This window comes from Pantoea sp. AN62 (assembly GCF_050432985.1).
In the GTDB taxonomy this organism is placed as follows: Bacteria; Pseudomonadota; Gammaproteobacteria; order Enterobacterales; family Enterobacteriaceae; genus Pantoea; species Pantoea brenneri.
Genome location: NZ_JBNPYB010000005.1, coordinates 229,818 through 281,815, shown reverse-complemented (window position 1 = coordinate 281,815; position 51,998 = coordinate 229,818). Strand labels below are relative to the sequence as shown.

At 55.8% G+C, this 51,998-nt stretch carries 48 protein-coding genes and 1 rRNA gene (1 of these 49 only partly in view); 16 read left to right on the top strand and 33 right to left on the bottom strand.

Annotated features, from left to right (window positions below):
- Both FHW04_RS08380 and gmhB read right to left on the bottom strand, forming a co-directional pair.
- Positions 1-187, bottom strand: a 16S ribosomal RNA gene (locus FHW04_RS08380); the annotation flags it as partial.
- Positions 188-593: 406 nt separating this feature from the next.
- On the bottom strand, positions 594-1,154 hold the full coding sequence (gene gmhB, locus FHW04_RS08375; RefSeq protein ID WP_031375301.1) for a D-glycero-beta-D-manno-heptose 1,7-bisphosphate 7-phosphatase: 561 nt from the start codon (positions 1,152-1,154) through the stop codon (positions 594-596).
- A 188-nt stretch (positions 1,155-1,342) separates the two neighbouring features.
- On the opposite strand from gmhB, the gene metN reads away from it, so the two are divergent.
- The 6 genes from metN to proS all read left to right on the top strand — a co-directional run bounded on the left by metN (position 1,343) and on the right by proS (position 6,904).
- Positions 1,343-2,374: a methionine ABC transporter ATP-binding protein MetN gene (metN, locus tag FHW04_RS08370; RefSeq protein ID WP_031375300.1), complete on the top strand. Its 1,032-nt coding sequence runs from the start codon at positions 1,343-1,345 to the stop codon at positions 2,372-2,374.
- Positions 2,367-3,020 carry a methionine ABC transporter permease MetI gene (locus tag FHW04_RS08365; RefSeq protein WP_031375299.1) on the top strand — a complete coding sequence of 218 codons (654 nt, stop codon included), beginning with the start codon at positions 2,367-2,369 and terminating at the stop codon, positions 3,018-3,020. The genes metN and FHW04_RS08365 overlap by 8 nt, the downstream gene beginning before the upstream one ends.
- 29 nt (positions 3,021-3,049) lie before the next feature.
- Complete coding sequence (locus tag FHW04_RS08360) at positions 3,050-3,865, top strand: MetQ/NlpA family lipoprotein (protein WP_089561407.1); 816 nt, start codon at positions 3,050-3,052, stop codon at positions 3,863-3,865.
- A 128-nt stretch (positions 3,866-3,993) separates the two neighbouring features.
- The gene (gene rcsF / locus FHW04_RS08355; protein ID WP_031375297.1) at positions 3,994-4,392 is read left to right on the top strand and encodes an Rcs stress response system protein RcsF; all 399 of its coding nucleotides are present in this window, start codon (positions 3,994-3,996) and stop codon (positions 4,390-4,392) included.
- Positions 4,389-5,096, top strand: coding sequence for a tRNA (N6-threonylcarbamoyladenosine(37)-N6)-methyltransferase TrmO (gene tsaA, locus FHW04_RS08350; RefSeq protein ID WP_031375296.1), 708 nt, complete (start codon positions 4,389-4,391; stop codon positions 5,094-5,096). Before rcsF ends, tsaA begins: the two co-directional genes overlap by 4 nt.
- 89 nt (positions 5,097-5,185) lie before the next feature.
- On the top strand, positions 5,186-6,904 hold the full coding sequence (gene proS, locus FHW04_RS08345; RefSeq protein ID WP_031375295.1) for a proline--tRNA ligase: 1,719 nt from the start codon (positions 5,186-5,188) through the stop codon (positions 6,902-6,904).
- A 32-nt stretch (positions 6,905-6,936) separates the two neighbouring features.
- On the opposite strand, the gene arfB is transcribed toward proS, so the two are convergent.
- Positions 6,937-7,347 (bottom strand): alternative ribosome rescue aminoacyl-tRNA hydrolase ArfB, encoded by a 411-nt coding sequence (gene arfB, locus FHW04_RS08340; RefSeq protein ID WP_031375294.1) that lies wholly within the window; start codon positions 7,345-7,347, stop codon positions 6,937-6,939.
- A 217-nt stretch (positions 7,348-7,564) separates the two neighbouring features.
- Here arfB and FHW04_RS08335 point away from each other — a divergent pair, with 217 nt between their 5' ends.
- Entirely contained in the window at positions 7,565-7,765 is a 201-nt protein-coding gene (locus FHW04_RS08335) for a YaeP family protein (RefSeq protein WP_031375293.1), read from the top strand.
- Positions 7,752-8,012 (top strand): Rho-binding antiterminator, encoded by a 261-nt coding sequence (gene rof, locus FHW04_RS08330; RefSeq protein ID WP_069728398.1) that lies wholly within the window; start codon positions 7,752-7,754, stop codon positions 8,010-8,012. Before FHW04_RS08335 ends, rof begins: the two co-directional genes overlap by 14 nt.
- Before the next feature lie 40 nt (positions 8,013-8,052).
- Here the strand turns inward: rof and FHW04_RS08325 are convergent, their stop codons facing one another.
- From FHW04_RS08325 to rpsB, 21 genes are all read right to left on the bottom strand, one after another.
- Positions 8,053-8,361, bottom strand: coding sequence for a c-type cytochrome (locus FHW04_RS08325; protein ID WP_089561406.1), 309 nt, complete (start codon positions 8,359-8,361; stop codon positions 8,053-8,055).
- A gap of 18 nt (positions 8,362-8,379) precedes the next feature.
- Positions 8,380-9,678, bottom strand: a complete 1,299-nt coding sequence (gene tilS, locus FHW04_RS08320) for a tRNA lysidine(34) synthetase TilS (RefSeq protein WP_089561405.1) — start codon at positions 9,676-9,678, stop codon at positions 8,380-8,382.
- Positions 9,679-9,730: 52 nt separating this feature from the next.
- Entirely contained in the window at positions 9,731-10,120 is a 390-nt protein-coding gene (locus FHW04_RS08315) for a VOC family protein (RefSeq protein ID WP_031375291.1), read from the bottom strand.
- Between the two features lie 70 nt (positions 10,121-10,190).
- Positions 10,191-12,341: a lysine decarboxylase LdcC gene (locus FHW04_RS08310; RefSeq protein WP_031375290.1), complete on the bottom strand. Its 2,151-nt coding sequence runs from the start codon at positions 12,339-12,341 to the stop codon at positions 10,191-10,193.
- 167 nt (positions 12,342-12,508) lie between these two features.
- Positions 12,509-13,465, bottom strand: coding sequence for an acetyl-CoA carboxylase carboxyl transferase subunit alpha (gene accA, locus FHW04_RS08305; protein WP_089561404.1), 957 nt, complete (start codon positions 13,463-13,465; stop codon positions 12,509-12,511).
- Positions 13,466-13,477: 12 nt separating this feature from the next.
- Positions 13,478-16,960, bottom strand: a complete 3,483-nt coding sequence (gene dnaE, locus FHW04_RS08300; protein ID WP_089561403.1) for a DNA polymerase III subunit alpha — start codon at positions 16,958-16,960, stop codon at positions 13,478-13,480.
- Positions 16,961-16,991: 31 nt separating this feature from the next.
- Positions 16,992-17,618, bottom strand: coding sequence for a ribonuclease HII (gene rnhB / locus FHW04_RS08295; RefSeq protein WP_089561402.1), 627 nt, complete (start codon positions 17,616-17,618; stop codon positions 16,992-16,994).
- Positions 17,611-18,759, bottom strand: coding sequence for a lipid-A-disaccharide synthase (gene lpxB, locus FHW04_RS08290; RefSeq protein WP_089561401.1), 1,149 nt, complete (start codon positions 18,757-18,759; stop codon positions 17,611-17,613). Before lpxB ends, rnhB begins: the two co-directional genes overlap by 8 nt.
- Before the next feature lie 3 nt (positions 18,760-18,762).
- Positions 18,763-19,551, bottom strand: coding sequence for an acyl-ACP--UDP-N-acetylglucosamine O-acyltransferase (gene lpxA, locus FHW04_RS08285; RefSeq protein ID WP_031375287.1), 789 nt, complete (start codon positions 19,549-19,551; stop codon positions 18,763-18,765).
- Between the two features lie 3 nt (positions 19,552-19,554).
- On the bottom strand, positions 19,555-20,010 hold the full coding sequence (gene fabZ, locus FHW04_RS08280; protein WP_031375286.1) for a 3-hydroxyacyl-ACP dehydratase FabZ: 456 nt from the start codon (positions 20,008-20,010) through the stop codon (positions 19,555-19,557).
- 152 nt (positions 20,011-20,162) lie between these two features.
- On the bottom strand, positions 20,163-21,188 hold the full coding sequence (gene lpxD, locus FHW04_RS08275) for a UDP-3-O-(3-hydroxymyristoyl)glucosamine N-acyltransferase (RefSeq protein WP_031375285.1): 1,026 nt from the start codon (positions 21,186-21,188) through the stop codon (positions 20,163-20,165).
- A gap of 3 nt (positions 21,189-21,191) precedes the next feature.
- Entirely contained in the window at positions 21,192-21,689 is a 498-nt protein-coding gene (gene skp, locus FHW04_RS08270; protein WP_003852644.1) for a molecular chaperone Skp, read from the bottom strand.
- A 110-nt stretch (positions 21,690-21,799) separates the two neighbouring features.
- Entirely contained in the window at positions 21,800-24,211 is a 2,412-nt protein-coding gene (gene bamA / locus FHW04_RS08265; RefSeq protein WP_031375284.1) for an outer membrane protein assembly factor BamA, read from the bottom strand.
- Positions 24,212-24,262: 51 nt separating this feature from the next.
- Positions 24,263-25,612: a sigma E protease regulator RseP gene (rseP, locus tag FHW04_RS08260; protein ID WP_089561400.1), complete on the bottom strand. Its 1,350-nt coding sequence runs from the start codon at positions 25,610-25,612 to the stop codon at positions 24,263-24,265.
- A gap of 12 nt (positions 25,613-25,624) precedes the next feature.
- On the bottom strand, positions 25,625-26,482 hold the full coding sequence (gene cdsA / locus FHW04_RS08255; protein WP_031375282.1) for a phosphatidate cytidylyltransferase: 858 nt from the start codon (positions 26,480-26,482) through the stop codon (positions 25,625-25,627).
- Positions 26,483-26,500: 18 nt separating this feature from the next.
- A complete protein-coding gene (gene ispU, locus FHW04_RS08250; RefSeq protein ID WP_031375281.1) occupies positions 26,501-27,253 on the bottom strand; it encodes a (2E,6E)-farnesyl-diphosphate-specific ditrans,polycis-undecaprenyl-diphosphate synthase in 753 nt (250 codons plus the stop codon).
- 177 nt (positions 27,254-27,430) lie between these two features.
- Entirely contained in the window at positions 27,431-28,627 is a 1,197-nt protein-coding gene (gene ispC / locus FHW04_RS08245) for a 1-deoxy-D-xylulose-5-phosphate reductoisomerase (RefSeq protein WP_089561399.1), read from the bottom strand.
- A gap of 115 nt (positions 28,628-28,742) precedes the next feature.
- Positions 28,743-29,300 carry a ribosome recycling factor gene (gene frr, locus FHW04_RS08240; protein WP_031375279.1) on the bottom strand — a complete coding sequence of 186 codons (558 nt, stop codon included), beginning with the start codon at positions 29,298-29,300 and terminating at the stop codon, positions 28,743-28,745.
- Positions 29,301-29,443: 143 nt separating this feature from the next.
- Positions 29,444-30,169, bottom strand: a complete 726-nt coding sequence (gene pyrH, locus FHW04_RS08235) for a UMP kinase (protein ID WP_031375278.1) — start codon at positions 30,167-30,169, stop codon at positions 29,444-29,446.
- Between the two features lie 157 nt (positions 30,170-30,326).
- Positions 30,327-31,178, bottom strand: a complete 852-nt coding sequence (tsf, locus tag FHW04_RS08230; RefSeq protein ID WP_031375277.1) for a translation elongation factor Ts — start codon at positions 31,176-31,178, stop codon at positions 30,327-30,329.
- A gap of 181 nt (positions 31,179-31,359) precedes the next feature.
- On the bottom strand, positions 31,360-32,085 hold the full coding sequence (rpsB, locus tag FHW04_RS08225) for a 30S ribosomal protein S2 (protein WP_031375276.1): 726 nt from the start codon (positions 32,083-32,085) through the stop codon (positions 31,360-31,362).
- 316 nt (positions 32,086-32,401) lie between these two features.
- On the opposite strand from rpsB, the gene map reads away from it, so the two are divergent.
- From map to FHW04_RS08205, 4 genes are all read left to right on the top strand, one after another.
- Positions 32,402-33,196, top strand: a complete 795-nt coding sequence (gene map / locus FHW04_RS08220) for a type I methionyl aminopeptidase (protein WP_031375275.1) — start codon at positions 32,402-32,404, stop codon at positions 33,194-33,196.
- Positions 33,197-33,263: 67 nt separating this feature from the next.
- Complete coding sequence (gene glnD, locus FHW04_RS08215; protein WP_089561398.1) at positions 33,264-35,918, top strand: bifunctional uridylyltransferase/uridylyl-removing protein GlnD; 2,655 nt, start codon at positions 33,264-33,266, stop codon at positions 35,916-35,918.
- Positions 35,919-36,001: 83 nt separating this feature from the next.
- Positions 36,002-36,826, top strand: a complete 825-nt coding sequence (dapD, locus tag FHW04_RS08210) for a 2,3,4,5-tetrahydropyridine-2,6-dicarboxylate N-succinyltransferase (RefSeq protein ID WP_031375273.1) — start codon at positions 36,002-36,004, stop codon at positions 36,824-36,826.
- Positions 36,827-37,051: 225 nt separating this feature from the next.
- A complete protein-coding gene (locus FHW04_RS08205) occupies positions 37,052-37,444 on the top strand; it encodes a DUF3461 family protein (protein WP_010254085.1) in 393 nt (130 codons plus the stop codon).
- Positions 37,445-37,509: 65 nt separating this feature from the next.
- On the opposite strand, the gene FHW04_RS08200 is transcribed toward FHW04_RS08205, so the two are convergent.
- The 3 genes from FHW04_RS08200 to dgt all read right to left on the bottom strand — a co-directional run bounded on the left by FHW04_RS08200 (position 37,510) and on the right by dgt (position 41,914).
- Positions 37,510-38,667: a CdaR family transcriptional regulator gene (locus FHW04_RS08200; protein WP_089561397.1), complete on the bottom strand. Its 1,158-nt coding sequence runs from the start codon at positions 38,665-38,667 to the stop codon at positions 37,510-37,512.
- Positions 38,668-38,851: 184 nt separating this feature from the next.
- Positions 38,852-40,291, bottom strand: a complete 1,440-nt coding sequence (gene degP / locus FHW04_RS08195) for a serine endoprotease DegP (protein ID WP_031375271.1) — start codon at positions 40,289-40,291, stop codon at positions 38,852-38,854.
- Positions 40,292-40,423: 132 nt separating this feature from the next.
- A complete protein-coding gene (gene dgt, locus FHW04_RS08190; RefSeq protein WP_069728407.1) occupies positions 40,424-41,914 on the bottom strand; it encodes a dGTPase in 1,491 nt (496 codons plus the stop codon).
- Positions 41,915-42,006: 92 nt separating this feature from the next.
- On the opposite strand from dgt, the gene mtnN reads away from it, so the two are divergent.
- The 3 genes from mtnN (at position 42,007) to FHW04_RS08175 (ending at position 43,868) form a co-directional block, all read left to right on the top strand.
- Positions 42,007-42,705 carry a 5'-methylthioadenosine/S-adenosylhomocysteine nucleosidase gene (gene mtnN / locus FHW04_RS08185; RefSeq protein ID WP_031375269.1) on the top strand — a complete coding sequence of 233 codons (699 nt, stop codon included), beginning with the start codon at positions 42,007-42,009 and terminating at the stop codon, positions 42,703-42,705.
- On the top strand, positions 42,698-43,501 hold the full coding sequence (gene btuF, locus FHW04_RS08180; RefSeq protein WP_069728408.1) for a vitamin B12 ABC transporter substrate-binding protein BtuF: 804 nt from the start codon (positions 42,698-42,700) through the stop codon (positions 43,499-43,501). The genes mtnN and btuF overlap by 8 nt, the downstream gene beginning before the upstream one ends.
- A 115-nt stretch (positions 43,502-43,616) precedes the next feature.
- Positions 43,617-43,868 (top strand): hypothetical protein, encoded by a 252-nt coding sequence (locus FHW04_RS08175; RefSeq protein ID WP_031375267.1) that lies wholly within the window; start codon positions 43,617-43,619, stop codon positions 43,866-43,868.
- Positions 43,869-43,898: 30 nt separating this feature from the next.
- Here FHW04_RS08175 and erpA read toward each other — a convergent pair whose 3' ends face one another.
- Entirely contained in the window at positions 43,899-44,246 is a 348-nt protein-coding gene (erpA, locus tag FHW04_RS08170; protein ID WP_031375266.1) for an iron-sulfur cluster insertion protein ErpA, read from the bottom strand.
- 204 nt (positions 44,247-44,450) lie between these two features.
- On the opposite strand from erpA, the gene hemL reads away from it, so the two are divergent.
- The gene (gene hemL / locus FHW04_RS08165; protein WP_046289220.1) at positions 44,451-45,731 is read left to right on the top strand and encodes a glutamate-1-semialdehyde 2,1-aminomutase; all 1,281 of its coding nucleotides are present in this window, start codon (positions 44,451-44,453) and stop codon (positions 45,729-45,731) included.
- A gap of 33 nt (positions 45,732-45,764) precedes the next feature.
- Here the strand turns inward: hemL and fhuB are convergent, their stop codons facing one another.
- From fhuB to mrcB, 5 genes are all read right to left on the bottom strand, one after another.
- Positions 45,765-47,744 (bottom strand): Fe(3+)-hydroxamate ABC transporter permease FhuB, encoded by a 1,980-nt coding sequence (gene fhuB / locus FHW04_RS08160; RefSeq protein ID WP_094106274.1) that lies wholly within the window; start codon positions 47,742-47,744, stop codon positions 45,765-45,767.
- Positions 47,744-48,622: a Fe(3+)-hydroxamate ABC transporter substrate-binding protein FhuD gene (gene fhuD / locus FHW04_RS08155; RefSeq protein WP_046289204.1), complete on the bottom strand. Its 879-nt coding sequence runs from the start codon at positions 48,620-48,622 to the stop codon at positions 47,744-47,746. Before fhuD ends, fhuB begins: the two co-directional genes overlap by 1 nt.
- Positions 48,623-48,632: 10 nt before the next feature.
- Positions 48,633-49,427 (bottom strand): Fe3+-hydroxamate ABC transporter ATP-binding protein FhuC, encoded by a 795-nt coding sequence (gene fhuC, locus FHW04_RS08150; RefSeq protein WP_089561396.1) that lies wholly within the window; start codon positions 49,425-49,427, stop codon positions 48,633-48,635.
- A gap of 39 nt (positions 49,428-49,466) precedes the next feature.
- Positions 49,467-51,686: a ferrichrome porin FhuA gene (fhuA, locus tag FHW04_RS08145; RefSeq protein ID WP_089561395.1), complete on the bottom strand. Its 2,220-nt coding sequence runs from the start codon at positions 51,684-51,686 to the stop codon at positions 49,467-49,469.
- A 199-nt stretch (positions 51,687-51,885) separates the two neighbouring features.
- Positions 51,886-51,998 carry the 3' portion of a bifunctional glycosyl transferase/transpeptidase gene (gene mrcB, locus FHW04_RS08140; RefSeq protein ID WP_069728412.1) on the bottom strand. Its footprint extends 2,419 nt past the window's final position, so only the last 113 of its 2,532 coding nucleotides appear in the window; the start codon falls outside the window, past its right edge; it ends in the stop codon at positions 51,886-51,888.

The following is a 51,998-nucleotide window of genomic DNA, read 5'->3' as shown; positions in this document are numbered from 1 at the left end:
CGACGTTATGCGGTATTAGCCACCGTTTCCAGTGGTTATCCCCCTCTATCGGGCAGATCCCCAGACATTACTCACCCGTCCGCCACTCGTCACCCGGAGAGCAAGCTCCCCTGTGCTACCGTCCGACTTGCATGTGTTAGGCCTGCCGCCAGCGTTCAATCTGAGCCATGATCAAACTCTTCAATTTAAGTTTGATTTGCTTAAACAAGTTAAGCGGTGCTCATCTGTAAAACGTCATAATGAATTTCATTATGTGTTCACTCGTGAGACTTGATATTTTTTACGTCCGGAGACGCTGATATCAATCCTGCGAGTGCCCACACAGATTGTCTGATAAATTGTTAAAGAGCAGTGCGAGCAGCGGGTTAACCGTCTGTCGCGAGGTGGCGTATATTACGCTTTCCTCCCTCAGAGTCAACTTCTTTTTCAGAAGTTTTTCTCCGGCGGCGCAGTCTCCTGTGCCTGCTGACCCGTCTCTCCGTAAGCCGGTATTCCGTGTCAGTGGAGGCGCATTATAGGGAACGCTTCAGATAGCGCAAGTGCAAATTCAAACTTTTTTGCTGTTCGTCTGAAATTTGCACAAAAGCGCCGTTTTAGCCCTGTTTGATGCGTGCCGGCAGCGCGGCAAGGCTATCAATTACCCAGTCTGCTGCGGCTTCGCCTTCGGCGGTGACCGGCTTACCGCTGCGCACCAGTACTTTTTTACCGACACCCGCAGCCTGACCCGCCAGCATATCTTCCAGCTTGTCACCCACCATATAAGAAGCGGCCATATCAATATGCAGTTCCTGCTGGGCGGTTAACAGCATGCCCGGCTGCGGTTTGCGGCAATCACACTCCTGGCGGAACTCTTCGACCGCCGCCTCAGGATGATGCGGACAGAAATAGATGCCATCCAGATCCACATCGCGATCGGCTAATGACCAGTCCATCCACTCGGTCAGGCGCATAAAGGTATCTTCAGTAAACATGCCGCGCGCAATGCCAGACTGATTGGTCACCACCACCAGCGCAAAACCCATCTGCTTCAGTTGCTGCAGCGCCTCAATAGTGCCGTCAATGAACTGGAAATCATCAATTTCATGGACATAGCCATGGTCGACGTTAAGGGTGCCATCGCGATCAAGAAAAATGGCTGGGACTTTATTCGCCACGTAGAAACTCCTGCTGTAAAAATTGCCGATCAGTATCGCATGATTGCTATAAAAGGGAGAATGCCAGATTGAATCACTTCCATTGATTTAGACGTCTGGATGCCTTACCATCCATCCAGCTTTGACAGCATATCAGGCTTAACCGCCTGCCACACCACGGACAACGCAACACGATAATAAATAACGTAATGATTAAATTAGAAAATATCACCAAGGTGTTTCAGCAAGGCAACCGTACCATTCAGGCGTTATCTGACGTCAGTCTGCACGTGCCTGCCGGACAAATTTATGGCGTCATCGGGGCTTCCGGTGCCGGCAAAAGTACATTGATTCGTTGCGTTAACCTGCTTGAACGCCCTACTTCGGGCCGGGTACTGGTGGATGGCGCTGACCTGACCGCGCTTAACGAACGCCAGCTGACCCAGGCGCGTCGTCAGATCGGCATGATCTTTCAGCACTTTAACCTGATGAATTCCCGCACCGTCGCCGGCAACGTTTCGCTGCCGCTGGAGCTGGGTAACCTGTCACGCGAGCAGATTAAGGCGCGAGTCGCTGAACTGCTGGAGCTGGTCGGCCTGTCCGATAAGCATGATGCATGGCCCGCAAACCTTTCCGGCGGCCAGAAGCAACGCGTCGCGATTGCCCGTGCCCTGGCCAGTAATCCTAAGGTGCTGCTGTGTGATGAAGCCACCAGCGCCCTCGATCCGGCCACGACCCGCTCGATTCTGGAGCTGCTGAAAGACATTAACCGCCGGCTCGGCCTGACCATTCTGCTGATCACCCATGAGATGGATGTGGTGAAACGCATCTGTGACCAGGTCGCCGTCATCAGTCAGGGTGAACTGATTGAGAAAGATAGCGTCAGTGAAGTCTTCTCACATCCGAAAACGCCGCTGGCGCAGCAGTTCATTCAGTCGACGCTGCATCTGGATATCCCGGATGACTATCAGCAGCGTCTATCCGCCGCCGCCAGCCACGATAGTGTGCCGCTGCTGCGTCTGGAGTTCACCGGCAAATCTGTCGATGCACCGCTGTTGTCGGAAGCGGCACGCCGTTACAACGTCAATAACAACATTATCAGTGCCCAGATGGATTATGCCGGCGGTGTGAAGTTCGGCATTATGCTGGCCGAAATGCACGGCACAGAAAGCGATACCCGTCAGGCCATCGCCTGGCTGCAGGAGAATCACGTGAAAGTAGAGGTGTTAGGTTATGTCTGAGGCGATGATGTGGTTGCTGGGGCGCGGCGTATGGGAAACGCTGATGATGACCTTTGTCTCGGGCTTCTTTGGCTTTGTGTTGGGTCTGCCAGTCGGCGTGTTGCTGTATGTCACCCGTCCGGGACAGATTCTGCAGAATCAGGGGCTCTACCGCGTGCTCTCGGCGCTGGTGAATATCTTCCGTTCGATTCCTTTTATTATCCTGCTGGTCTGGATGATTCCGTTTACCCGCGTCATCGTCGGTACGTCGATTGGCTTACAGGCCGCGATTGTGCCGTTAACCGTCGGCGCCGCACCTTTTATTGCACGTATGGTGGAAAATGCTCTGCTGGAACTGCCCACCGGACTGATTGAAGCGTCACGCGCGATGGGCGCCACGCCAATGCAGATTATCCGCAAGGTTCTGTTACCTGAAGCGATGCCTGGCCTGGTCAACGCGGCGACCATCACCCTGATTACGCTGGTCGGTTACTCCGCAATGGGCGGCGCAGTGGGAGCAGGCGGTCTGGGTCAGATCGGTTATCAGTACGGTTATATCGGCTACAACGCCACGGTGATGAATACGGTATTGGTGTTGTTAGTGGTTTTGGTGTATCTCATTCAATTCTGTGGTGACCGCATCGTACGTGCGGTGTCCCATAAGTAAGCCAGCAATATCACTATTAAGGAAAGGATATGTCTTTCAGATTTAAAAAAATTGCCGCTGTGGGTGCACTGATTGGCGCAATTGCGCTGGCAGGATGCGATCAAAAAGAGAAAGATCCCAACCATATTAAAGTGGGCGTGATTGTCGGTGCTGAGCAGCAGGTAGCTGAAGCAGCGCAGAAAGTCGCGAAAGAGAAATATGGCCTCGACGTTGAACTGGTGACGTTTAACGATTACGTGCTGCCTAACGAAGCGCTGAGCAAAGGCGACATCGACGCCAATGCTTTCCAGCACAAGCCGTATCTGGATCAGCAGATCAAAGATCGTGGCTACAAGCTGGTATCAGTCGGTAACTCCTTCGTCTACCCTATCGCGGGCTACTCGAAAAAGATTAAGTCACTGGATGAGTTGCAGGACGGAGCTCAGGTCGCGATTCCTAACGACCCGACCAACCTGGGCCGTACCCTGCTGCTGCTGCAGAAAGTGGGTCTGATCCAGCTGAAAGATGGCGTGGGCCTGCTGCCGACCTCACTGGATATCACCGAGAACCCAAAACATCTGAAAATTGTTGAGCTGGAAGCGCCACAGCTGCCGCGCTCACTCGACGATCAGCAGATTGCGCTGGCGGTTATCAATACCACCTACGCCAGCCAGATCGGTCTGACGCCGGCTAAAGATGGCATCTTTGTCGAAGATAAAGATTCTCCTTACGTGAACCTGATTGTGGCACGTGAAGACAATAAAGATGCGGAAAACGTGAAGAAGTTCGTACAGGCTTACCAGTCTGACGAAGTCAACGAAGCCGCAAACAAAGTCTTCAACGGCGGCGCCGTTAAAGGCTGGTAATTCGGTTACTCCTCTCTTCCAGGGCGGCGCTATGCCGCCCTTTCTGTTATTGGGTGCCCTGCCCGACTTGTTATTTATTCTGGTCCTTGTTTCAATAACGCCACTTTTTGAAACTTGAGGATGTTGCCATGCGTTTTTTACCGCTCTGCTTGTTAGCATTGATGCTGACCGGGTGTGTTCACGAATATCACCCAATAAGCAGCGCACCTTCTCGTCCGCAGCAATCCAGCGAACCGACCCGTAAACCTACGCCACGTCCTGCGCCGGTTAAGCTCTATACCGATGCGGCCGATCTGGTCAGCAAACCGTTCCGCGATCTCGGCGAAGTCTCTGCTGAAGATTGTCAGATCAGTAATCAGAACTCACCCGCTAACATCGCCACAGCACGTAAACGCCTGCAGATCCGCGCCTCTCAGATGAAAGCCAATGCGGTACTGCTGCATAAATGCGAAATCGTAACCGGTACGCCAGGCTGCTATCGCCAGGCGGTGTGCCAGGGTTCGGCGCTGAAAGTCAGTAATCAATGAGTGACTTCGCCTTTGCGCAAATTGGGGTAATCCGCTCGCCGTGGAAAGAGAAGTTTGCCGTACCGCGCCAGCCTGGCCTGGTGCAGGATGGCGGCGGCGAGCTGCACCTGCTGGCACCTTATAACCAGCCGGAAGCAGTGCGCGGGCTGGAAGCTTTCAGCCATCTGTGGCTGCTGTTCGTGTTCCATCAGACCATGGCGGGTGGCTGGCGACCAACGGTACGTCCGCCCCGTCTCGGCGGCAATGCGCGCATCGGGGTTTTCGCGACCCGCTCAACCTTCCGACCTAATCCGATTGGTATGTCACTGGTTGAGCTTAAGGGCATCCATATCGATAAACAGCAGGTCATCCTGCAACTCGGCAGTCTGGATCTGGTCGACGGGACGCCGGTAGTTGATATCAAACCTTACCTGCCGTTTGCAGAAGCCTTACCGCACGCCGAGGCCGGTTTTGCTCAGGCAGCACCAGCCGCTGATATGCCGGTCCGCTTCTCGGATCAGGCGCAACAGCAATTGCAGCAGCTGCAGCCGCGCTACCCGCATTTAGCGCGCTTTATCAGCGAAGTCCTGGCGCAGGATCCCCGTCCGGCTTACCGTAAAGGCGAAGTGGAGCAGCGGGAATATGCCGCCTGGCTGATCGATTTTAATGTGCGCTGGCGAATCGACGCGGCCGGAACGGAAGTGATCGCCATCGACCCGCGTTAAAACCCGCTTTTGAGCCGGTGATCTCACTGGTACACTAACCGCCAGCAAAATTCTGTCTGTGACTTTCCGATCAACTGGAATCGTAATCAATGCGTACTACTCAATATCTGCTCTCTACTCAGAAAGAGACGCCTTCCGACGCTGAAGTGATCAGCCATCAGCTGATGCTGCGCGCCGGTATGATCCGCAAACTGGCTTCTGGCTTGTATACCTGGTTACCGACCGGGGTGCGCGTGCTGAAAAAAGTCGAAAACATCGTGCGTGAAGAGATGAACAACGCCGGCGCGATTGAGATTTCAATGCCGGTCGTGCAGCCTGCCGATTTATGGCAAGAGAGCGGTCGCTGGGAAGAGTATGGCCCGGAACTGTTACGTATTGCGGATCGCCATGATCGTCCGTTCGTGCTTGGCCCGACGCATGAAGAAGTGGTCACTGACCTGATCCGTAACGAGCTGAGCTCCTATAAGCAGCTGCCGCTAAATCTGTATCAGATTCAGACCAAATTCCGTGATGAAGTGCGCCCGCGTTTTGGCGTGATGCGTTCACGTGAATTCATTATGAAAGATGCTTACTCGTTCCACGTTTCTCAGGAGTCGTTGCAGGAAACATACGAGGCAATGTACCGGGCTTACAGCCAGAGCTTCACTCGCATGGGGCTGGATTTCCGCGCGGTGCAGGCGGATACCGGCTCGATCGGCGGCAGCGCGTCACATGAGTTCCAGGTGCTGGCGCAGAGCGGTGAAGATGATGTGATCTTCTCTACTGAATCGGATTATGCGGCAAATATCGAGCTGGCCGAAGCGGTTGCCCCGGCCGGGGAACGCGCTCAGCCGACGCAGGAAATGCGCATCGTTGATACACCAGATGCCAAAACTATCGCCGAACTGGTAGAGCAATTCCAGCTGCCGATTGAGCAGACGGTGAAGACGCTGATCGTAAAAGGTGCCGAAGAGAGCGGCCATGCGCTGGTTGCCCTGCTGGTGCGCGGCGATCATCAGTTGAATGAGATCAAAGCGGAAAAAGCGGACATCGTGGCTGCGCCGCTGGTGTTCGCTACCGAAGAAGAGATCCGTGCTGCCGTAGGTGCCGGTCCAGGTTCTATCGGTCCGGTCGGCCTGAAGATGCCGATTATCGCCGATCGTACCGTGGCGAAGATGAGTGATTTCAGCGCTGGCGCAAACGTCGACGGTAAACACTACTTTGGCATCAACTGGGAGCGCGATCTGCCGCTGGCCAGCGTAGCGGATATCCGTAACGTGGTTGAAGGCGATCTCAGCCCGGATGGCAAAGGCACCTTGCAGATTAAACGCGGTATCGAAGTGGGACACATCTTCCAACTCGGCACCAAATACTCTGATGCGATGAAAGCCTCGGTTCAGGGTGAAGATGGCCGCAACCAGGTGATGAGCATGGGCTGCTACGGCATCGGCATCACGCGCGTGGTCGCGGCGGCAATTGAACAGAATCATGACGAACGCGGCATTATCTGGCCTGCGGCGCTGGCACCGTTCGAAGTGGCGATTCTGCCAATGAATATGCAGAAATCGTTCCGGGTGAAAGAGCTGGCGGAAGAGCTGTACGCGACGCTGCGTGCCAAAGGCGTGGATGTCATTCTGGATGACCGTAAAGAGCGTCCGGGCGTGATGTTTGCTGACATGGAACTGATTGGCGTGCCGCACACCATCGTGATTGGCGATCGCAATCTCGACAATCAGGAGATTGAATATAAAGCGCGCCGTGCCGGTGAGAAGCAGATGATCAAGCAGGATGAGATCGTCGACTTCCTGCTGAAAGCATTGAATAAGTAATCGTTTCAGACGCCCCGCTTGCGGGGCGTTTTTTATTGCACCTTACCGCGCATCGACTTAGTGGTACTACGCCGGGCTTTCCCCTCCAGCCGTCGTTCTTTAGAGGCGCGGGTCGGCCGCGTGGCACGACGAGCCTTTTCTACCGTACTCAGTTCCCGAATCAGATTAACCAGACGCTGCAGCGCCGCTTCGCGGTTCATCTCCTGACTGCGGTGCTCCTGCGACTTAATCACCACAATCCCTTCGCGCGTAATCAGATGGTGACTGGCGGCCAGCAGTCGCTGTTTATAAAAGGGTGGCAACGAGGACGCGGCAATATCGAACCGCAAATGTATCGCCGTGCTGGCTTTATTGACATGTTGTCCCCCGTTGCCCTGCGCCCGAATCGCGGTCAGCTCAATTTCACTCTCCGGGATTTCAACACTGCGTGACAGCATAATCATCTGCCACCTTCCCGTACGCTTAGGGTGTTTACTGCCGATAACCTGTTCATCAACTTAACCTTTTGTGCTTTGACTCTTTCCGCGTCAGACAGCGGAATCTGTCACTTTAGCAGTGTTTTGCGTGCTGTTCCTGCTTTAAGCGGGCTGATTTCCTGCAAATGGCTGTGATATAGTCGCCAGTTAACCAGAGTATTGACGCTCTGCTGAGGAGGGCCACGTGCAAAATTATTGTGAGTTAGTTCGCCGAAAATATGCCGAAATCGGCAGCGGGGATTTAGGTTACATACCCGATGCGATTGGCTGCGCATTGAAGGCGCTTAATGATATTGCCGCAAATACTGCGCTAAACTCTTCTGTCAGGGAACAGGCGGCCTACGCCGCTGCTAACTTATTGGTGAGCGACTATGTTGATAAATGAAGCGTACCAACCCATCAATTGCGATGATTACGACAACCTGGAACTCGCCTGCCAAAATAACTGGATGCTGTCGCTGGAAATGAAAAATGGCGAGCAGCTCAAAGCGAAGGCCAGCGAGATTTTTTCACGTAAAAATGTGGAATATCTGGCCATCGATCTTGACGGTGAAACCCGCGAGTTACGCCTCGACCATATCGCCAGCTTCACGCATCCGGAGCTGGGAACGGTAGTTGTCAGCGCAGAATAATCCACGCTTTCCGGGCGGGACTTCCCCGCCCTTTCCTCTTTCAGGGCTGTAACGAACCGTAGTACGCCGCTAAATCCGCCATATCTGTATCACTTAATCCCGCGACAAACGCTTTCATCACCTCGGCCTGCCCCCCGCTGCGTTCACCTTTTTTGTACGCCTGCAGGGCATGCTCAAGATAGGCCGCCTGTTGCCCGGCCAGGTTAGGATAGAGCGGCACCGAGGCCTTTCCTTCTGCACCGTGACAGGCCATACAGCTGGCTGCTTTCTGCGCCCCGCTCTGCGCATCACCCGCCGCCCAGGCCGGTAGCGCGGCGGCCAGTAAACACGCCGCGATCCACGTTTTCATCATTGCTCTCCTGCGTTTTTATTTTGAATGCCAGACAGCCTGCCAGCCATGCTGGTCGATGGCCGCGCCCTCACGGGTAATGAAGAGATCCGGCGCGCAGACCAGCGTCTGGTTGTAAAAAATTAACGGAATCCGTTCGCGTTGCCACGGCGGAATGTGCAACGCCTGCCACACCTTCTTCATTTCCCGTCCGCCGCTGCGCCCCACCAGATGAATCTGGCCGTGGGCGTGAAACCGCACGCTGATCTGCTCATCCTGTCGGGGAAGACGTAACGGGCGCTGAGACTGGCTGGCCTGCAACGTGCCCAGATCGTCAGGCAACCGCAGCGGCTGGTGAAGATCGGGCCACGCCAGCTGGATATCGCGTAACGCGCTAAGCCGCGGCAGCCAGTAGAGTTGCTGGCGATAGCGTCGCAGTTCAGCCTGACCAAACTGCAACCGCGGCTGGGCATCTTCGCGACTCGCCATCACCTCATTACGGATGCGGTTCAGGCCATCTCGTGACGGCATCACCCCGCCCTGACCCGCGATCCAGCGGCGCAGCAGCGCATTGGCGCGCGCCTCACTCATCGTCAGCAAGGGCGGAAAGTGCAAGCTGCCGTCAGGCTGGATCAGCGCACTGAGCTGTTCAGCCAGCAGCTCATCCAGCAACTGCTCCTGCTCGCTGCAGAGTGCCGCGCTACGGGCCGTCGCCTCGGCAAAATGGGGCCAGCGCTGACTGAGTTCAGGCAGCAGACGCTGGCGCAGAAAGTTGCGGTCGTAGCGCAAATCCTGATTGCTCTCATCCTCAACCCACACCAGCTGATGCGTCCGGGCATACTGCTCCAGCGACTGGCGGGAATGATTGAGCAACGGCCGTAACAGACGATGCGCGCCCAGCGAGCGGGATTGCGGCATCGCGGCTAAGCCGGCCGGGCCGCTGCCACGCTTCAGCGCCAGTAACAAGGTTTCACATTGATCGTCGAGATGCTGAGCCGTCAGTAAAATTTCGCCCGGCTGCAGCGCCGCGCTCAGCGCCTGATAGCGAGCGGTGCGGGCGGCTGCTTCAATGCCGCTGTCACGCCCATCGACCCTGACCCGCAACACCTCACACGGTAACTGCCATTGCTGGCAGAGCGCCATGCAGTGCGCTGCCCAGCGATCGGCGTTCGGACTCAGTCCGTGATGCACGTGCAGTGCCCGCAGGCGGGATTGAGGAGAGTGCTGTTGCCATCGCCATGCCTGATGCAGCAGCACGGTTGAATCGAGTCCGCCGCTGAATGCCACCACCAGCGCGGCATCCGGTTGCAGCAGTGAATTAAAAGCAGACAAAGACATGGCGCAATCCAGACAATCGGGCCACCGGATGTGGCCCACTGAGCGCGCTATTTTACGCCTGATAAAGCTCCAGCGGCAAACCATCTGGATCGGCAAAGAAAGTACACTGTTTGCCGGTCAGTTCATCAATGCGGATTGGCTCGCACACGACGCCTTTCTGCGCCAGCGTTGCGACCGCTGCCTCAACATCCGGCACGGTGAACGCCAGATGACGCAGGCCGCAGGCTTCAGGATGGCTGACCCGTGCCGGTGGCTGAGGAAAAGAGAACAGTTCAATCGTGTACTGACCCTGAAGCGCCAGGTCCCCTTTCCATGAGTCGCGAGCTTCGCGGTAGTATTCGCCCAGCAGGCTGAAGCCGAGCACGTCACAGTAGAACGCTTTGCTGCGCTGATAATCTGACGCGATGATCGCAATGTGGTGGATAGCCGTTAACTGCAGCATTTCAATTCCTTAAGTTCAGACGAGTGCCTACCTTACGCAGGCACCCGGTAGCTGACAATCTACAAAGTTCTTAACCAGCGTCGTTTTTCAACACCCGAACGCGATATTCCCCTTCTTCGGTCAGCGTGGCGCCATGAATATCGGTTTCAAAGCCCGGATAGTTACGACCAATGCTGCACAGCATCAGCAGGAAATCGAGTACCGCACGGCTCTCTTCGGTAATCATCTCTCCCGGCATCACCAGCGGCACGCCCGGCGGATAGGGTAAAATCATGTTGGCTGAGATCCGTCCGACCAGCTGACTGATATCGACAGTTTCAATATTGCCTTTCACCTGCTGCTGGAACGCCTGATGTGGCGTCATCTTCATCTCCGGCAGCACATCAAACGCCTGCAGCATCAGCCGCGGCAGATCGTGATGGCGGATCAACTGATGAATGCCCTGCGCCAGCGTCTGGATCCGCATGTTGCGGTAGAAGTCGGGATCTTCAGCATAGAGATCCGGCAACATGTTTTTCACCCGCAGATTAAGATCGTAGGCGCGTTTGAACTCGGTCAGCCCGCGCAGCACGCTCATCGCTTTGGTTTTGTCGATGCCAATACTGAACAGGAACAGCAGGTTATAGGGACCGGTTTTCTCTACCACGATGCCACGCTCATCCAGGAATCTGGCCACCAGCGCGGCCGGGATCCCCTCGTCAGCCATCTCACCCAGTTCGCTCATGCCCGGCGTCAGAATGGTGACTTTGATCGGATCGAGATACATATGATCGCGATCGGCCTGGGTAAAGCCGTGCCACGCCTCGTCGCCTGGCTGGATCGGCCAGCATTGCGCCTCATCGATCTGTTCCGGCTGCCAGATATCAAAGAACCAGCTATCAGACTCTTCGCGCAGGCGCTGGATCTCGCGACGGAAATGCAGGGCGCGTTCCACCGAACGATTGATCAGTCGCTTGCCCGGGTTACCGCGCAGCATCGCCGCCGCGGTTTCAATCGACGAGACAATGGCGTAATTCGGTGAGGTGGTGGTATGCATCATGTAGGCTTCGTTAAAGGTCTGCTCGTCATAGTCGCCTTTAATGTGAATCATCGATGCCTGTGAAAAGGCCGCCAGCAGCTTGTGGGTTGACTGGGTTTCATACACCACTTTGCCCGGAATACGTTCACCACTCATGCCGCTTTTACCGGCGTAAATCGGGTGGAAGTTGGTATAGGGCACCCAGGCGGAATCAAAGTGAATCGACGGCACATCCAGCGTCTCTTTGATGTACTGGGTGTTATACAGCAGGCCGTCATAGGTCGAGTTGGTGATCACCGCGTGGACCGGCCAGCTGGCACGTTCGGTCGCCGCCACTTTTTGCGTGATGCTGGCGCGAGTGAATTCCTGTTTTGGAATACCGCCCAGAATACCCAGCGCGTTGCGGGTTGGCTTCAGCCAGATTGGGACCAGATCGCTCATCATCAACAGATGAGTCAGCGACTTGTGGCAGTTACGGTCTATAAGCACCGTGCTGCCGGCGGGTGCCGCGTACATCCCGACAATTTTATTGGAGGTCGAGGTGCCGTTGGTCACCATGTAACTCTGCTCAGCGCCAAAGGTGCGCGCTACATACTCTTCCGCCTCAAGATGCGGGCCGGTATGATCGAGCAGCGAGCCGAGTTCCGTCACCGAAATTGAGATATCGGACTTCAGGGTGTTGGCGCCGAAGAAATCATAGAACAGGCAGCCGACCGGGCTTTTCTGAAAGGCGGTGCCCGCCATGTGACCGGGCGTGCAGAAGGTGTACTTACCCTCTTTGACGTAGGTGAACAACGCTTTAGTCAGCGGTGGCGTGATGTGGTCAATATAGTCATCGGTGTACTGACGGATATGCAGCGCGATATCGTCGGCTGCGTTGAGCGCGTATTCAAAGAAGTGCAGCGGCATCCGCATCTCATTGACGCTGATATCCATCTGCGAATGGGTATTGATGAAAGCATAGAGCGGCAGGTATTCATTGAGCTGATTGATCTCGCCGCACAGTTCCGGGCTGTTGTGCGCATCCCAGTCAAAGATCACCCCGCTGATACGCGGATTGTGTTCAATCAGCTTGAGCAGATCGTCGCTGTTTCTCGGATAAAGTAGCTGAAAACCTTGCAGATTTAATGCCGCGTCGAGTTCACGCAACGGCTCATCTTTATAAAACACGCCGTGCGCGCCCATGATCGCCAGAATATTCAATGCTCACCTCCCTTTGTCGTGGCATCGGGTAAGCATATACGCTAACCGATTGAAGGTGTAGGCGGAGAGCAGTGCAGGCGGCGGGGCATGCGGAATATCGGGCAGAGTGAGGCTGGCGGCATAAAAAAAGCGGACCGGAGTCCGCTTTGTTTTGACCATCAGCCTAATCAGGCGTAGCCGTAGCTCATCAGACGCTGATAACGACGATCCAGCAGCTCTTCAGTGCTCAGACCGTCGAGATCGGCCAGGTCGGCCAGCAGTTGCTGTTTCAGCGACTGCGCCATATAGACCGGATGACGATGCGCACCGCCTAACGGCTCAGGAATAACCGAGTCGATCAGCTTCAGCTCTTTCAGACGGTGAGCGGTAATGCCCATCGCTTCCGCAGCCAGAGGCGCTTTGTCAGCGCTCTTCCACAGAATCGAAGCACAGCCTTCCGGAGAGATCACCGAATAGGTGCTGTACTGCAGCATGTTAACTTTATCGCCCACGCCAATCGCCAGCGCACCACCGGAACCGCCTTCGCCAATCACCGTACAGATGACCGGCACTTTCAGACCCGACATCTCACGCAGGTTGCGTGCAATGGCTTCTGACTGACCACGCTCTTCGGCGCCCACGCCCGGATAGGCGCCAGGGGTGTCGATGAAGGTGATGATAGGCATTTTAAACCGCTCAGCCATTTCCATCAGGCGCAGCGCTTTACGATATCCTTCCGGCGCTGGCATACCAAAGTTACGACGAATTTTCTCTTTGGTTTCACGGCCTTTCTGGTGGCCGATGATCATCACCGGACGGCCGTCAAGACGCGCAATACCGCCGACAATGGCTTTGTCATCCGCATAAGCACGGTCACCCGCCAGCTCATCGAAATCGTCGAATGCGTTACGGACGTAATCAAAGGTATAAGGACGCAAAGGATGGCGCGCCAGTTGGGCGATTTGCCATGCGCCTAAATCGGCAAAGATTTTACGGGTCAGCTCAACGCTTTTTTCGCGCAGGCGCTGAACTTCTTCATCCAGATTAACGTGTTTATCATCCTGACGACCAATCGACGTCAGCGAATCAATCTTCGCTTCCAGTTCTGCGATCGGCTGTTCAAAATCCAGGTAATTAAGACTCATAATGTTCCTGTTTTAGTCAAACTCCAGTTCCACCTGCTCCGATCCAATCAACGAGCGCAGATCGTTAAGTAAACGATCGCTGGGCGAAATTCGCCACGCTGCACCAAAGCGCAGCTTCGCTCGCGCGTCGGCTCTCTGATAGTAGAGATGCACCGGAATAGTCCCTGAGCGATGGGGTTCCAGGGACTGACGGAGTCGGTTTAATAGCTGGTCATCAATTTGCCTGTCCGTCAGCGATATAGCAAGTCCGCGCGCGTATTTTTCGCGCGCTTCGTCGATGTCCATGACTTCCCGGGCGGTCATTTTAAGGCCGCCGCTGAAGTCATCAAAGCTGACCTGTCCGCTGACGATCAGGATACGGTCTTTCTCCAGCAACTGCTGGTATTTGTCTAACGCATCGGTAAATAACATCACCTCAAGACGGCCGGAACGGTCGTCCAGAGTACAGATACCAATTCGGTTGCCGCGTTTGGTCACCATTACGCGCGCAGCGATCACCAGACCAGCCGCGACGGTAATCTTACCGCGATCGGTAGGATGCATATCTTTCAGTCGCACCCCGCCGACGTAACGCTCAATTTCTTTCAGATACTGATTAATCGGGTGGCCGGTAAGATATAACCCCAGCGTTTCCCGCTCGCCATCCAGCTGAAGCTGCTCTGGCCACGGCGTAACGCTGGCGTAGGATTTCTCTACCTGCTCCGGCTCATCGGCCAGCACGCCAAACATATCTGCCTGTCCAATCGCTTCCGCTTTGGCATGCTGATCGGCTGCTTTCAGCGCATCGCTGAGGGAACTCATTAGCGCGGCGCGGTGCGGTCCGAGGCGATCGAAGGCACCGGACATGATCAATTTTTCCATCACCCGGCGGTTAATCTTTTTGGTATCGGTGCGGGCACAGAGATCAAACAGTTCGCGGAAGTAGCCGCCTTCGTTACGGGCGTCGATGATCGCTTCGATGGGCCCTTCACCGACGCCTTTGATCGCGCCGATACCGTAGACGATTTCACCTGCCTCATTGACGTGGAACTGATACAGACCGGAGTTGATGTCCGGCGGCAGGACCTTCAGCCCCATGCGCCAGCATTCATCGACCAGACCCACCACCTTCTCGGTGTTGTCCATATCAGCCGTCATGACCGCAGCCATAAACTCGGCCGGATAGTGGGCTTTCAGCCACAGCGTCTGATAAGAGACCAGCGCATATGCGGCGGAGTGTGACTTGTTAAAGCCGTAGCCAGCAAATTTTTCTACCAGATCGAAGATCTTCATCGACAGTTCGCCGTCGATGCCCATTCTTTCCGCACCGTCACGGAATACCGACCGCTGCTTGGCCATCTCTTCCGGTTTCTTTTTACCCATTGCACGGCGCAGCATGTCCGCTCCGCCAAGGGTATAACCGGAGAGGACCTGGGCGATCTGCATCACCTGTTCCTGATAGAGAATGATGCCGTAGGTCGGTTCAAGCACCGGCTTCAGGCTCTCATGCTGCCACTGAATATCAGGATAAGAGATCGCTTCACGGCCATGTTTACGGTCGATGAAGTTATCCACCATGCCGGATTGCAACGGACCCGGACGGAACAGCGCCACCAGCGCGATCATATCTTCAAAGCAGTCAGGCTTCAGACGCTTAATCAGATCTTTCATGCCGCGCGATTCAAGCTGGAACACCGCCGTGGTTTCCGAGCGCTGCAGCATGTCGAAGCTTTTTTTATCGTCCAGCGGGATGGCGGCGATATCGATCGGCTCCAGTCCCTGCTTTTCCCGGCGCGGGTTGATCATCTTCAGCGCCCAGTCGATGATGGTCAGAGTACGCAGGCCGAGGAAGTCAAACTTCACCAGCCCGGCATATTCCACATCATTCTTGTCGAACTGAGTCACCGGGAACTGGCCGTTTTCGTCGCAGTAAAGCGGGGCAAAATCGGTAATTTTGGTCGGCGCGATCACCACGCCACCAGCATGTTTACCGGCATTACGCGTGACGCCTTCCAGCTTACGCGCCATATCGATCAGCGCCTTAACCTCTTCGTCCGCGTCATACATGGCCGGCAGCTGCGGCTCAGCGATAAAGGCTTTTTCCAGCGTCATGCCGGGATCGGGCGGGATCAGTTTTGAAATACGGTCGACGAAACCGTAAGGGTGTCCCAGTACGCGGCCAACATCGCGGATTACCGCTTTCGCCGCCATGGTACCAAAGGTAATGATCTGCGAAACCGCCTCACGCCCGTACATATCCGCGACATGTTCAATCACCTGATCGCGCTTTTCCATACAGAAATCGACGTCGAAGTCGGGCATCGAAACACGTTCCGGGTTAAGGAAACGTTCGAACAGCAGGTCAAATTCCAGCGGGTCGATATCGGTAATTTTCAGCGCATAGGCCACCAGCGAGCCTGCACCGGAACCACGACCCGGTCCGACCGGCACGCCGTTATCCTTCGACCACTGGATAAACTCCATCACGATCAGGAAGTAGCCGGGGAAACCCATCTGGTTGATAACGTTGAGCTCAATCTCAAGACGTTCATCATATTCCGGGCGTTTCTCTGCACGTTCCGCTTCGTCAGGGAACAGGAACGCCAGACGCTCTTCCAGCCCTTCACGCGATTTCACCACCAGATAATCTTCGGTGGTCATGTCACCAGTCGGGAATTGCGGCAGGAAGTACTCACCCAGCCGGACCGTGACGTTACAACGCTTAGCAATCTCTACGCTGTTTTCCAGCGCTTCCGGGATGTCCGAAAACAGCTCACACATCTCCGCTTCGCTGCGCATATATTGCTGAGGACTGTAGTTGCGCGGACGTTTTGGATCGTCCAGCGTGTAGCCATCATGAATCGCAACGCGAATTTCGTGAGCGTCGAAATCCTCTTCATTGATGAAGCAGACTTCGTTGGTGGCGACGACCGGCACACCTTCAGCGATCGCCAGTTCAACCGCCGCGTGCAGATAGCTCTCTTCATCCTGACGACCGGTGCGCACCAGTTCCAGGTAATACCGATCGGCAAAATGCTGCTGATAAAACGCCAGACACTGCGAAACCAATGCCGTATTGCCACGCAGCAGGCTGCGACCGACATCGCCCCGACGTCCACCCGACAGCAGGATTAATCCCTCATTTAGCTCCAGCAGCCAGTCACGATCGATGATCGGTCCGGCCACACCGTAGCCTCGCTGATAGGCGCGTGAAATCAATAGCGTCAGGTTCTGATAACCGGTGTTGTTGGCGGCCAGCACTGTCAGCTGGGTCAACTCATCCCCCATCAGCTCACTGGCGACGTTGAAGTCGGCACCAATGATCGGCTTGATCCCTGCGCTGTGCGCACCACCGTAAAACTTCACTAAACCACACAGGTTAGTGAAATCGGTAATCGCAATCGCGGGCATGCCAAGTGCAGCCGCCTTCTTGATCAGCGGCCCGGTTTTCGCCAGGCCATCAACCATCGAATAGTCGCTATGGACACGCAGATGTATAAAACGGGGTTCAGCCATATCAGTTTCCGGTTAAAACAGTGTCAGGCTATTAAAGCGTATGGGGCTGGCGGGCAGCCAGTACGTCAGCATCGATCAGCGCGTTGCGTACCGGAGCAAAACTGCGACGGTGGTGCGGCGTGGCACCATGCTGCGTCAATTTTTCCATGTGCAGCGCGGTAGGATAGCCTTTGTGTTGCGCAAAGCCATACTGCGGGAACAGCAGATCGAGTTCCGCCATTTCGCGATCACGCGTCACTTTGGCAATGATGGAGGCAGCGCTTATTTCCGCCACCAGACTATCCCCTTTGACCACCGCCTGCGACGGCATCGGCAGCGCCGGACAGCGGTTGCCATCAATCAGCACGTAGTCGGGCAGGATCGGCAAACCGGCGACCGCGCGCTGCATCGCCAGCATGGTGGCGTGCAGAATATTAAGCTGGTCAATCTCTTCCGGCTCTGCGCGGCCCAGGCTCCAGGCCAGCGCCTTCTCTTTGATTTCGTCATACAGCGCCAGACGGCGTTTTTCTGACAATTTTTTCGAATCCGCCAGGCCGATAATCGGTTTTGCCGGATCGAGGATCACCGCGGCAGTGACGACCGCGCCGACCAGTGGCCCGCGCCCTACTTCGTCTACGCCGGCAATCAGCCCGACGGCAGGATAGATAAAATCAGGCATTCACCAGCTCCAGTACCGCATCCGCCGCTTGTTCGTCGGCGTTCCAGCGGATCTGTTGATGTAATTCATGAAACGTCTGTAGCAGAGTGTCGCGCTCAGGTCCGGCGTGCAGCAGCGGATCTAACGCCGCCGCCAGCGCGTCCGGCTGGCATTCATCCTGCAGCAACTCGGTAACCAGTTCGCGCCCGGCCAGCAGGTTCGGCAGCGAAACGTACGGCGTTTTCACCAGCCGCTTCGCCAGCCAGAAGGTGGCGGGCTTCATCCGGTAACCCACTACCATTGGGCATTTTGCCAGCATGCATTCGAGTGCGGCAGTGCCTGACGCCAGTAATGCGGCGTCGCTCGCAATCATCGCCTCACGCCCATGCCCATCTAACAGATGCATCGGCAGTTCCGGCGCCACCTCGGCTTTAATTTTCTCAAACTGCTCGCGGCGACGGGCGTTAACCAGTGGCACCACGATCTCCAGCGCCGGATAGTGGCGGCGCAACAATTGAGCGGTTTTCAGGAAATCAGCGCTGAGCATTTCCACTTCCGCACCACGGCTGCCGGGCAACAGCGCCAGACAGAGCGCATCATCGGCAATCGCCAGGTGGCGGCGCGCAGCCAGCTTATCGGGATGCAGCGGCATCGCATCTGCCATGGTATGGCCGATAAAGCGACAGGGAACGTTATAACGATCGTAAAAGGCTTTTTCAAACGGCAGAAACGCCAGCACCAGATCGGTGTTGCGGCCAATCTTGAACACGCGTTTTTGTCGCCATGCCCAGACTGACGGGCTGACGTAATGAATAGTGCGAACCCCCGCACGCTTGAGGTTGCCTTCCAGCGTGATATTAAAATCGGGCGCATCGATACCGACAAACACATCGGGGCACAGTTCGCTGAAGCGCTGAGTGAGATCGCGGCGAATCGTCAGCAGACGTCGCAGTCGGCCGAGCACTTCGACGATGCCCATCACCGCCAGTTCTTCCATCTCGTACCAGGCTTCACACCCTTCCGCCTGCATCAGCGGACCGGCTACGCCAACAAAGCGTGCCTCAGGATGGCGCGCTTTTAACGCACGGATCAGGCCTGCACCAAGAATATCGCCGGAGGTTTCTCCGGCGACCAGGGCAATCGTTAAAGGACGCGCTGACATGGATTAACGAATTAATCCACGGGTTGAGCGGGCAAAGAAATCGTAGAAAGGCTGCACTTCGCTGTGCTGCTTCGCGATCGCTTCAATTTCAGGCTTCACTTCATCCAGCGTTCTGCCGCTGCGATAAAGCAATTTGTAGGCATTGCGGATCGCGTGCAGTGACTCTTTACTGAAGCCACGACGTTTCAGACCTTCAATATTGATCCCGAACGGCGTGGCGTGGTTGCCTTGGGCAATCACATAAGGTGGTACATCCTGCGCTACGCCAGAACAGCCGCCAACCATCACATGCGCGCCAATCGTGCACCATTGATGCACCGCCGTCATGCCGCCAATAATGGCGAAATCATCGACCGTGACGTGACCACCGAGGGTGGCGTTGTTGGCGAAGATACAGCGGTTGCCGATCACGCAGTCATGCGCAATGTGCGCATTCACCATCAGCAGATTATCGCTGCCAACCTGGGTGACATGGCCGCCTTGGATGGTGCCGCGATGAATCGTCACGCTTTCACGAATGCGGTTGCGATCGCCGATTTCAACACGCGTCGGTTCACCGGCATATTTCAAATCCTGATTCACTTCACCAATTGAGGCGAACTGATAGATCTGGTTATCTTTGCCGATACGCGTATGGCCATTAATCACGACGTGTGATTTCAGGACCGTTCCTTCACCGATTTCAACGTTGGCCCCAACAAAGCAAAACGGACCAATGTGAACATTAGCGCCAATGATGGCACCTTCTTCGATGACAGAACTGGCATGGATAGTGGCGGTTGGATCAATCACGAATTATGCCTCCCGGCTACGGGCACACATCATGGTCGCTTCACAAACGATTTTGCCATCGACGGTCGCCACGCCTTTAAAGCGGGTCAGACCACGGCGGGTTTTCTCGAAAGTGACTTCCATGATCATTTGATCGCCCGGCACAACCGGACGCTTGAATCGAGCATCGTCGATGCCGGCAAAGTAGTAGAGTTCGCCCGGCTCCAGTTTACCCACGCTTTTAAACGCCAGAATACCGGTGGCCTGCGCCATCGCTTCCAGGATCAGAACGCCAGGAAAAATCGGTTTACCAGGGAAGTGCCCCTGGAAAAACGGTTCATTAACAGAAACGTTCTTCACTGCGCGCAGGTATTTGTGCTCTTCAAATTCCAGCACGCGGTCTACCAGCAGAAACGGATAGCGGTGCGGCAGCAGCTCTAAAATCTCTTCAATTTTCAGAGTATGAGTTTCAGTAGTCAAAATACTCTTCCTGTCCTAAAAATCTGATGACATCAATAACACGGCCTGCACAGATCAACATGATCTTCCGCAGGCCGCAAATAGGTTCTGTGGCGCCTGGCTTCCCTGCTTAACACTTTTATTATGAAAGCCGGTCAGTTTTGGGATGGCGATCAGTCGTCTTTACCGACCTTGCGCTCGATGGCTTTTAAGCGTTTGCTCATGTCATCGATGTTCATCACCAGCGCTGCAGTTTTGCGCCAGGTTTTGTTGGGTTGTAGCGGAATGCCTGACGAGTATACACCAGGCTCTGTGATCGGACGCATGACCATACCCATACCGGTCACGGTGACTTTGTCACAGATTTCCATATGTCCGTTAATGACGCTGGCACCGCCAATCATACAATAACGACCAATTTTTAAACTACCCGCCATGATCACACCGCCTGCAACCGCAGTATTGTCACCAATAACCACGTTGTGGGCGATCTGACACTGGTTGTCTATGATAACACCATTGCCGATCAGAGTGTTATCCAGCGCACCGCGATCAATGGTGGTACAGGCACCTATTTCCACGCGATCGCCGATAATCACTGCGCCTAACTGAGGGATTTTCACCCAGTTGCCGCGATCGTTGGCATAACCAAAGCCATCAGAACCAATAACGGTGCCGGACTGAATCAGACAATCCTGACCGATCTGAATCTCGTGATAAACAGAGACATTGGCCCATAGACGCGTGCCGCTGCCAATGCGGGTCTTTTTGCCGACAAAACATCCGGCGCCAATCACCACGTTATCGCCCAGTTCGACCTCTGCCTCAATCACCGCATTCGCACCGATGGCGACGTTTGCACCAAGTCGGGCGCTGGGATCAATCACGGCGCTGGGCGCAATATTTTGTGCCGGTTGGGGGGTGGTATCGAGTATTTGCGCCATACGCGCATACGTCAGGTAAGGGTTTTTCACCACCAACGCTGCGGTGTGGCACCACTCCAGATCCGCTTCCGTCAGCACCACGGCTGAGGCCTTAATCAGGGCGAGTTGCTCGCGGTAACGGCTGTTTGCAAGAAAAGTGATTTGGCCAGTTGTGGCGGATTGCATAGAAGCAATGCCGGAGATGACGATATCGCCATCTCCGTGCAATTCTGCATCCAACTGCTGGGCTAAATCAGCCAGTCGAATAGATGACATCAATTATTTAACCTGTTTCAGCACGTCAGCAGTGATGTCTTTTGCGTTTGACGCATAAGCCACCGCGTTCGCGTCGATCACGACGTCGTAACCATCGCTGTCAGCGACTTTCTTGACGGCATCCTGAATACGGCTCAGCAGCTTGTTACGCTCTTCCATCTGACGACGACGGTTATCCTGCTCGAAAGCCTGCGCTTTAGAGGAGAAAGCTTCGCGCTGTGACATGACGTCTTTTTCCATGCGGCTGCGTTCGCTGGCCTTCATGGTTGAACCGTCACGCTGCAGACGCTGCATTTTGGTTTGCAGATCGCGTTCCTGGCTCTGCAGTTCAGTCGCACGGCCTTTGAACTCATTTTCCAGCTGTTTAGCAACAGTCGCACGTTGCGGTAACTGTTGGAAAATGCTGGACACGTTTACCACTGCAATTTTGTCAGCAGCCTGAACACCAGCGGAAACCGCTAAAGCAAGACCCAGACCTGCGGCACACAACAACTTTTTCACTATAAACTCCTTACCATCAACGTTTGTGTCAGCGACACAGTGTTTGCCCCGGAACAGCCACATGAACTGCCCGGTGGCAATACTTCAGCTATGCATCCATGCGCAGAACATTACCAGGTTTTACCGATGTTAAACTGGAACTGCTCTGACTTGTCTCCCTCGATTTTCTTGATCGGCTGGGCGTAAGAGAACACCAGTGGGCCGAGCGGCGACATCCACTGCAGCGCAACACCGCTTGATACACGGATGTTGTTTGGATCGCTGTAGTCAGGAATGCCGGCAGCACGCGTCTCCGCGGTATTTTCCCACTTGGTATCCCACACTGTACCGGCATCGACAAACACCGAGGTACGGACCGAGTTAGCATACTTCTCGCTCAGGAACGGCGTTGGCGTGATCAGCTCCAGGCTGGCGATCGCCATGGCGTTACCGCCCACCGCATCATCCGACTTACAGACACCGTTTGGATCGGCAATCCGGCAGTTGGACGAGTTGTTATTGTAGTACGCAGCCTTCGGACCAATGGTATTGGACTGGAAGCCACGCACGGTGCTGGAACCACCGGCATAGAAGTTCTCATAGAACGGCATCTCTTTGCCATCGAGACCATCGCCATAACCGACACGGCCACGGCCTAACAGCACCCAGGTACGATCCTGGTTAATCGGCACATATTGCTGTGTATCCAGCGTGGCCTTATAGAAGCTGTTATCCGAGCCCGGAATCGTCACCTTACCGTTCAGGTTGGTGCGGTTACCGGAGGTCGGGAAGAAGCCACGGTCGAGGGTGTTGTAAGTCCAGCCGTAGTTAAAGGTGAAGTCATCTGCTGAGAAATCGCCTTCGTCATTGAGCTGTTGCGGCTTGCCGACCGAATTAAGATAACGCCACATCGCAACCTGCGGCTGCATGTTTGACAGGTCATTGTGGACATAGCCCAGACCGACACGCAGAGTGTTGTTTTCGTTAATCGGGAAGCCAAGCGTACCGTCCAGACCATAACTTTTGTTGGTATAGTCAGAAAGGTCAGCGTTATCCGCTTTAAAGTCGTTATAGAACAGGCGACCACCCAGACTCACACCGTCAACGGTGAAGTACGGGTCAGTCAGCGAGAACTCGGCATAGGTCTGGTAATCGTTTTTGGTACCGCTGATGCCAACGGTATTACCGGTGCCCAGCCAGTTATCCTGCGTGACGCCGACCTGGAAGCTGACGCCACTTTCGGTGCCGTAGCCGACGCCGAAGTTAAAGGTCCCGGTGTTACGCTCTTTAACTTTGTAGACCACGTCCACCTGGTCAGGTGAGCCTGGTACACGCTGCGTATCGACATCAACCGTTTCGAAGTAGCCGGTACGGTTCAGACGTTCTTTGCCCTGCTCAACCAGATCGCTGCCCAGCCATGCCCCTTCCATCTGGCGCATTTCGCGACGTAACACCGAATCTTTTGAGGTGTCGTTGCCTTCGAAACGGACATTACGGACGTAGTAGCGGTTGCCGGCATCGACGTTGATATGCAGTTTTACTGTCTTATCCGCATCGTTGATTTCCGGCTGGGTGACCACGCGCGGATAGGCGTAACCATAGCGCCCCAGCAGCTTCTTGATCTCATCTTCCATCTTCGTGACTTTCGCGCCGTTATACAGCTCGCCCGCCGGAATCTTGGTCAGATGTTCAATTTCTGCTGAATGGCCTGCCATGCTGCCGTTGACGATCACGCCAGCGATTTTGTACTGATCGCCTTCGGTGATGTTAACGGTGATGTAGATGCCCTTCTTATCCGGCGTCAGGCTGACCTGCGTGGAATCGATGTTGAAGCGGGCATAACCGCGATCGAGATAGAAGCTGCGCAGGGTTTCAAGGTCGCCCGCCAGTTTCTGTTTCTGGTATTTACGATCGCCAACCACGTTCCACCACGGCACTTCATCGCGCAGCTGGAAACGGGAAATCAGTTCATCAGAACTGAAGGCTTTGTTGCCGACGATGTTGATCTGCTGAATTTTGGCAGAGACACCTTCGGTGAACACCAGCTTCAGATCGACACGGTTACGCGGCAGCGGCGTAACGACCGCTTTCACGCTGGCAGTATATTTACCGACGCTGTAGTAGAAGTCCTCCAGTCCCTTCTCGATCGAAGAGATCATGGTACGGTCCAGCGCTTCGCCGACCCGTACGCCTGAGGCTTCCAGATTTTGTTTGAGCTGATCCTCTTTCACCGCTTTGTTACCGGTGAAGGTAATGCTGGCAATGGTAGGACGTTCTTTGACCTGGACAATCAGCGTTGTACCGTCTCGCAGGACCTGAACATCCTCAAAGTTGCCAGTAGCGAACAGCGAGCGAATGGTATTTCTGACATCATCGTCATTCACCGTATCGCCAACCCGTACTGGCATGCTCAGCAGAGCCGCGCCGACGGCGACTCGCTGCAGCCCTTCGAAATGAATATCCTTCACCACGAAATCGTCTGCACCGTAAACGGTGGCGCTGCTAAACAGCAGCGACGCTATGAGCAACTTTTTCATCGCCATCGTTATTATGCGTTTTCCTAACACATCCCTCGAATGTTCGCGTTCCCGCGATTACAGACGTGAGAAATCATTGAAAAGTGCAAGCCCCATTAACAGCACCAGTAAAATCGAACCGATGCGATAACTAAAGTCCTGAACTCGCTCGGACACCGGTCCACCCTTGATCTTTTCGATCGCCAGGAAGAGCAAGTGCCCACCATCTAAAACCGGCAGAGGGAACAGATTGATGATGCCCAGGTTGACGCTAATCAACGCCAGAAACATCAGGTAGTAAATCAATCCATACTCTGCTGACAATCCTGCACCCTGCGCAATCGAAATTGGCCCGCTCAGGTTGTTCAGCTTTACGTCACCGGTTATTAACTTGCCCAGCATAGAGACGGTGAGCTTCATCAGTTGCCAGGTTTTTACACTGGCCTCGCCGATAGCCGCAAACGCGCCATACTGTCTTACCGTTTTATACTCTTCTGGCAGAGGAACAATTCGTGGGATAACCCCCGCAAATCCTTCCGCTTTATTGCCAGGTTTCGCTTCCGGCGTCATCGTCAGCGCGATTGAGTCACCGCCACGATCCACCTCAAGCGCCATGCTTTTGCCCGGGTTATCCCGGACCTGGGCGACAAAAGCCTGCCACTGCGATAATGGCTGACCATCGACTTTAACGATCCTGTCGCCTGCTTGCAAACCGGCTTCACTGGCTGGCGAATTCGCCTGAACTTCGGCCAGCGTGGTTTCTATCTGCGGACCGCGCGGACGAATTCCCAATGCCACCACCGGATCCTGCTTATCAGGTTCAAACTGCCAGTGACGCAAATCCAGCTGCTTCTGTTGCGTGGCATCTTCGCCGAAACGCGCCACGGTTAAGGTGGCATTGCTGTCGCCGATTTTGCCGACCAGCGCCATACGCACAGCATCCCAGTCAGGCGTTTCGATACCATCGACAGCCTTAAGTTCCATGCCGGGCGTAATTTGCGCTTCTGCAGCCACCGAACCGTTTAAAATTTCGCCAATCACCGGACGTACGCCAGGTACGCCGTAAATAAACACAACCCAGTAAGCAAAGATGGCGAAGAGGAAGTTGGCGACAGGACCGGCCGCAATAATCGCGGCGCGCTGCCAGATAGCTTTGTTGTTGAACGCCTGATGACGCAACTCGGCCGGCACGCTCTCGACACGTTCGTCGAGCATTTTGACGTAGCCGCCGAGCGGGATCAGCGCGATAACAAATTCGGTACCGTGACGGTCGCGGCGTTGCCAGAGTGACTTACCGAAACCGATGGAGAAGCGCTCGACTTTGACGCCGCAGCGACGAGCGACCCAGAAGTGGCCGAACTCATGTACGGTAATCAACACGCCCAGCGCGACGATAAAGGCGACAAAACTCCAGAGAATACTCAACATCGTTGCCTGTCCTTAAAGGGTGCGGAACACCAGCAGCAATAAACAGGCAAACACCGGCACCGCCGCAGTCAGACTATCGATGCGATCCAGAATGCCGCCGTGACCGGGAATCAGATGACCGCTGTCTTTAATGCCCGCTTCACGTTTGAACATGCTCTCGGTCAGGTCGCCCAGCACCGAGGCCAGAGTGGCGATAATGGCGCAGATTACCAGCGTGCCTGCTGACACCGTCAGCGGGGCCAGCGAGGCGAACAGCAGCGCAATCAGCGCCGACGAGACCAGACCGCCGAGGAAACCTTCCCAGGTTTTGCCCGGTGAAACGCGCGGTGCCAGCTTGTGCTTGCCAAACATTTTGCCAAACATATACGCACCGGAATCCGCACCCCACACCAGCAACATCACGAACAGTAACCACCAGGCACCGGCGAAATGATCGGTGTCGTAATGATACTGACGCAGCGCCATCATGCCCCAGAAGAAGGGCACCAGCGTTAACACGCCAAACAGTAATCGTAGCGGACGCGAATGGCGCCAGAACGAGGCTGACGCCGGATAAGAGAGCACCAACAGCAGCGCAACGACCCACCACACCAGCGACGCCCAAAGCGATGTCGCGACCTGCGGCAGATGCACATCATGTTGATAGGGTGGCAGAGTGAACAACATCAGCGCCAGCAGCAGCCCACAGAGCACAGCCAGCCAGATGCGTTGTTGACGGGACGCCATGCCGGCCAGTTGCCCCCATTCCCAGGCAGCCAGCATGCAGATGACGATAGTTGTAATTGCAAAACCAACCGGCGGTAACCAGAACAGAGCAGCAATTACCAGCGGAATTAATATCAACGCGGTAATCAGACGAGACTTCAGCAAAGGTTACCCCCAGATTGCTCAGGCGCCGCCTGGTGCAGCGCCGCCAAAACGACGCTCCCGCAGAGAGAATGCATTCAGTGCACCTTCAAAAACGTGTTCATCGAAATCCGGCCAGAGCACATCGGTAAAATAGAATTCAGCATAGGCAATTTGCCACAGCAGGAAGTTGCTAATCCGATGCTCTCCCCCGGTCCTTATCACTAAATCCACTGGCGCCAGCTCCTGCATGCAGAGCTGCGACGTCAGGCTCTCTTCGGTAATCTGGTCAGGACGCAGTAAACCTTCCTGCACCTGTTCTGCCAGTTTTTTCACGCCTTCGATAATATCCCAACGGCCGCCATAATTAGCAGCGATGTTGAGCGTCAGGCCATCATTATTTTCAGTCAACGCCTCAGAACGGCGAATCCGCTCCTGAATACGCGGACTGAAGCGGCTGGTATCGCCAATGATGCGTAAACGGACATTGTGCTTGTGCAGGCTCTTCACTTCACTGTCGAGTGCCCAGACAAACAGCTCCATTAATGCGGTCACTTCCTGTGCCGGACGGCTCCAGTTTTCGCTACTGAAGGCGTACAGCGTCAGGGCCTCAAGTTTGTTACTGACGGCAAAGCTGACAGCGCGGCGTACCGATTTCACGCCCGCTTTATGGCCGGAAATACGCAGTTTTCCCTGATTTTTGGCCCAGCGACCATTGCCGTCCATGATGATAGCGACGTGGCGCGGACCGGTTCCCTGCTGGTCATCAGTGTTGTTGTGATTGTTAGACGACATAACGCGTACTCTATTCCTTTCATCAGAAATGCTGTGGTTTCTGAATACATTGCGCCCGATCTAAATCCCGACACGTTGTGCCAGGCTACACCGAATCCGGTGACAGACCGTGAAACGCGAGCCAGCGACTATACCATTTTCACCTGAAGCGAACAAATGGCCTCATAATGATCGGCTTCACGACGTGAAGCGCGACAACATTTCTGTCGCCAGCGCGCGTGCAGTGCGATCGATTTCGAGGACAGCGTCCACCGAATCCGGTTCCGGACACGCCTGCGCCGCCAGCACAGCGCTGTTCAGCGCGGCGATGTCGGTAAAGCGAATCTGGTGATTCAGGAAAGCCGCAACGGCAACCTCGTTGGCAGCATTGAGCGTGGTGGTCGCCGCCTGCCCTGCTTCGCAAGCATCAATCGCCAGCTTCAGACAGGGATAGCGACCAAAATCGGGTTCTGCAAACGTCAGCGCCGACATGCGGGTGAAATCCAGCGGCGTTACGCCAGCGTGAATACGCGCCGGCCAGGCCATGCTGTGGGCAATCGGCGTACGCATATCAGGAGAACCCAATTGAGCCAGCACGCTGCCATCGCAGTATCGCACCATGGAGTGAATCACCGATTGTGGGTGCAGTATCACTTCCATCTGCGCTGCGCTGGCATTAAACAGCCAACGGGCTTCAATGTACTCAAGACCTTTATTCATCATGGTGGCCGAATCAACGGAGATTTTTCGTCCCATTGACCAGTTCGGATGTGCACAGGCCTGATCCGGCGACATGGCGCTGAGATCCGCTAAATCTGTGTCACGAAAAGGACCACCTGATCCCGTAAGGATAATCGACTCGATGCCGTTATCCCGCAGGTCAGCGTAACCTAACTGATGCTGGATGGTAGCCGGTAAACTCTGAAAAATGGCGTTATGCTCACTGTCGACCGGCAGTAAACGGGCATTATGATGACGCACCGCCTCCATAAACAAACGGCCGCAGGTGACAAGCGATTCTTTATTCGCCAGCAGCACGATTTTGCCAGCGCGGATCGCCGCCAGCGTCGGCAGCAAACCTGACGCGCCGACTATCGCCGCCATCACCTGATCAACCTCATCCAGCGCCGCCAGCTCGCAGGCTGCCTGAACGCCGGAGAGCACTTCAGTGTTTACCTTGAGTGCTCTCAGTCGCTCACGCAGGGCGGCGGCGGACGCATCATCGGCCATTGCGGCATAGCGCGGCTGGAAAGTGGCACACTGTTCGGCCATCAGCGCCACGTTGTGGCCGGCAACCAGCGCGGTGACCTGATAAAGCTCGGGATTGGCGCGAACCACCGCCAGGGTACTGGTGCCGATTGACCCGGTTGAGCCCAGCAGAGTTAATCGCTTCATGATGCTATCCATGTGAAGTCAACAGACGTGCCCGCAGACACAATGTAAAACGCCGCCAGATGTCGCATTCATACGAATACCTCTCTGTACGGCGTTTTTTCCGGCAGTGATGGGATTAGAAATCCATCAGCTCCGTCTCTTTTTCTGACAGTGCAGCATCAACTTTCTTGATGTGTGCATCGGTCATTTTCTGAATTTCATCCTGCGCACGACGTTCGTCGTCTTCGCTGATCTCTTTATCTTTCAGCAGCGCTTTGATTTTATCGTTGGCATCGCGACGGACGTTACGTACCGACACGCGGCCCTGCTCGGCTTCGCCGCGCACGATTTTGATCAGATCTTTACGACGCTCTTCCGTCAGCGCAGGCAGCGGAACACGAATATCCGTACCGGCTGAACTTGGGTTCAGACCCAGATCGGACGTCATGATCGCCTTTTCGACTGCCGGACCGAGTGAGCGATCAAACACGTTGATTTTCAGCGTGCGTGAATCTTCCACGGTAACGGAAGCAAGCTGACGCAGTGGCGTTGGCGTGCCGTAATATTCGACGACGATGCCGTCGAGCAGCGAAGGTGAAGCACGACCGGTGCGCACTTTGCTGATGGTGGTTTTGAATGCTTCGACGCATTTATCCATGCGCGTATCAGCATCTTTTTTGATGTCGTTAATCACGTTGAAACCCTTGGATTCGGTTTGACCTGGCCAGTTCCGGCATAACCGGAAGCGGGATCGATAATCATCGATAATCCTGACTGGTGCGCGATGCGTTATCATCGCGCTGACAGAATATACCTTATTTTATCTCGCCTCGGGTATTAATGCGTAATCAGGGTGCCTTCTTTTTCACCCATGACTACACGACGCAGTGCGCCAGGCTTATTCATGTTGAACACGCGGATCGGCAGTTTGTGGTCACGCGCCAGGGTAAAGGCCGCGAGATCCATCACTTTCAGCTCCTGATCCAGCACTTCGGCGTAGGTCAGTTGTTCATACAGCGTCGCGTCCGGGGTTTTCACCGGATCGGCAGAATAGACGCCATCAACCTTGGTCGCTTTCAGTACCACGTCGGCTTCAATCTCAATGCCGCGCAGACAGGCAGCAGAGTCAGTGGTGAAGAACGGGTTACCGGTACCGGCGGAGAAAATCACCACGCGGTTATTGCGCAGCAGGCTAATCGCTTCCGCCCAGCTGTAGTTGTCACAGACGCCATTCAGTGGAATCGCCGACATCAGGCGCGCGTTCACATAGGCGCGGTGCAGTGCGTCACGCATTGCCAGACCGTTCATCACGGTTGCCAGCATCCCCATGTGGTCGCCCACTACGCGGTTCATTCCCGCCTGCGCCAGGCCTGCGCCACGGAACAGGTTCCCCCCGCCAATCACAACGCCAACCTGGATGCCCAATTCAACCAGTTCTTTTACCTCTTGTGCCATACGGTCAAGCACACTCGCGTCGATACCAAAACCTTCAGCGCCTTGCAGTGCTTCGCCGCTCAGTTTTAGCAGGATACGTTGATAAACAGGTTTTGCGTTGGTCGCCATGGTCAGTTCTTCCTGGAAGATAGGGTGATAAGGAGAAGTAAAATCTGATCGATCATCCGCTTACCGCAATGAAATTGCTATTGGGATGAAACTGAAAACGTGTCTGTTGCGGTTCACAGACAAAAAAGAACCGCCTTCTGGCGGTTCTTTCAGAGCATTAAGACTGTTTGGACATGGCTGCAACTTCTGCAGCAAAGTCAGACTCAACTTTCTCGATGCCTTCACCCACTTCGAAGCGGATGAAATTGATGACGTCAGCGCCCTGCTCTTTCAGCGCCTGGCCAACGGTTTTGCTTGGGTCGATAACGAAAGCCTGACCGGTCAGAGAGACTTCACCGGTGAATTTCTTCATACGGCCTTCAACCATCTTCTCGGCAATTTCTTTCGGCTTGCCAGACTGCATCGCGATGTCCAGCTGAACCTGGTACTCTTTCTCTACCACGTCTGCAGACACGTCTTCTGGCTTAACGAATTCAGGCTTGCTCGCCGCAACGTGCATCGCGATCTGTTTGATCAGATCTTCGCTTGCGCCGGTGGTTGAAACCAGAACGCCGATACGTGCGCCGTGCAGGTAGCTGCCCAGCTCTGCGCCTTCCAGGATAGCAACGCGACGGATGTTGATGTTCTCACCGATTTTAGCAACCAGCGCAACGCGCTCTTCTTCGAACTGCGCTTTCAGTACTTCAACGTCAGTGATGCGATCCGCTGCAGCTGCATCCAGAACTTTGTCTGCGAATGCCTGGAAACCACCATCTTTTGCGACGAAGTCAGTCTGGCAGTTCACTTCCAGAATCACACCGTAGTCACCAACGATTTTGGTTTTGATTACGCCATCAGCAGCAACGTTGCCTGCTTTTTTCGCTGCTTTGATTGCGCCAGACTTACGCATGTTCTCAATCGCCAGCTCAATGTCGCCGTTCGCTTCAGTCAGCGCTTTTTTGCAGTCCATCATGCCCGCGCCAGTACGTTCGCGCAGTTCTTTTACCAATGCAGCGGTAATGTCAGCCATTCCAGAATCCTCGGTTCGTGCCTGTGTACGTTTGCACCAGCAGACACTTATTTGCGGAAAATTTACTCTGTCCCGCCGTCCGGTTGGGGGCGTGACAGACTTAGATAAAATAAAGGGGCCAGTATAGGCCCCTTACAGATCACATCTGAATGCTAAGGGCTCTTATGCAGAGCAAACCTTATTAAGCGTTTTCTAAAGACGCTTCTTCAGCTTGCTCAGCCAGGTCCTGAGAGCGGCCTTCGCGAACGGTGGTCGCAACGGCAGTCAGGTACAGGTTTACAGCACGGATCGCATCGTCGTTACCTGGGATAACGAAATCAACGCCATCTGGATCTGAGTTGGTATCAACGATAGCAAATACCGGGATACCCAGGTTGTTTGCTTCTTTGATTGCGATGTGTTCGTGGTCAGCATCGACAACAAACAGTGCGTCTGGCAGACCGCCCATATCTTTGATACCGCCCAGGCTGTTTTCCAGCTTGGCCAGCTCACGCGCACGCATCAGCGCTTCTTTTTTGGTCAGTTTGTCGAAAGTACCATCCTGAGACTGAGTCTCCAGATCTTTCAGACGCTTGATTGACTGACGCACGGTTTTCCAGTTAGTCAGCATGCCACCCAACCAGCGGTGGTTTACGAAGAACTGGTCGCAGCTCAGTGCAGACTCTTTTACCGCTTCAGCAGCAGCGCGCTTAGTACCTACGATCAGGATCTTACCTTTACGGGAAGCGATCTTGTTCAGTTCAGCCAGAGCTTCGTTGAACATAGGGACAGTTTTTTCCAGGTTGATGATGTGAACCTTGTTACGGGCACCAAAGATGAATGGCTTCATTTTTGGGTTCCAGTAACGGGTCTGGTGACCGAAGTGAACACCAGCCTGGAGCATGTCGCGCATGGAAACAGTTGCCATGATAACCTCTAAAGTTTGATTGGGGTTGGGCCTCCATGTATCCCATACGACCGACCTTTTTCAAGGCACCCCGGCGTATGTGTCGATACATGTGTGTTTTATTACACATAATGAGAGTTATGCGTTTCCTGCTGACCGAAACGGCCATACAGAGAATCGTCGGCGCGCTTTATACCACAATCAGCCCAGTGACGCCAATAAATGATCGCTGACCGCGGCCAGCGTGTTCTCTATTTGGCAGCCCATTTGCTGACTGCTAACATGACAGCACAGAGTTCATTATTGTCGAAAATTTCGACAAATGCGGATTAATTTAATGGCAATTTCAATTAAAACCCCTGAAGAAATCGAAAAAATGCGCGTCGCTGGCCGTCTGGCTGCCGAGGTGCTGGAGATGATCGAGCCACACGTTCAGCCGGGCGTGACTACCGGTGAATTGGATCGCATCTGCCATGACTACATCACGCAGCATCAGCAGGCGATTTCTGCCTGTCTGGGCTATCACGGCTTTCCGAAATCGGTCTGCATTTCGGTCAATGAAGTCGTTTGTCACGGTATTCCCAGCGATGACCGCCAGCTAAAAGACGGCGACATCATCAATATTGATGTCACCGTAATTAAAGATAGCTATCACGGCGATACCTCTAAGATGTTTATCGTCGGCAAGCCGACCATCCAGGGCGAACGTCTGTGCCGCGTCACTCAGGAGAGCCTCTATCTCTCATTGCGTCTGATCAAGCCCGGTATCCGCCTGCGTGAGCTGGGCCGGGCGATTCAGAAATATGTCGAAGCGAATGACTTCTCGGTGGTACGTGAGTATTGCGGCCACGGCATCGGCAAGGGCTTCCATGAAGAGCCACAGGTGCTGCATTATGATGCCGACGATGGCGGCGTGGTGCTGCAGGCGGGCATGACATTTACCGTGGAACCGATGGTGAATGCGGGCGATTACCGCATCCGCACCATGAAAGATGGCTGGACGGTAAAAACCAAAGATCGCAGCTTGTCCGCGCAGTATGAGCATACTATTGTGGTGACGGAAAACGGCTGTGAGATCTTAACCCTGCGCAAAGATGACACCCTGCCTGCGGTGCTGGTTGCTGAAGGGTAATTCCCCCACTACAGAATCAAGCCGGCGCTAAGCCGGTTTTTTTTTGGCTGAAGAAGAGAAGAGCTGCATGAGCGTGAGCCTGTCGGAAGAGGTACAAAACGGTCTGATCGATTCCCCGGCCGAATGGGATGACGATCAGCTCACCCGCGACATTCTGAAACAGCGGCTGGAGCAGTTTCAGCACCATCTGTCTGCCGCTTTCGACGCCGGTGAAGCCGTCGAGCCGCTGATTGATGCCCGCACGCTGTTTATCGATCGCCTGCTGCGTCGTCTGTGGCGCTTTTTCGGCTTTGATCAGATGAGCGCCATCGCGCTGGTGGCCGTTGGCGGCTATGGCCGTGCCGAGCTGCATCCGCTCTCAGACATAGACGTGCTGATCCTCAGCCGTCAGCCGCTGGATGAACAGGCTGCACAGCGCACCAGCGAACTGCTGACCCTGATGTGGGACCTGAAGCTGGAGGTTGGCCACAGCGTGCGCACGCTGGAGGAGTGTCTGCTGGAGGGCTTATCGGATCTGACGGTAGCCACCAATCTGATTGAATCGCGGATGCTGACCGGTGACGTGGCGCTGTTCCTTGAACTGCAAAAAAACGTCTTCAGCGACGGCTTCTGGCCTTCATCGTGCTTTTTCGCCGCCAAAATTGAAGAGCAGCAGGAGCGTCATAAGCGCTATCACGGTACCAGCTACAACCTTGAGCCAGACATCAAAAGCAGCCCCGGCGGCCTGCGCGATATTCATACCCTGCAATGGGTGGCGCGCCGCCACTTTGGCGCCACCACTCTGGATGAGATGGTCGGCTTCGGTTTCCTCACTGAAGTGGAGCGCAGCGAGCTGAATGAGTGTCAGGAATTTCTCTGGCGGATCCGTTTCGCATTGCATCTTTCGCTGCCCCGCTACGACAACCGTCTGCTGTTTGATCGCCAGCTCAGCGTGGCGCAACGTCTTAATTATCAGGGCGAAGGCAACGAGCCGGTCGAGCGGATGATGAAAGACTTTTACCGGGTGACGCGCCGGATTGGCGAGCTGAACCAGATGCTGCTGCAGCTGTTCGATGAAGCGATTCTGGCGTTGTCCACCAGCGAAAAACCCTGCCCGATCGACGATGACTTTCAGCTACGCGGCGACCTGATTGACCTGCGCGATGAAACGCTGTTTGAGCGTGAGCCGCAGGCAATTCTGCGCATGTTCTACGTCATGGTGCGTAACGACAGCATCAAAGGCATCTACTCCACCACCCTGCGCCATCTGCGTCATGCGCGCCGCCATCTGAAGCAGCCGCTGTGTCAGATTCCGGAAGCGCGCCGCACCTTTATGTCTATTCTGCGTCATCCTGGCGCCGTCAGCCGGGCGCTGGTGCCGATGCACCGTCACAGCGTGCTGTGGGCTTACACCCCGCTGTGGGGCCATATTGTCGGCCAGATGCAGTTTGATCTGTTCCACGCCTACACCGTTGATGAGCACACCATTCGCGTATTGCAGAAGCTGGAAAGCTTCGCCAGCGAAGCCACCCGCTCGCAGCATCCGCTGTGCGTTGAACTCTGGCCGCGCCTGCCGCAGCAGGAGCTGTTGCTGATGGCCGCGCTGCTGCACGATATCGCCAAAGGGCGCGGCGGCGATCACTCGATTCTCGGCGCACAGGACGCACTCGACTTCGCTGAAATGCACGGCCTGAACTCGCGTGAAACGCAGCTGGTTGCCTGGCTGGTGCGCCATCATCTGCTGATGTCGGTCACCGCGCAGCGCCGCGATATTCAGGACCCGACGGTGATCCAGCAGTTCGCCGAGGTGATGCAGAATGAAAATCGCCTGCGCTATCTGGTCTGCCTCACCGTAGCGGATATCTGCGCCACCAACGAAAGCCTGTGGAACAGCTGGAAGCAGAGCCTGTTGCGCGAACTGTTTTTCGCCACCGAGAAACAGCTGCGACGCGGCATGGAGAACAGCCCGGACCTGCGTGAGCGGGTGCGTCACCATCGTCTGCAGGCGCTGGCGCTATTGCGGATGGACAATATTGATGAAGAGCGGCTGCATCAGATCTGGAACCGCTGCCGCGCCGATTATTTCCTGCGGCATACGCCGAATCAGATCGCCTGGCATGCCCGCCATCTGATGGGCCACGATCTGAAAAAACCGCTGGTGCTGGTCAGCCCGCAGGCCACGCGCGGCGGCACTGAAATCTTTATCTGGAGTCCGGATCGGCCGCACCTGTTTGCCGCAGTGGCTGGCGAACTGGATCGCCGTAATCTCAGCGTGCACGATGCGCAAATCTTTACCAGCCGCGACGGCATGGCGATGGATACGTTTATCGTGCTGGAGCCCGACGGCAGCCCGCTGGCACCGGATCGCCATCCGATGATTATTCAGGCGCTGGAGCAGGCGATTACCCAGTCAGACTGGGTGCCGCCGCGAACCCGTCGTCCGTCGGCCAGGCTGAAGCACTTCAGCGTCGATACCGAAGTCAATTTTCTGCCAACCCATACCGATCGCCGCAGCTACCTCGAGCTGGTGGCCCTTGATCAGCCCGGCCTGCTGGCGCGGGTGGGCGAAGTGTTTGCCGATCTCGGCGTCTCGCTGCACGGCGCGCGCATCAGCACCATCGGTGAACGGGTCGAGGATTTGTTTATTCTCGCCAACAGTGAGCGTCAGGCGCTGGATGAAGAAATGCGTAAAGCGTTGCAACAACGGTTGACAGAAGCCCTTAATCCAAACGATAAAGTGTGACCAAAGTCGATTTGTGAACCTTAAACTTTTTACTCGTGTCGGGTGATTATCCGGCACTGCACATGACAGATCAGGAAAAAAATATGCAACAGTTACAGAGCGTTATTGAATCCGCCTTCGAACGTCGTGCTGATATCACCCCAGCCAGCGTTGACAGTGAAACCCGTGATGCCATCAACCAGGTTATCTCTCTGCTGGACAGCGGTGCACTGCGCGTTTCCGAAAAGATCGACGGCGAGTGGGTAACGCATCAGTGGCTGAAGAAAGCGGTACTGCTCTCTTTCCGCATCAACGACAACCAGGTGATGGAAGGTGCTGAAACCCGTTTTTATGACAAAGTGCCGATGAAATTTGCTGGCTGGGATGAAGCGCGTTTCAAAGAGGCCGGTTTCCGTGTGGTTCCGCCAGCGGCTGTGCGTCAGGGTGCCTATATCGCCCGCAACACGGTGCTGATGCCCTCTTACGTTAACATTGGCGCATTCGTGGATGAAGGCACCATGGTGGATACTTGGGCAACCGTTGGCTCCTGTGCGCAGATTGGTAAAAACGTTCACCTCTCCGGCGGCGTAGGCATCGGCGGCGTGCTGGAACCGCTGCAGGCCAACCCGACCATCATCGAAGATAACTGCTTCATTGGCGCACGCTCTGAAATCGTCGAAGGCGTGATTGTTGAAGAAGGCTCAGTGATCTCAATGGGCGTTTACATCGGTCAGAGCACCAAAATCTATGACCGTGAGACCGGCGAAGTGCATTACGGCCGCGTGCCAGCCGGTTCCGTAGTGGTCTCAGGTAACCTGCCGTCTAAAGATGGCAGCTACAGCCTCTACTGTGCGGTGATCGTGAAGAAAGTCGATGCGAAAACGCTCGGCAAAACAGGTATCAACGAACTGCTGCGCACCATCGACTGATTTAAGTGACGGGCTGGAAACCGGCCCGTCATCTTTTCTTTACACTTCCCCGCCAACATCCTGTTTTGCGCCGCGAATTAACTGGTGCGTTTATTTTTTATTCAGGTCATAATCCGCGCCAGTTAAATCCCGTCGCGCAATGTTCATCCTGCTTATTTATGTCTACAGTTGTCAGACGTCATGAACAAGACTGCGCGCTTCTCACCTTTTGATGGAAACAACGCTATGTATGACAATCTGAAAAGCTTAGGTATCAGTAATCCGGATGATATTGATCGTTACAGCCTGCGTCAGGAAGCCAATAACGATATTCTGAAGATCTACTTCCGCAAAGATAAAGGCGAGTTTTTCGCGAAAAGCGTGAAATTCAAATACCCGCGTCAGCGTAAAACAGTGGTGGCCGATCACGCTACCCAGGGCTACAAAGAAGTACAGGAAATCAGCCCGAATCTGCGTTACGTGATTGACGAGCTGGACCAGATTTGCCAGCGCGACCAGGTTGAAGTGGATCTGAAACGTAAAATTCTTGATGACCTGCGCCATCTGGAAAGCGTAGTGTCACACAAAATTACCGAAATCGAATCTGACCTCGAAAAACTGACCCGCAACGGTCGTTAATCGGCTGTCAGTGACGAAAAAGGCCAGCTCTGCTGGCCTTTTTTATGTCGGCATTACCGCCCCGCTCATCCCTGCTCATCCAGCTGCAGCGCCACATAGAGCAGCAGCCGATCGTCAAAGTGCCCGAGATTCAGCCCGGTTAACTCCGAAATCCGGTTCAGCCGATACTCCAGCGTATTACGGTGAATAAACAGCGCACGCGCAGTCGCGCTCGGCTGCACATTATGGGTGAACCAGGCGATCAGCGTTCGCCGCAGCAAACCGTTGTTATCCATACTCTTGAGTTTCGCCAGTGGCCGCGCCAGTTCATTGGCCTGCCAGCCGCCACGCAGACTGTCGAGCAGTACCGGCAGCACCAGATCCTGATAAAAATAGCTGCGCACCTCGGGCATACGCTGTTTGCCAACCATCATGGTGGTGCGGGCGGTACGATAGGAACGCGCAATACTGCCGGGGCCGGTGGAAAAGTTTCCCAGCGCAATCCGCATCCGCAGATGGCCGCTCTCTTTCATTCGCTGTAATAACTGCTCGACCCGCCGACGATGATCCTCCTGATCGTAACGGCCGTGCCCATTCAGCGCCGGCTTCAGCACCACCATTTCGGTCAGCGAAACAATGGCGATCAGGTTGTCGCGCTCCGGCGTGATCAGCAACGTTTGCAGCTGCTGCAACTCTGACATTGCGCTATCGACGCCCAGCTGGCCGCTATCGACCTCAACCACGGCCACCACGCGCGGCTGATTAAGATCGATGCCGAGCCGCTGCGCCCATTCGGTCAGCTGCGGCGACAGGGTATCGCTGCGAATCAGATTCAGCACCAGCTCTTCGCGCAGACGGCTGTCCTGCGCCAGCATATGCAGCAGTCGCGCCTGCTCCAGCATCATCTCCGCCGTCATACAGACCAGCTCACCATAATGCCGCAGCGCCAGCGGCTCACCGGTCAGGCCGATGACCCCGACAATATCGCCGTCTATCCGCAGCGGCAGATTAATGCCGGGCCGCACCCCGTGCAGATGTTTCGCCACCGCTTCATCAATGTCCACTACCCGCCCCTGAGAGAGCACCAGCAGCGCGCCTTCGTGCAATTCCCCAATGCGCTCGCGATCGCCGCTGCCAATAATCCGGCCGCGCGCATCCATCACGTTGACATTGCTGTCAATAATTTTCATGGTGCGCGCCACGATATCCTGCGCCAGCCGGGCATCAAGATGATAGGTAGCCATCCATTACTCCTGAAAAAGAGGGGGAGAGATAGAATACGCATGCAAGGCGGCCAGAACATTGTGCAACTGCACAGAGCCAGGTGGGCATTTAGTGAATTTGCGGTCAGCATCACACTCTGACCGGCACGAATTGAGGCAATAAAAAAGGCGGACCGAAGTCCGCCTGATAGCAATGCCTTGCCGCTTACTGCATCAGCAGGTAGATGCTGCTGTCGCCGCGCTTGACGTTCAGCGCCAGCACCGACGGTTTGGAATCAAGGATTTTACGCAGTTCGCCCAGGTTGGTCACCGGCTGCTGGTTCACGCCCTGAATCACGTCGCCTTTTTTCAGGCCGATACGAGCGGCAGCGCTGCCCGCTTTGACGTTATCCACGCGAACCCCTTTATCGCCAGCGTCGCTATTGCTGAGATCGGCCCCTTCAATGCCGGTGTAGATGGTGGCCGACTGGACTTTCGCCTGGCTGCTCTGCTGCAGCTGAACCGACACATCCAGCGGTTTGCCATCACGCAGCAGACCCAGTTTCAGGGTGGTGCCAATCGGCAATGAACCGACTTCAGCACGCAGCGCAGCAAAGCTGGTCAGCGGTTTGCCGTTCATCGACACCACCACATCGCCCGCTTTGATACCGGCTTTCGCCGCCGCCGAACCTGGCAGTACCTGGCTGACAAAGGCTCCGCGCTGTGCATCGACCTTCATCGCTTTCGCCAGCTCAGAGTTAAGCTCGGTGCCCATCACACCCAGTTCACCGCGTTTAACCTGACCAAACTCCACCATCTGCGCCGTCAGGTTTTTCACCATGTTGCTCGGGATAGCAAAGCCGATACCGATGTTGCCGCCATCCGGTGCCAGAATCGCGGTGTTGATGCCGATCAGTTCACCGTTAAGGTTAACCAGCGCGCCACCGGAGTTACCGCGGTTAATCGCCGCGTCCGTCTGGATAAAGTTCTCGTAGTTTTCCACATTCAGGCCGCTACGACCCAGCGCGGAGACGATACCTGAAGTGACTGTTTCACCCAGGCCATACGGGTTACCGATCGCCACGGTGTAGTCACCGACCCGCAGATTGTCAGAGTCGGCCAGTTTCACCGCCGTGAGGTTTTTAGCGTCCTGCAGCTGGATCAACGCAATGTCGGAGCTGGGATCTTTACCGATCACTTTGGCGTCATAGCGGCGGCCATCGCTCAGCTGGACCTGAATTTTAGTGGCGTTATTCACTACGTGGTTGTTGGTCACCACATAGCCTTTTTCAGCATTGATCACCACGCCCGATCCCAGCGCACGGAATTTTTCCTGCTGGGTATTTGGTGCCGGCGCGCCGCCAGCAGAGCCGTCGCCGCTCTGGCACATCGGTGAACTCTGGAACGGCGAGCCATCCTGACAGAAAGGCGAGTTATCACCAAAGAATTGCTGGAACTGCTGCGGCATACGCGGCGTTTTCACCGTGGTGGTGCCTTCAACGCTGATACTGACCACTGACGGCATCACCTTCTCCAGCATCGGTGCCAGGCTCGGCAGTTGCTGACTATCAGAAGAGGCGGTTTGCGCAGCGGAAACCGTGACGGGCGCCAGGGCCATACTCAGGCTCAGGGCCAGCGCACTTAACATTAAACTCTTTTTTTTCATTTTTGGTTTCTCTTGAGGATAACTGTTCAGACCATTGCTGTGGTCGGTGTTGAGATAAATGTTTTAGCGCGAAGTTCCTTTTAAAGTTTCAAGCAAAGGTAAAAATTTATTCGCGCTCTTTACAATTGGTGATTATTCGACAGCCATCAGCCGCCGGTACTCATCCCAGGCATAGAGATCGGTCATTCCGCTAATATAATCCTGAATCAGACGAAAACGATAATATCGCTCCCACAGCAGGCGCTCATATTTATGTTCCACCACCAGGGTGCGCATTTTATGCAGATAAGCTTTACGATGCTTGCCGGAAAGTTTATGAAAAAGCCGGGTCTCAATCGGATGGTGCCGCAGAAAGTCTTCATTTATCAGCGTGGTAAACGATTCATAATTGAGCAGCATCAGCGGCTGATAAATTTCCAGTAATCCCTTAATAACCCGATATCCCTGTAATTCCAGCTGCTCGACTTCGGAATGATTAAATACCTGCTGGCGCGCCACCGTTTTGAACAACTGCAACAAACGGCCCTCTTCGCCATCATCTTCCAGCAAGGCATGATTGAAATTACCGTCAAATATGGCGGGCAGATTATCAACAAAACGCTTCACTGCATAGGTCACCAGCACGCTCTGAACATTTACGCGTAATGACATAAAGAATTGATCGCTACGGCTGCGGCGCTTTTTACTGCAGGCCTCACGCCAGGCTTCGCCGATGGTACGGCTGAAAGCGTCATTATTTTTCACCGGCCCCCAGGCTTTATTGAGAAACTCATACAAACTCTCAACATTAAATATATCTTTTTCTACAGCGTCGTCCAAATCGGCAATGCAATAGGAGATATCATCGGCGGCTTCCATTATATAGGTCAGCGGAAAGCGATGGTGCTCTGCCATATTGGTCGCGGCGCGCAGGTCGCTAATATAGTCCTGCTCGGAGAGATAAAAGCCCGGCTTTTTCATTAACACGCTGAATTCGGCGGGCTTCTCGCCCTGCCACCAGGCGGGCGCGGTATATTTAAGAATGCAGGCAACCTGCGAGTAGCTGAGGTTAAGTTGCAGCAGCGTATGAACCATACGAATCGCCTGCGCATTGCCTTCAAAGTGGCACAAATCCTGTCGAATCATCGCGTTTAGCTGATCGAAGGCGCGGCGTTGCGTCTCGCCTTCTACCCCCGCCACCAGCGGATCAACCAGTTCAGCCGGCAGATTATCTTCAAACCAGTCGTTGATCGCCGCCTCACCAAAATGCCCGAACGGGGGATTCCCCACGTCGTGCATCAGACAGGCCATCTCAATAAGGCTCTCAAACGCGCCTTCCAGCTCGTCCAGTCCATATTGCGCCAGTCCGCCCTGCATTTTCAGGGTCTGCAGGATCTCCTTGGTGATATAGCGTCCGGTCTGCTGCACCTCCAGCGAATGCGTCAGCCTTGAACGCACCGCGGCATTGCGCTCCAGCGGAAACACCTGGGTTTTTTGCTGCAAACGGCGAATCGCTGCGGAGTTAATAATCCGTCCACGATCGCTCTCGAAGTGGCGGGTAATGTAATATTCCCCCTCCGGATCTTTTCGACTGGTATAAGGGCGCGAGAAGCTGATCTTCTTCCTGAAATTGATCGCTGACATTCATTACCCCTTATTTTTTGGTGAATTAATCCCCTGTTAGCCATGGTAGACTATGCCTTAAATTATGACTTTTTACATTAGCGGGACTCACTATGAAAGCAGGCATTATTGGTGCGATGGAGCAGGAAGTTACCCTGCTGCGCGACAAAATCGAAAACCGTCAAACTTTATCGCTGGCTGGCTGTGAAATTTATACCGGCACCCTGAATGGCGTTGAAGTTGCGCTGTTGAAATCGGGCATTGGCAAAACCTCCGCCGCGCTGGGTACCACCCTGCTGCTGCAACTGTGTAAGCCAGACGTGGTGATCAACACCGGTTCGGCTGGCGGCTTAGCGGCTTCGCTGAGCGTGGGCGATATCGTGGTATCAGAAGAAGTGCGCTATCACGATGCCGACGTCACGGCTTTTGGCTATGAGCCGGGTCAGATGGCAGGCTGCCCGGCAGCCTTTGTTGCCGACAGGGGTTTGATTGCAGCAGCCGAAGCCTGCATTAAGCAGCTCGATCTGAATGCGGTGCGTGGTCTGGTGGTGAGCGGAGACGCCTTTATCAACGGCGCCGAGCCGCTGGCGCGCATTCGTCAGCAGTTTCCACAGGCTATTGCCGTGGAAATGGAGGCCGCAGCTATCGGTCACGTCTGCCACCAGTTCCAGGTGCCTTTTGTGGTGGTTCGTGCCATTTCTGACGTCGCTGATCAGGCCTCGCATCTGAGCTTTGATGAGTTCCTCAGCGTCGCGGCTAAGCAGTCGTCGCTGATGGTGGAGAACCTGCTGGCGCGTCTGGCGCGTGGCTAAAACTCTGCTGTTCTGCTGGCTGCTGCTGATCAGCGGCAGCCTGCTGGCTTCCCCTCCGCGCGTTATCACCCTCGCGCCCCATCTGACTGAACTCGCCTTCGCCGCCGGCATTACGCCGATTGCGGTCAGCGCCTGGTCCGACTATCCGCCGCAGGCGAAACCGATTGAGCAGGTAGCCAACTGGCAGGGGATTAACCTCGAGCGTATTCTGCAACTGAAGCCGGATCTGGTATTAGCCTGGCGTGGCGGCAATCCGCAGCGACAGATCGACCAGCTGCAGCAGCTCGGGTTGAAAATCGAATGGATCGATCCGGTCACGCTGGATCAGATGATTGCCACACTGGAAAAACTGGCGCCGTGGAGTCCGCATCCTGAACAGGCAGTTAAGGCCGCGCAGCAGTTGCGTCAGCAGCAGGCCGCCCTGCGCCAGCGCTACGCTCACCTGCCGGTGGTGCCGCTGTTTTTACAGTTTGGTCAGCAGCCGCTGTTTACCGCCGCAAAATCGACCTTACAGAATGAGATCATTGAACTGTGTGGCGGCAGGAATATCTTTGCCGACAGCCGGGTCAGCTGGCCGCAGGTCAGCCGTGAACAGGTACTGATGCGGCATCCGCAGGCGATTGTGATCGGCGGCAGTGACCACCAGGCTGACAACGTCCGGACCTACTGGCAACCGCAGCTCAGCGTGCCGGTGATTGCGATTAATGATGACTGGCTCAGCCGTCCCGGCCCGCGCCTGTTACTGGCGGCAAAACAGCTGTGCGCTGCGCTGCATCCCGCACAAAAATCCAACTAATCGATTAAAGAAACAGCCTTTTTTGCCGTTAATCAAGATATGAGACGCGCGCGCCACGTATGCTCGCCGTCCTTTTTAGCGCTTAGCGCTTTTTGAACAACACCAGGAACTTTACATGACCAGAGCACTGCTACTGGCGATGGGGCTGCTGATCCCGGCGTACACGCTGGCGGGATCGGTCACCGGCTCTATTGGCGTCAGGCTTGTCATCTTTTCACGCTGTGAAATTCACAGTCCTGATGCGCAGGCTGTGCCGCAGATCGATTGCGGCAGACAGGCAAGCGCGCAACCGCGGGTGACACGCAGTGTCATTCAATCAGAGGGGAATCAGAGACGGAACCATCAGCTGGTAACGATAGAGTGGTAAACGAGGCCGTCAGGAAGACGGCCTGCGTCATCAGATACTGAAAGAAGAACCACAGCCGCAGGTGGTTTTCGCGTTCGGGTTAGTGACGATAAAACGCGATCCTTCCAGCCCTTCGGTGTAGTCCACCGAGCCGCCCACCAGATACTGCAGGCTCATCGGATCGACCACCAGCGAGACGCCCTGCTTCTCAATGGTCATATCGCCGTCATTCATCTGGTCATCAAAAGTAAAACCGTACTGGAAGCCGCTGCAACCCCCGCCGGTGATATAAACGCGTAATTTCAGCGCCGGGTTCTCTTCGTCGGCAATCAGGTTCTTCACCTTGGTGGCTGCTGCGTCGGTAAACTGCAACGGCAGTGCTGCTACATCATCACTCATGTTTTACTCCGCTAAACGTCCAGGTCAGAAAACGACCTTAATACCGCTATTATCTGCCAGCACCTCAGCGCAATCAAGCTCTGCCCTTCGCACTCTGTGCCGCTTTCACTAAGGTTAAGTATAGCGGCTGGTGAAACCGGCTTTCGTCTGCTGCGCCTCTTCCGTAGAATGGCGCGATATTTTTATGAACCGCTGGAGCCGAAAATGAGTAAGTCCGAACAACTGTTTGCCGAGGCACAACGCCTGATTCCGGGTGGCGTAAACTCGCCGGTACGCGCATTTACCGGTGTGGGCGGCGTTCCGCTGTTTATCGAACACGCCAACGGTGCCTACCTGTATGACGCCGATGGCAAAGCCTACATTGATTATGTCGGATCATGGGGCCCGATGGTGCTGGGGCACAATAACGCCGGGATTCGCAACGCGGTGATTGAGGCCGCTGAGCGCGGTCTGAGCTTTGGCGCACCAACGGAGATGGAAGTCACCATGGCGCAACTGGTGTGCGAACTGGTGCCGAGCATGGAGATGGTGCGCATGGTCAACTCCGGTACCGAAGCCACCATGAGCGCCATTCGTCTGGCGCGTGGCTTTACCGGCCGCGATAAAATTATCAAATTTGAAGGCTGCTACCACGGTCACGCCGATCATCTGCTGGTCAAAGCGGGTTCGGGCGCATTAACCCTCGGCCAGCCCAATTCGCCAGGCGTCCCGGCCGATTTCGCTAAGCATACCCTGACCTGCACCTACAACGATCTCGATTCGGTCCGCGCCGCCTTTGAACAATACCCGGAGGCTATCGCCGCGATCATCGTTGAGCCGGTGGCCGGCAACATGAACTGCATTCCGCCGCAGCCAGACTTCCTGCCGGGCCTGCGGGCGCTGTGTGATGAGTTTGGCGCGCTGTTGATCATTGATGAAGTGATGACCGGCTTCCGCGTGGCGCTGGGCGGTGCGCAGGAGTATTACAACGTCCGTCCTGACCTGACCTGCCTCGGTAAGATCATCGGTGGCGGTATGCCGGTTGGCGCGTTTGGCGGTCGTCGTGAGGTGATGGCGGCGCTGGCTCCGACCGGTCCGGTCTATCAGGCTGGCACGCTGTCGGGCAACCCGATCGCCATGGCAGCCGGTTATGCCTGTCTGACCCAGATAGCGCAGCCCGGCACCCATCAGACGCTGGATGCCCTGACCCGCAAACTGGCGACTGGCCTGCGTGATGCGGCGCAGCAGCAAAATATTCCGCTGGTGGTCAACCACGTTGGCGGGATGTTTGGCCTGTTCTTCACCGATGCTGACAGCGTGACCTGTTACGCCGACGTGACCCGCTGTGATGTTGAGCGTTTCAAAACTTTCTTCCACCTGATGCTGGAAGAAGGCGTCTACTTTGCTCCGTCGGCCTTTGAGGCTGGCTTTATGTCGCTGGCCCACAGCGAGGAAGATATTCAGCGCACCATCGACGCCGCACGTCGTTGCTTCGCGAAGCTGTAAAATGGGTATAAGACCGGCTGAGGCCGGTCTTTTTTAGCCTGAACGTCGCAGCAGCCAGATGAAGTAAGGCGCGCCGAGAAAGGTCGCCATCAGCCCGGCCGGAATCTGATCCGGAAACGCCAGCATCCGCCCGCACCAGTCCGCCAGCACCATCAGTCCCGCCCCAAGCAAGCCTGACAGCAGCAACTGCGGTAATGCCCGACGGAAGCCCAGCATCCGTGCCATATGTGGTGCCATCAATCCGACAAAACTCAGCGGGCCGATGGTCAGCGTGGCGCTGGCCGTCAGCGCGGCTGCCAACAGCAGCAGGCTGAGGCGGGCCGGGGTTAACGCCATGCCAGCTGAGCGTGCCGTGGCACTGCCGAGCGGCAGCAGCGTCAGCCAGCGGCTGGCCAGCGGAGCCAGCGCCACCAGCAGCAGCGCGCAGCCAGCGCTCTGTATCGCCTGGCTGGCACTGATATTGTAGGTTGAGCCGGAGATCCAGCTCAGCAGGCCGCCCATGCGCGGATCGCCACTGGCCAGCAGCAGCATCAGCAGCGTGACAAACGCGCTGTTCAGCGCCATCCCCGCCAGCAGCATCCGCTCCGGTGAAAAACCGCCACGGCTGGCCACCAGCATAATCACCATCAGGGTCAGCGCCGCGCCGATTGCGCCGGCTGGCAGCAGCCACATCAGCGCATCGCCGGGCACCAGGAACATCATCACCACCACACCACAGGCGGCACCGGAACTGATGCCAAGCACTTCCGGGCTGGCCATCGGATTGCCGGTCAGCCGCTGGATCAGGCTGCCCGCTACGCCCAGCATCAGGCCGGTCACCAGCGCGGCCAGTACCCGCGGCGCGCGCCACGGCAGCAGCTGATGGAGCATATCGCCCGCAGACCAGATCCAGCCCTGGGCATTGCGGCCAAACGCCAGGCCGCCCCACGCCAGCAGCGCCAGCGCCAGCAGGCCAGTCAGCACCCAGCGCAGCAGATGCTGGCGCTCGGCCGGAACGTTATCCCCCTGATCCAGCGCCGGTGGCACCGAACCGGTACGCAGCCGCGGCAGCAGCCACAGCAGAATTGGCACCCCCAGCAGCGCGGTGGCGGTACCGGTCGGAATCTCGCGCCAGTGAACGCTTAGCCACTGCACGCACCCATCCGCCAGCCACAGCAGTAGCGCGCCGATCAGCGGTGCCAGCAGCATGCGGCTGAGTAACCGCCGGCCACCCAGCAGCTTCGCCAGCAGCGGCGCAAACAGCCCGATAAAGCCGATAATACCGGCGGCATTAACCAGCTGTGCGCTGAGCAGGATCGCCAGGGTCAGGCCGCCAATTCGCGCCAGCGACAGCGCCAGTCCCAGATTTTTTGCCACGCCATCATCCAGCCCCATCAGCGTCAGCGGACGCAGCAGTGCCAGCGTCAGTAACAGCGCCAGCAGCAGACGCGGCCAGAGTTGCAGCACGTTTTCCCAGCTCATCTGATTCAGCGCACCGGTGCTCCACAGGAACATGTTCTGCAACTGGTCGTGATTGAAGATGGCGAAAATCTGGTTCACCGCGCCGCTGTAGAGACTCAGCACCAGGCCAGCCAGAATCAGGGTGACCGGCGACAGACGTTTGCGCCACGCCACGCCAAACACCAGCACGCCAACCACCACCGCCCCGATCAGGGCAGCAAACTGCTGGGTCACCGCGCCGCCGGGCAACTGCCACAAGGTCGCCACGGTGATGCCGAGCTGTGCGCCAGAGGAGACGCCCAGCGTGGTCGGTTCGGCCAGCGGATTACGCAGCACCTGCTGAAACAGCAAGCCGGCTAATCCCAGCCCGGCACCCACCTGCAGTGCCAGCACCAGCCTTGGCAGCAGGCTGTAGTGAAATACCATCTGCGATACGTTATCGGTGGCAGGCGACCACAGCGCCTGTGACCACTGCGCCAGCGGTAACGCCTGCTGCAGGTTAACCAGCGTCAGGCCAAGCGCCAGCAGAAACAGCAGGCTGAGCAGCGCCGCAGGGAACAGAGCATGGCGCATCAGTGCGTCTCCAGCGCGCGTTCCAGCACGCGAACAAAGTGCAGTGCCGACAGCGTCGCACCGTAATACCAGACCGCCGGTACGCGCTGAAAGCGTCCGGCACGCACAAACGGCAGCGACTGCCACAGCGGGCTGCGCATCAGCTGCTGCATATCTGCCTCGTTATCATGATCAAAGCAGATGACATCCACATCGCCCAGCGGGGCCAGTTGTTCGATCCCAACCACCGCACTGCCCCAGAAGTTAGTTTCGCCCTGCCAGCCATTCTTCAGGCCCAGCAGGGTCATGATTTCAAGAAACAGGCTGTTTTTACCGAAGGTGATAGCATGACGGCTGTCGAGCAGCGACATCAGCAGCAGCGTCCGCCCGGCGTAAGGTGCCAGACGCTGACGCGCTGCGGCCAGCTCGCTGTCGACCGCGCGCAGGTGCTGCTCTGCCCTGCGGCTCAGCCCCAGCTGCGCAGCCAGCTGACGTAACGAGGCGCGCGCGGTGCTGAACGGTTTACCATCACCGCTGTTGAGGTCGAACCCCATAATCGGCGCGATGCGCATCAGTTTCTCTTTTGAAGGGCCGTAGCCATTGGAGCAGAGGATCAGCGAAGGCTGCATCTGCGCCATCAGCTCAAGGTTCGGTTCGGTGCGCAGGCCGACGTCAACCACACCGGCGGGCAGTGACGGCTCACCGACCCAGATGTTGTAATTGTGGAGATCCGCGACCCCATAGGGCGTAACGCCAAGCGCCAGCAGCAGTTCGGTGGGTAACCACTCCAGGGCAATAATGCGCGACAGGTCGGGCGTGGCGGCCTGCAGCGGCAGGCTGCGGAGCAACGGGGCAGCCGCCAGTGCCAGCATCAGCCGACGGCGTAACAGATCGGGCATGAAGCCATCCTTAGTAGACAAAACTGACCGGGGCACCGCCCTGCGGGTGCGGTAAAATGCCCATCGGGATGCCATATATCGTCCCGAGCACCTCAGCCTGCATCATCGTCTCTGGCCCGCCTTCGGCGATCAGTGCACCCTGACGCAGCGCCACCAGATGATCGCAGTAGCGCGCCGCCATGTTGATATCGTGCAGCACCGCGATGACGGTCAGCCCACGCTCACGGCTTAGCGTCTGAATCAGCGCCAGCACCTCAACCTGATGGGCGATATCCAGCGCGGAAGTCGGCTCATCCAGCAACAGACAGCGGCTATTCTGCGCCACCATCATCGCCAGCCAGGCGCGCTGACGCTCGCCGCCCGACAGGCTGTCGACCAGACGCCCGGCAAACGCCTTCAGTCCGACCCGTGCGATGGCGTCATCCACCCGATCGCGATCTTCCTGACCAAAGCGCCCCAGCGCACCGTGCCACGGGTAACGACCAATCGCCACCAGCTCGCGAACCGTCATCCCTTCCGCGGCGGGCAACTGTTGCGGCAGATAGGCGACCTGACGGGCAAAGGCCTTGCTGTTCCAGCGATCAACCGGCTGCTGGTTGAGCAGCACCTGTCCGGCGCTGGCGCGATGATGCCGACCCAGCATTTTCAGCAGCGTCGATTTGCCTGAGCCGTTATGGCCGATCAGCGCGGTGACCTTGCCTGGCGGAAAGGTCAGCGACAGCGGTTGAAGGAGGGTACGGCCCGGCACCTGGAAGCTGGCGTTATCCAGGGCAAAGGTCACGTCTTCTGCGTGCGGATACGACATGGTAATCCCTGTGAACGGGCGCCGCAGCGCCCGGCTAAATCAAAATCTGAAGGTGGCGGTGCCGACAATCTGGCGTTCCGCGCCCCAGTAACAGGCGTAGTCACGATAGCAGCTGGCAACATACTCGCGGTCAAACAGGTTGTTGACGTTGACGCCGACTGACGAACCGGGCAAACCGAAGCGAGCGAGATCATATTTCAGCGCGGCGTCGACCGTGGTGTAACCGGCAACCTTAAAGTTCTGGTTCGAGAGTCCAGCAGCGCTATTAGCTGGGGTCTCAGCATACAGCCCCTGGCTTTCCCCCACGTAACGAACTCCGGCGCCGATTGTCACCCCTGACAGGGCGGTTTCGTGGAAGGTGTAATCACTCCACAAGGAGGCCATATGCTTCGGTACCTGTACCGGCGTTTTGCCTTTCAGCAACGTGTCTTCGGTATATTCCGCATCAGTGTAGGTGTATGACGCGGTCAGGTTGACGTTAGCGTTGAGCGCCGCTTTGGCTTCCAGTTCGACACCGCGCGACCGGATTTCACCACCCTGTACGCTAAAGAGAACGTTGTCAGGATCGGCGGTCAGGTTTTTGGTTTTGGTCAGCTGATAAACCGCGGCGGTGAGCACGACCGGACGATCTTTCGGTACGTATTTCACGCCAGCTTCATACTGCTTAGCCCGCGACGGGTCAAAGGCTTCGCCGTTTAACGTTGAACCGGCATTAGGAATAAAGGCTTCGCTGTAGCTGAAGTAAGGCGCGATGCCGTTATCAAACACATAATTCAGGCCGCCGCGCCAGGTGAAGGCCTGATCGTTTTGCCGATCGACACTCTTCGTCACCCGATCGTAGACGGAGTTCATGGCGTAATCATAGCGGCCGCCAAGGGTCAGTACCCAGCGATCCCACTCCATCTGATCCTGCAGATATAAACCGGTCTGACGCTGCTTATCCAGATGTTGATAAGGCTGGTCATAGGGGGTCACGCTGTCGTTGCCATATTGCGGATTGACCGCATTCAGACTGGAAGCCATACCAAACTGGGCATCAATATCGTTACGGGTCCGCTGGAAGTCCACCCCCAGCAACAGCGTATGATCGAGCTGGCCGGTGGCGAATTTCGCCTGCGCCTGGGTATCGACCGCAAACTGATTGAGCTTCTCTTCAGAGACCGCCGAACCGCGCGTGATTTGCTGGGTTTCCGGCAGGAAACCGTTGCCATAAATACTGCGGTAATCGGTACGCAGGTCGGCATAGCGCAGGTTCTGGCGCACCGTCCAGGTATCGTTAAAGCTGTGCTCGGCGTTATAGCCGACCATTTTGGTGTTACGCGAAATCTTATTGCTCTGTTCGCCTTCATCAAAATTGGTCGGCAGCTTGTACTCGCTGCCGTCGGCACGGGTAATCGGCACTACCGTGCCCTGACGCGGCAGCCAGCCGTAATAGCCGGTTTCAGGCTCGTTCTGGAAATAGGTCAGCAGATCAACGCGGGTGCGATCATCCGGACGCCAGCTGAATGCCGGGGCGAGGGTGTAACGCTTCTCTTTGTTCATCGCCTGCTGCGCATCCTGACTGCGCGCCTGGCCGGTCAGACGGTAGCTGTAGACGCCGTCATCATCCAGCGCGCCACCAAAGTCAAAGCCGGTCGAGAACAGGTTATCGTTACCCATCTGAAACTGAACTTCACGCAGCGTTTCCTGCACCGGCCGCTTGCTGACCAGCGCGACGACCCCGCCAGGGTTGCTCTTGCCGTATAGCACCGAGACCGGCCCGCGCAGCAGCTCCGCGCGCTCCAGGAAGTAAGGATCGATAGCGAACTCAGAGTAGTTATCGCCCTGCAGTTTCAGGCCATCCAGATACTGGTTGGTATTGGTTTCGCTAAAGCCGCGAATCGACAGCGCATCAATCACGTCAGAGCTGCCGCGGTTCCCGGTCAGCACGCCAGGCGTATAGTTAAACGCCCCTTTGACGCTGGTGACGTTACGCATCTCCATCTCTTCACGCGTCACTACGGAAACCGACTGCGGATTTTTTTCAATCGGCGTATCGGTTTTGGTGCCGGTGGCACTCTGTTTCGCCGCAATGGTCGGCGCAGGTCCCCATGCGCTTTCGCCCGCCACGCCAGCGCCGCCGTCTGCTGACACCACCAGGGTCTCTTCCGCGAACAGGTTGCTGCTCAGGCTGGTCAGCGCCAGCGCAATCATTATTGCCAAAGGCTGGCGGTAAAAGTGTTTCTTAGTACAACAAACTGAAGTCGTTCGCGCATTCATAAAGGTGTCTCTTAGCTATGAAGGATGTGCAGGCGAATCGAAACGATAATGATTATTATAACGGTCGAATAATATGCGAAACGATGTCGCGACTGCAAGGATAAATCCCAGGCGTGACGCCGTTTGCAGCGCGATTAACCGGTATTGATCAGGCACAAAAAAAGGGCGCCGAAGCGCCCTTTTTAACCAGTCTGTAAAATTATTTACCAAACATATCTTTTATCCATCCCGCTACGCCGTCGCTCTCTTTCTGCTCCTGCGGTTGCTGGGAAGGTTGCTGCTGCTGTTGCTGCTGTTGCTGTTGATCAAACA

Bases quoted from the DNA above. Each gene is read 5' to 3' on its own strand.
- accA (WP_089561404.1), bottom strand. From the start codon at position 13,465: ATGAGTCTTAATTACCTGGATTTTGAACAGCCGATCGCAGAACTGGAA.
- FHW04_RS08365 (WP_031375299.1), top strand. From the start codon at position 2,367: ATGTCTGAGGCGATGATGTGGTTGCTGGGGCGCGGCGTATGGGAAACG.
- degP (WP_031375271.1), bottom strand. From the start codon at position 40,291: ATGAAAAAAAAGAGTTTAATGTTAAGTGCGCTGGCCCTGAGCCTGAGT.
- FHW04_RS08205 (WP_010254085.1), top strand. From the start codon at position 37,052: ATGTATGACAATCTGAAAAGCTTAGGTATCAGTAATCCGGATGATATT.
- lpxD (WP_031375285.1), bottom strand. From the start codon at position 21,188: ATGTCATCTATTCGACTGGCTGATTTAGCCCAGCAGTTGGATGCAGAA.
- fhuC (WP_089561396.1), bottom strand. From the start codon at position 49,427: ATGTCGTATCCGCACGCAGAAGACGTGACCTTTGCCCTGGATAACGCC.
- ispU (WP_031375281.1), bottom strand. From the start codon at position 27,253: ATGTCGTCTAACAATCACAACAACACTGATGACCAGCAGGGAACCGGT.
- tilS (WP_089561405.1), bottom strand. From the start codon at position 9,678: ATGTCTTTGTCTGCTTTTAATTCACTGCTGCAACCGGATGCCGCGCTG.
- rcsF (WP_031375297.1), top strand. From the start codon at position 3,994: ATGCGTTTTTTACCGCTCTGCTTGTTAGCATTGATGCTGACCGGGTGT.
- dnaE (WP_089561403.1), bottom strand. From the start codon at position 16,960: ATGGCTGAACCCCGTTTTATACATCTGCGTGTCCATAGCGACTATTCG.
- rof (WP_069728398.1), top strand. From the start codon at position 7,752: ATGTTGATAAATGAAGCGTACCAACCCATCAATTGCGATGATTACGAC.
- ispC (WP_089561399.1), bottom strand. From the start codon at position 28,627: ATGAAGCGATTAACTCTGCTGGGCTCAACCGGGTCAATCGGCACCAGT.
- fhuD (WP_046289204.1), bottom strand. From the start codon at position 48,622: ATGCCCGATCTGTTACGCCGTCGGCTGATGCTGGCACTGGCGGCTGCC.
- dapD (WP_031375273.1), top strand. From the start codon at position 36,002: ATGCAACAGTTACAGAGCGTTATTGAATCCGCCTTCGAACGTCGTGCT.
- fhuA (WP_089561395.1), bottom strand. From the start codon at position 51,686: ATGAATGCGCGAACGACTTCAGTTTGTTGTACTAAGAAACACTTTTAC.
- fhuB (WP_094106274.1), bottom strand. From the start codon at position 47,744: ATGCGCCATGCTCTGTTCCCTGCGGCGCTGCTCAGCCTGCTGTTTCTG.
- rseP (WP_089561400.1), bottom strand. From the start codon at position 25,612: ATGTTGAGTATTCTCTGGAGTTTTGTCGCCTTTATCGTCGCGCTGGGC.
- hemL (WP_046289220.1), top strand. From the start codon at position 44,451: ATGAGTAAGTCCGAACAACTGTTTGCCGAGGCACAACGCCTGATTCCG.
- FHW04_RS08315 (WP_031375291.1), bottom strand. From the start codon at position 10,120: ATGCTGCAGTTAACGGCTATCCACCACATTGCGATCATCGCGTCAGAT.
- erpA (WP_031375266.1), bottom strand. From the start codon at position 44,246: ATGAGTGATGATGTAGCAGCACTGCCGTTGCAGTTTACCGACGCAGCA.
- map (WP_031375275.1), top strand. From the start codon at position 32,402: ATGGCAATTTCAATTAAAACCCCTGAAGAAATCGAAAAAATGCGCGTC.
- bamA (WP_031375284.1), bottom strand. From the start codon at position 24,211: ATGGCGATGAAAAAGTTGCTCATAGCGTCGCTGCTGTTTAGCAGCGCC.
- pyrH (WP_031375278.1), bottom strand. From the start codon at position 30,169: ATGGCGACCAACGCAAAACCTGTTTATCAACGTATCCTGCTAAAACTG.
- rnhB (WP_089561402.1), bottom strand. From the start codon at position 17,618: ATGCCTGATTTTATCTATCCTGCCGTCGGGCTGATTGCCGGCGTAGAC.
- rpsB (WP_031375276.1), bottom strand. From the start codon at position 32,085: ATGGCAACTGTTTCCATGCGCGACATGCTCCAGGCTGGTGTTCACTTC.
- FHW04_RS08175 (WP_031375267.1), top strand. From the start codon at position 43,617: ATGACCAGAGCACTGCTACTGGCGATGGGGCTGCTGATCCCGGCGTAC.
- tsf (WP_031375277.1), bottom strand. From the start codon at position 31,178: ATGGCTGACATTACCGCTGCATTGGTAAAAGAACTGCGCGAACGTACT.
- mtnN (WP_031375269.1), top strand. From the start codon at position 42,007: ATGAAAGCAGGCATTATTGGTGCGATGGAGCAGGAAGTTACCCTGCTG.
- tsaA (WP_031375296.1), top strand. From the start codon at position 4,389: ATGAGTGACTTCGCCTTTGCGCAAATTGGGGTAATCCGCTCGCCGTGG.
- lpxB (WP_089561401.1), bottom strand. From the start codon at position 18,759: ATGTCAGCGCGTCCTTTAACGATTGCCCTGGTCGCCGGAGAAACCTCC.
- arfB (WP_031375294.1), bottom strand. From the start codon at position 7,347: ATGATTATGCTGTCACGCAGTGTTGAAATCCCGGAGAGTGAAATTGAG.
- dgt (WP_069728407.1), bottom strand. From the start codon at position 41,914: ATGTCAGCGATCAATTTCAGGAAGAAGATCAGCTTCTCGCGCCCTTAT.
- FHW04_RS08360 (WP_089561407.1), top strand. From the start codon at position 3,050: ATGTCTTTCAGATTTAAAAAAATTGCCGCTGTGGGTGCACTGATTGGC.
- glnD (WP_089561398.1), top strand. From the start codon at position 33,264: ATGAGCGTGAGCCTGTCGGAAGAGGTACAAAACGGTCTGATCGATTCC.
- metN (WP_031375300.1), top strand. From the start codon at position 1,343: ATGATTAAATTAGAAAATATCACCAAGGTGTTTCAGCAAGGCAACCGT.
- FHW04_RS08325 (WP_089561406.1), bottom strand. From the start codon at position 8,361: ATGAAAACGTGGATCGCGGCGTGTTTACTGGCCGCCGCGCTACCGGCC.
- FHW04_RS08200 (WP_089561397.1), bottom strand. From the start codon at position 38,667: ATGGCTACCTATCATCTTGATGCCCGGCTGGCGCAGGATATCGTGGCG.
- proS (WP_031375295.1), top strand. From the start codon at position 5,186: ATGCGTACTACTCAATATCTGCTCTCTACTCAGAAAGAGACGCCTTCC.